This window comes from Candidatus Arsenophonus nilaparvatae (assembly GCF_045346035.1).
GTDB lineage: Bacteria > Pseudomonadota > Gammaproteobacteria > Enterobacterales > Enterobacteriaceae > Arsenophonus > Arsenophonus nilaparvatae.
The window spans coordinates 173,014-228,827 of the sequence record NZ_CP158507.1 but is presented as its reverse complement, the minus strand read 5'-3'; the positions used below and the strand labels follow the sequence as shown (position 1 = coordinate 228,827).

The window sequence follows — 55,814 nt, the reverse complement described above, 5'->3', positions numbered from 1 at the left end:
GTGGCTCTAATTTAACTAAGTCTAAATTGATTAAGGCTAATCTAATTCGCATTAAGCTAAATGGTGCCAATTTGACTGAAGCCAACCTGACAAATACTAACTTATATGCCGCGGATCTATCAGAAGCCAACCTGACAAATGCTAAGTTATTGGCAGCTGATCTGACCGAAGCTAACCTGACAAATGCTAAGTTGTGTGCCGCTGATCTGAGCGAAGCTAATCTAACAAAAGCTAAGTTATTAACAGCCAATCTGATAGATGCCGATTTAACAAAGGCTAATTTATTAGTCGCTAAGCTAAGTAAGAGCAAACTTACTAATGCTAACTTATCCGCAGCAAATTTTAGTAATAGCGAAATGATTGATGCTGACTTAAGTGGAGCTAAGCTTAATGATGCCAAAATCCTTCATGCTAACATGCACGGAGCTAATCTGGCAGGGGCTGACCTGACAAAAGCGAATTTAACCGGTACTAATATAATCAATGGCAATCTCAGTAATGCTAACTTATTAGCAGCTAATCTAACCGGGTCTGAACTACAAAATGCTAACTTGTTAGAAGCCAATTTAACACAAGTTAACCTGACAAATGCTAACTTATTTGTCGCAAATCTGGCAGGTGCCAAGCTGATAGAAGCTAACTGTTTAGACGCTAGTCTGATAAGTGCTGATTTAAGAGGCGCTAATCTAACCAATAGCGATCTCACTAATACAGACTTAGAAGGTGCTAATATAACCGATGCCAATCTGACCAAGGTTAACTTAAATGAAGCTAATCTGACAGAAGCTAACTTGACAAATGCTAACTTGCAATTAGCTAATTTAACCGATGCCAACTTGATAAATGTCAACCTGACAGGTACTAACTTAGCAGGAACTGATTTTAGTGGCGCTTTATTGCGTAGAATTAATTTTAGGGATGCTAATTTAGCTGATGCTAATTTGGCGGGAGTAGATATTATAGCTGTTGATTTTTCTGGTGCACTCTTAAACAGCACTCTTACAATTAATCCATTTATTGAATGGAATGACGCGACCTTGGATTTGATACTTAATCATTTTCATAATCTAGAAGGTAGTTTATTAACCAGTATCGATAGCATAGATGATAGATATCGTGTATTAAAAACTAAACTGGCTTTGCAACTTATTCATTCTCTTGACCGTCCTGGCATTAATCTTCTTCAGGTCAGGTTACCATTAATAGAGGTTTTGGGCATACCTCTTTTTATCAACAATCAAGAAATTAACCATTTTGTTAATAAACTGATAGAAAATTGTCTAACCGACTCTTCCTTGGGACTACTGAATAACTTTAAATCCCACCCTCAACTAATTAAGCCCTTTTTCAATTATTTCGCCCAACATCCGCATTTGCAGCCTCAGTCCACGTTAATAGTTCTTTTATTCAAACCATAATAGCGGCCAGAATGGCTGGAATAAATGTGGTAGAAAATTTGGCAATTAATGAACTATATGAAAAATATTTAAAACTACCTGAAATTCAGCAACAACTGCAACACCCAGAAACTAAATACACTTTTGGTGATTCTGAAGGCAATGCAAACTGGGCAGACAAACATGCAATGAATTATCTATTATTATCATCAAAAAAGCCAGGCAGAGTGATAGGACGTGAGATATTTAAACGGGAAACGTGCGATAAATGTGGATCTACCTGGGACAAACTGGATCTATCTGGGACAAGTCAGGGTGATTAAGTTACACATAGTGAAACAGAAATCATCACTCAAATTAATCGATTATTGAAATCATATTGCTGCTTGACGCCTAGGAATTTCAAAGTTTTTTTTGGTTAAAAAATAACCAAAATATATGATCTGGGTACCTATAACTGATAGGCCATGTCTGTAAGCTGCTTAAAGCGATTCTGAGAACAAAGCGGTACGGGTTTGGATGGTTTAGGGGGAGAAAACTCCGTAACGAGGCTCACAGTGGCCTTAAAATAAACATCTAGCTCAGATGTCTGGCGCTAGTTTCACAGAAGACGATTTGCAGCCGCTAGGCTGATTCGTTCAAGTCGTATCCAGTTCAGTCGGTAGAAGAGCATGATGGCTTTGCTTCTCTTCTCCTGATGCCTATTCTGGTAATTTGATCTGCAGGGATGTAAGTGGCAAGAGCGCCGTAGTCCTGATGAATAACATCGCCATACTCTACCCACTCATCGCTATTTGCCGGACTTCTATGCGTGACATAGAGAATGACATCGCCGTTATTACCCAGTGTAAAAGGCCCATTTGGAAGTTCCTCGAAGCGCCCCGGCAATCGTGATAGCAAGCCCGAGCCATCCTTCAGTACCACAAGTAATTCGGTCGCCCGATAATCCGTCAGACCAAACATTTGCTGCCAGGCAGAGTGGGTACTGTCAGACCATGAGATATTATGCTGCCGGAGAAACGCGCACAACCGTTTACGCCACAATGCACCCAGGGTAAATGCCAACAACACGGTTGGCAGCGCTGCTGCGTAAGCATTGACGCCACACCAAAGTGTCACGTGGTATATTACTGTCGGCAACAGGCTAAAAATCAGTGTAGAGAAGAGAATATCAATGGGTTTATGGTGTTCTTTCAGACCAACATTGGCAATAAAGTAGCTAATGTAGCCAGAGGCCAGCGTTACGAGTGTTGCCCAGGGTAAATCCAGCAGGGTTGAATCAAGCATATTTATCGCCTTTGCGTGGGTGCTATCGTAATGATAATAGTAATAAAAAAATGCTGAGGTACTTAAAGCGCGTTATAAATGATCAGCCTGCCTGCTTATCCTCATCTTCAAACAGATTGCCCTGGATGCGGGCCAGCTCTTCTTTTTTAACCCGTTTTATCACGGAATAAATCCACTGTAGCGAGACTTCGTACTTGCGTGCCAGGGCACGGTGGTTATGGCCGTTGAAATCGGCAAATATCTCCCGGTCGCGCTGGTTTATTTTCCACATCAGCCCCATCGGAAAGTAGACATTCTGCCCGCCCCAGACCCGCATCATTTGATTAGCGACGGCATCGCCTATCTGGCTAGCAACAGCGGGATCAACGTCGATAATCTGCCTAACAGTCTGTGCGGTGTGCTCGGCCAGCTCAACCAGTAACTCAGGCCCTTTACTGCGAAAGGTATGCTCTAGCATGAGGTTGCCCTCACCACGCGTTTTTGCCACTGCTTGAGTTTCTCGATAACCTGGCTGGCCTGCTGGCTATCCAGCCAGTAAGGCGAATCACAGCCGGTTTCCCGTTTAACAAAGTGGGCCAGGGCTGTTGCTGACGCATCCCGGACAATGCCCTCATCGGCCATTGCCTGCCACAGGGCCTGCATTTTCTGGATTTGCGGACGGTCGGTCTGCTTTTTCGTCGTGGGTTGAGTCGGTTGGATACGAAAGCCTTTGGCTTTCAGGGCGTTTAACACTTGCGCCAGTTGACCGATATTCAGGGCTTTTGCCGAGGTTTCTCCGGTTAGCCTGTGCAGCATCTGGCGGTAAGTCGTGTCGTCCAGTTTGAGATGATGGGCCGCGATATGGATTAACTGCAGGTATTTTTGTCGGGTCATCGGAGGCGTCCTTTATCGTTTTGGTCTGGGTCAGGATTCCTTATGCCATGAATAAAAAAATAATCCTTCGGGTTTTGAAGGATTATAAAATGAATATCGTTATTATACAATTGAATGAATTGTACGCCTATTTTCTGCTATGACTTCTTCACGCAAATCGCCCTGGCATCAATATCCTTGAAGGTTTCAAATTTTTCTGCGAACTGTTTGGCGGCCTGTTGACAGGCGGTTGCCGTGTCAAACTCCTGTGTATGCAGCGTGGAAAAAGCATGACCGGCATAGGGACTGGCGTATAGGGCTAAAATTAATATCCACATGATAATTTATCCTCTTTCACTGAATTAAGGTCGGATGTTCAATAAAACAAAGGCTGACCGCAATGAACACCAGGAAACCGGCAAACAGGCGGTTTTGTTGTTTGCGGGTTTCGGGCGATTGAAAATAAGGCCGCAAGCGAGTGGCAATGAATGCGTAGAGCGTCATCATCAGCGCATCGACCATTACCATCGTCAGAGTCATAAGGGTAATTTGTGGCCCTAACGATTGGGCCGGATTAAGAAAGACCGGTAGTGTGGCGAGTAGGAAGGCGAGCGCTTTGGCGTTGGTGATATCGGTCAGAAAACCCCAGCAGAACCGTTGCGAGCCGCGGATCAATGTCACGACATCGTAGGCATCCATGATGACCGGTGCGCGCCAGGTTCGGTAGGCGGCAAACAGTAGCCAGAGTACGCTGATGCCTTTCAGCAACAGCCAGGCGGCCGCTGAAGCGCGCAACGCTTCCGTGCTCAGTGCCACAATGGGCACCATCAAAGCTAATGCCGTGGCCTGACCGGCAATAAGCGGTAGCGTCTTGCGCCATCCCCGCTGGAAGGCATGGTTAAGCGTGAGGATAGCGCCCGCACCGGGTAATACGGCACTGAGCAAGGCACCCCCTAAAAAAACTAACCAAAGGTCAAGGTTCATGGTTTATTTACCTCGTGCGTTTGATGATGGGGTGGTATTGATGGCGACTTTGCCGTGATACCTTTTAGCGGCACGACATCCCAATTAAGTACCCAGGCGCTATACCGCTGTCCGCAGTGTGGACAGGTCAGTAACAGGTCAATCCCCCACTCACCGCTTTCAGGTTGCTGAATAACGTCTGCCTGGACGGGCTGCAGGTGGTGAGTCGCCCGATGGCAGCTGATGCAGGTAATGCTCATAATGTGTCTTCCTCATCTAATCGTGCTATCAGTTCGGCCAATATCTCGAAGGCATTTTGAAAGTCACGATACGCCGCCGCGGAATGGTCTGCCCGCAGGTGATGTATGCCGCGGTTTATGTACCTTTCAATCTGACGGCGTAGAGGTTTTATTTCCTGATAGCTCATGAGGCCACCTCCTGCTCGAAGGGGGTAATAATGAAATCCTCAAGCTGGTTGCGAAACGTAATGCCGGGAATATTCAGTCGCTGGATAGTGTCCTGATTTTTGAGCAGGGCATTTTTATCAAGCTGTGCTTTGCGAATAATGCAGTCGGTCTGTCCGTTTTCTTCCAGCGCCTGCAGGATATCGTCCATCCCTTTTAGCGAAACGGACGGTGGGCGGTTACGCCATGACACCTCGCCGGTTATCAGGTTGGCGGTTTTGGTTTTGCCGTTTTGGGTAAGCTCTTCACGGTTGGCCTCGCACCAGGTCTGGATACCTCTTTGCAACAGGGTGATGCGGGCTTTCATGGCTTCAATATCAGCCGCATGTTGATGGGTTAAGCGCGCAATTTCATCGTTAATCTGTGTCTCCAGCCGGGTCATTTCCCGCTGGATATCGCCCAGACTTTTAATATCGCTTATCACCTGCTCACGGGTTTGCGGGGTGCAGGAAGCCGCCACGGCTTTAAGCCGCGTTATTTTCTTTGCCATCTTTTTTACCTTTTCATTAACAACGTCGGGAATTAAACGCGCTCGAAAATAATGTCCTCAAGGGCGTCACTGTATTGAATATGCTCAAATACGTTAATTCTATATCGGGCCGCAATGTCACCGAGACAGCAATCCTGTTCATTAAAATCACGGCAGTTTTCGCAAATCGATAAATAGGTTTCATAGTCCTGTTCCGGCATATCGACGGTCTTTGCCAAATAAACCGATTGGCGAGCGGTAATACGGACAGGGCGTGTTTTCATGATTAACGTACCTCCCAGGTGATTCGGCAGTTATCTTGCAGAAACTGGTATTTTTCCCAGCGACCCTGATGGTCGGTACCCAGGGCATAGCGAACGGCATGCCCCTTTTTATGTAAGGCATCACACCGTCGGTCATGCAGCAGGGTAATGGTCGGACGGCTATAGCCATCAACGGTAAACTGACTGACGGTAAAACCTTCCTGGCTGAGGTTGTCCATCACCGACAGGCATTGCCTGAACTGCTGCTGGATGGCCTGGTAGGTCATCGCTGACGGGTTTTTAATGGTCACGGCGGGGTTCAGCATAAAGCCTCCTTTAATGCACACTGTGAATAATATTGGCGTCGATAACCGGAATGGCGTTTTGCGCGGCCAGATTCATGGCGGCGGTCACCAGATTGCCGATAGCCAGGGGATAAAGCAGGCTGACCGGCGTGTCTTTTTTCGGGCGCAGCCAGCTTAGGCGTTGACGTAGTGCCGGTATCGCATCCGGGCCGAGGACTTTGCTCGTGTCGCCACCGACGCGTTTAAACTTGAAATCAAGAAAGTCGGTCAGGTGTTCATCCAGCGGCGGCAGGTCAATCACTTCGCAGCGCTGTACCACTTCCCTGACCGCTAGCAGGCGCTCGGATAACTTGTCGCCCAGTTCGGGTTGTCCCAGCAGGACGATGGACAGCAGTTTTTTAAAGCTGTCTTCCAGCTCAAAGAAGCGTTTGAGGTGCTTTAAGGTCGGGATGGGCAGACAATGGGCTTCTTCAATCACCAGTACATGGCTGTACCCGGCGCGGCTGCTCTCTTTTAATAGTCGGTGTAACTGACGGAAGCGGGCTTCCGGCGAGCGTTTGAGTTTTTCCAGTGGGGCCAGGGTATGGACAATAGCCTCGGCAAGACTGGCCGCTTTCAGGGTCTTGCCCTGATGGTCGTTGTCTTCCATCGCCAGCACGTAGGGTTCAATCACCACCACCGGGGCGTTTTCCCGATAAATACGGTCAGTCAGGTCACGTCGCAGCGTGCTTTTACCCGAACCGGATTCGCCGATAACGGCGATAAAGCCGCCATAACGGGCGGTCTGGTACAATGCCTCACGCACATAACGGCTTTGAGGGGTTAAAAACACATCTTCATGACCCTGTATGGCCTGGTCATCAAACGGGGCGCGAAACAGCCCGAAATGCTTTTTGGTGGCAGGCAGCAATACCTGTTTTTTGAGTAACATGGTGTCTTCCTCATTGCTAAGTAGTGGGCGCTTTTCCTTTCCGCCGGGCGTTATCCCGTCAAAGCAGTCGTCCGCTGCGATGCCCTGGTTACATAGCCAGGCACGGATACGCTGTTTTAGCGCGTCGGTGTCCTGTTTCGGCCACTGATGGTGGTTGACTATCTGCGCCAGTGTCGCCTCGGAAAGGTCAAGCGCACGGGCCAGTGCCGCCTGGGTCAGATTGTGTTGTTGTAACAGGGTTTTCAGTTTCAGCATGATGGCCTCCCGTTAACCGTGACTGGCCAGACTGAGCACCACATCGGTGGACTGGGCCATCAGTTCATCACCCAGTGCATCGACCTGGTCAGCCGGAATACCGTCCGGGAAGCGTTGGGTCAGCGCGGTGTAAAATTCACTGCGCCAGGTCTTGCCCGCCGACTGGAAACGCGCGCGCAGGCGTTGCACCACCACGACCGGGTTTAAACGTTCTTCAAAACGCGGGGCGCAAACCGGGGAGACCTGACCCTGTTTGGGCAGGTAAATCGGTGGGGTATCGCGTTCATTGTCCAGATAAGGGTTAAAGCGCCCATCAAAGGGTAAGGCGTTGGCTTTTTGCGCGGCGGCGGTTTCCCCCGGCGTGGTGGTGCCATACAGGGTCTGCTCGACTTCCGCCAGATGATGTTGCGCCGTGGTGTGGGGTAATGCCTTGAACGATTCGCCTAATGTCGGTGCATTGAGGGCAAAGCCATAGTCGTCTTTCACCACTTCCGGCACCCGGCAGAAGGTTTCCAGCCCGTCCTCATTCATCATGACCACCTGCGCTTCACTGTCGCGCCAGGGGTTACGCACTATCTGTACGGTGTCGCCCACGCAAACGCCGGGGACTTGCCGCACATCATATTCACTCCCCCTGAACGACACGCGAAGGTGGGTGCTAACCTTACGGTTTTCCGGCAGACTCACCGCCAGTTCGCGGCATACGTCAACAGGTGGTGCCTTGATTAACTGTCCAGGGGTAATACGCAGCCAGCAGTCGGTGCGGGTCATGCCGGTACGTCGGTGGATGGCGGTACGGTTGTATTTTTTACGCCACAACCCGACCAGGCGGTTCAGTTCATCAATATTATCGACTTGCACAAACCGCAGGCCAGATTCAAAATGGCACTCGAGAATGTCGCGCGCCTTTTCCACTGAGCCGGTAGCGCGGGCGTTGCGGGCTTTATGGGCGATAAGTTGAATACCGAGGGTTTTGCACAAGTTACGCATCGTGGACGAGACCAGGGCACAACCGGGGTCGGTATAAAGGATACGCGGCACGCCATGCAGTACGTCGGCCCCACCGCGCTCCTGCATGGCATTAATCAGCACATCGGTAAAATTTTGTGTCGTTTCGCCACCGAAGCGGTACTCGGCGTAAATCCAGCCGCTGGTGTGGTCGGTCAGCTCAAATGACCAGACGCGGTCGTTAACAATGCGGTCGAGATTTTTGGGCTTGTTCTTGTTAAATTCCGCCTCTGTCATCATGCGCAGGCCGCTATCGCGTGTCGTGCGTTTTTTATCGGGATTTTTCAGGTAATAAAGCACACACAGCGACGCATCCAGCTGCCAGGCATGATTGGGATGGTCAGTTTTTAGTTGGACACACGGGGCCGGTGCCCGTAACTGATTAGGGTGTAGACGATAGTGGTACAATGCCCGGCTGATGGCATCGACCGACAGGGCGAACCACTCGCCGGTTTCATTATCAATATACCCGGCATCAATCAGGTTATTAGCCCGCAGGTCGTTAACCGTCTTTCGCAGACTGTAGAGGCGTTTGCCATTCTTACGTTCTGCTTCCATGATAACGCCCGATATCAACAGAGCTTCGTCACGCGTCAGGGCACTGGTACCATAATCTACCCGCTGCTTGCGCGGTGCCTTATAGCTCACCTGCTTGATTTTTCGCAGCAGCGTCGCCCTGGAAATGCCGAGTGCCTGGCAACCTGTCTGATAAACCGCGTCTTTACCGCCATGCCTTGCTTTTTCGGCAGCCTGAGCAATCGCCAGTACGCGTTCGGTCAGGATGGTGTTCATTGCACCACCTCCTCACCGTTATCTTCACCAGTACCGCGCAGGTGCTCCGGTAACTGAAAATCGGCGTCTTCGGCATCACTATCGTCTTTTATCCAGTCAGGTACTGCCTCTGACACCGCGTGGTGGGGCAAGGCAAAGTCGCTACGTAATACATTGATTTCAAACTCAATATCATTGAGTAGCCCCGCTAAATAGTCGGCATGGGACAGAATATCCCCACTGTGGCTATTCAGTTTTTCCAACCCTTCGCGGAAGCGTCCCATTAACATAGCTTTAACATCAAAGCCCACCAGACTAATTTCTTCGCGGAGATGCCGTAAGCCCTCTTCCCCTAACGGGCGATGTTGATCGATCAGGCGTTTTTCACTCAGTTCATTGATCTTTTGATCTTTCTCATTGGCCAGGCGGCGGCTGGCTTCAAGGGATTTTTCTGTCTCTCGTAATTTTGCGCGCAGTTCTCGTACCGACATCCTGTCAACCTCGGTCAGTGTCATACCAGCAATAGTGCCGCCTTCGGCTAAAACATCTAGATCCTCATCATTTTCAGTTAATAATTCATAAAGTTTAGCTTTTCCCAAAACGCCTAACGTTGCGCGTTTTGGGGCTTCAATTCCATTACCTAAAAACTTTAGGCTTGCCTGCATCATTCTGCGAGCTGTTTGCGGTATAAGCCCTAAATCCTTTTCAAGGATTTTTGTAAATTCCCCATGAGGTTCATTCTCTTTAAGAATAATGAGTCGCTTCCCCGCCTCAAGCATGGCTTCGGCGCTCTGTGCCATATAGAAGCGCGCCTCATGCACAATGCGCTCGCGCTGATAGGGCAAGCCCTCGCCGTACTTATCCATAATGGCTTGCTGATGTTCAGCCAGGGCATTAAGGTTGTTCATTAAATCCGGTGCCAACGGTTGTTCGGGGGCAATTTCAGCCGTCATCGGTAATGCTTTTCTACCCATTATTTTGTCCTCTTACAGTTTTGACGATGAGGCTACGCAGCGGCCATGCCTTTCTGCCATCTTGATTTGTGCCCGTTCGGTTTCATCAAAAAAGGCAAGGGCAATCTGTATCAATTCTTCACTCAAGGCGTAATTCCCATTGAAGCGCCGCTCAATCATCCCTTCTTCCACTAAAAATGGCAGGGTGCGACTGATATTGGCCGCAGAGTCATTGATTAGCGCCGCCAGGGCTTTATTGGACAGGCCGTCGCGGTAATGCCCTTTCATGGCTTTCAAAATACGCAGCGCCCGCCGTGTGCGTGAAGAGGGGTGCAGTAATAAGGTGTTTTTCATCGAATGCCTCTTTTTCATTAATGGAAATTGTGTTACCGTCAGTGAAACAGGCGAATGTTATTTTTTATGGCGTTTTTTACTGTATGGCATGGGTGAACCAACTATCTGTTCAATAGCGCATTTTACTTTACGGGCTTTTCCGCGTGAGCCTTGGCAAGCACCATTCAGTAACACATAGATGTCATGAGGCTTAAAACCATATTCCTGTGCCCACTTAGCGACCGAAGGATATTGCTGATAGATATGCTCGTAAAAATTGCGCTTAAAGTCGGCTGGGTGTTGCAGTGACATGGTGTTATCTCCGTTATAAAAAGTTAAAAATAAATATACAATAGCATTCAAAATAATGTAAAGTCTTTTTTATATGTTTTTGTATGTTTTCTATCACCGTTAAAGACCACGGGCTGTTATCGGCCTAAAGGAGACCTGTATGGCAAAGAAAAAAGCGACAACCAGCCTGTCTGTCAGTACGGCGGACAATATCACGATTGCGGGGGGGGGGGCAATTGCATACCCTGAAAAAAGGCAGAAAACAGCGCTCAACAGGAGGTGATGGCGCGTTTTGGGGATGGGCTACCCTATGAGAGGGAACGCATTGTGCATGAAGCGCGCTTCTATATGGCGCAAAGTGCCGAGGCGATGCTGGAGGCCGGGAAGCGGCTGATTATTCTTAAAGAGAATGAACCTCATGGGGAATTTACAAAAATCCTTGAAAAGGATTTAGGGCTTATACCGCAAACAGCTCGCAGAATGATGCAGGCAAGCCTAAAGTTTTTAGGTAATGGAATTGAAGCCCCAAAACGCGCAACGTTAGGCGTTTTAGGAAAAGCTAAACTTTATGAATTATTAACTGAAAATGATGAGGATCTAGATGTTTTAGCCGAAGGCGGCACCATCGCCGGATTGACGCTAGATGACGTTGACCGGATGTCGGTACGGGAATTACGGGCGGCATTACGTAAAGATGAGTCGGCGCTTAAACGCAGTCAGCAACTGGTGGCAGAAAAAGAGAAGCAGTTGCAACAACTAAGCCAGCAACTGGCTGGCAAAACGTCTACGGCTGCTACGAGCGATGAACAGGCACCACTCGATACCCAGCAGTGGGTGACACTGACACTCGAAGGGGTGGGAGATCGTCTTAAATCAGAGCGCCTGCGATTGGGGCTTAGCCAGGAGATCTTCGCCGAACGGTGCGGAGTCAAAAAACTCACTCAATACAACTATGAAAAAAGTGAGCGGCATCCTGATGCGGCTTATCTGGTATCGGCTAAAGCATTAGGGGTTGATGTTAATTACTTGATCACTGGTGAGCGCAGTGATGAAGCCAGTGCACTCGACGTGGTAAGAGATGAGGAGGAGGCAACTTTATTGACGACGTTCCGCCATATCCCCGGTGAAACACGCGAGGTGGCACAACGTACCCTGGCTGCAATGGCAGAGAAAAAAGCCGCCCGCAGCCGCGCATGACCCATCCCTCTCCGTTGCAGCGGAGAGGGTTATTTAACGGTAATAATCAGCTCACGCCGTTGGGTGGGCTGATTGCTGTTGAGACTATAACGAATTGGTACACTCTCCATCACAAAGCCTCGAAACACTGCCCGCATCTCGGGAATATCATTGACTGAAATAATCATCATGCCCGCTAAATCCCGTCCCATACCCGCTAATTTTTCATATTGCTCCAGGCCAAAATCCACGCCATAGCCTTCTGTCCCCCAGTACGGTGGGTCGCAGTAAAACAGCGTGTGCGGACGGTCATAACGGGCAATGCAGCTGGCCCAGTCCAGCTGTTCTATGGTGGTGCGTGATAATCGCAGATGCGCGAGCGACAGCTCTTCTTCCATGCGTAGCAGATTCAGGCGTGGCCCCGTGGTGGTGGTCACGCCAAAGGTGTGCTCCGCCACCTTGCCGCCAAATGCCTGTTTTTGCAGGTAATAGAAACGGGCGGCCCGCTGGATATCAGTTAAGGTTTCGGTTGGGGTGATGGTTAACCAGTGATACATCGCCCGGCTGACCAGCGCCCATTTAAACTGGCGCATAAACTCTTCCAGATGGTGTTTTAGTACCCGATAGAGATTGACCAGCTCGCCGTTGATATCGTTAATCACTTCCGCTTTGCTGGGTGACTTCATAAAGTAGAGCGCGGCTGCGCCACAAAACGGCTCCACGTAGCAGGTATGCGCAGGAAAGCGCGGTAAAATCTGTTTTGCCAGCCGCCGTTTACCGCCTATCCAGGGCAGTATCGGTAAAAAATTTTGCTGCATTGTCTGTAAGCCTTTTTCACTAATGGAAATTAAGGTAGACTCTTTCCTGTTCTCGAGAACGGAAAGCGCCACGGTTGACTCACAGGTCGTGTCTGTGTGTTGACGGCCTGTCCGGTGTTCCTGCACCGGGTGGGTCGCGCTTTTTCCCTTGCCCCATTCGGGGCTAATCACTGCGCCTAACCTAACCGTTCACCAATCCTCCCACTAGTAAACCGCTTTAAAAGCGATTGGCGCACTGTCCTGCGACACTGTCGGCCTGATTCTCAGGGAGATGGTGATGAAAATCCGAAAAAAATTGACTTTGACACCCTTTAAAACCCCGCGTCTCGGCGGTTGGTTGCTCACTGCGGCCGGTTTGTTGCTGGTGATTGGCCTGGTGTCGCCGCAGCAATTGCCGGTGGTCGTCTATAAGCTGGCTTTGATTACCCTGGCAGCGGTGGTCGGTTACTGGCTTGACCGTTCGCTGTTCCCCAAAGCGCGACCCGGTCAATACCTGCACCATGACCACCCGGAGGTAGCACAAGGTCGACATCCGGTGCGCGGCGGCTGCCATCAGGTCTTTGCCGCCGCTCAACTGCGTCGAGCGGTGATTGTGGCGGCGGTGTGTCTGAGTGTGGCGATGGGGTTGTGAGTATGCATTATCACCAACACCCCAATAAACCACCCGGCATGATGCTGTTCTTTTTGCTGATGCTACTGCTGGGTGGTGCCTTTGATGCGAATGCCGCCCATCCCCCGCCCGCAGCACTGCCATACCGGGCTGACCTGATACGCAACGCCCGTCTGGTATGGGGCCTTAATGCGCCAGTGGCGGATTTTGCCGCCCAGATTGACCACGAAAGTGGCTGGCAGCCGGGTATCACCAATACCATTGGGGCGCAGGGGCTGGGGCAGTTTATGCCCACGACCACCGCCTGGATTGGGGCGTTAATGCCAGGGCTGGCGGCCAAAGCACCCCTCAATCCCGGCTGGAGTTTACGTGCGGTGGTGAGTTTCGATCACTGGCTATGGCAACGCGTGTCGGCGGTAAATGCGTGTGAGCGCATGGCGATGACGCTCTCGGCCTACAACGGCGGCCTGGGCTGGGTACAGCGTGACCGCCGTCTTGCGAAACAGCAGGGGTTCGATGGCAGGCGCTGGTTTGACAGCATTGAGCGGGTGAATGCCGGACGCGGCGCAAGTGCCTGGCGCGAGAATCGCCATTATCCCCGCCGTATTTTAAAAGCCCTGGCACCGCGTTATCTGACCTGGGGAGGGGCAAGCTGTGTTTAGTGCAGTCAGCCTGAAAAGCCTCAGCAGGGTGCTGGTGATGGCGCTGCTGTCGGGCATCTGGTGGCACGGCTACACACAAGGCGCAGCTCGCTCAACCGAACGGTGCGCGGCAACCCTCAGTCAGCTGCGCGAGACGTTTGCCATGCAGGAAAAACAGCGCGCCGAGCAGGCCGCACAAGCCCTAAATGCTTTGCAACAGCGTTTTACCCATCAGGTGAAGGTGGCGCATCAGGCTGAACAGGACTATCTGAATCGTATTGCGCAGCTTCGTGACAAAACCCGACACTTAACCAGGCGGATAGATGACGTTACCCAACACTGGCAGGATGAAAAAGGCCAGGCACATACTGTGGCCTGCGTATTTACTCGTGGCTTCGTGCAGCACTACAACGCCGCCCTCGGGCTGTCAGACGTTGACGGTTCAGTCCCTGCCGCCGCTGCCGGCGGCACTGGCAACACGACCCGGTCAGCTGAGACCCCTGGCGAGCGACACACCCCGAGTCCAGTTACCCAGCGCGATATCCTCGCCAATATCACCGACAACGGGCAACAGTGCCAGGTCTGGCGGGCACAGGTAAATGGATTACTGGATTATATAGAAGGATCACAACCATGACATTACAGGTCGATTTCTGGGTACTGGTGAGCTATCTGTTTGGGCTGGCGGGCTTTCTCGCGGGGCTGGCACGGTGGTTTATCCGGGAGACCGAAAAGCGTCAGACCGAACGGTTTGCGTCACTGGAGCGTCTGATGCGCGAGGCGTCCGATAAAGGGGTACGCCTTGAGCGCGAGGTGCTGGAGTTCAAAGTAGAGGTGCCGGAGCGTTACGTCCGGCGCGACGAATTTATTCATTATCAGCAGGTGGTGGAGTCACGGCTTGACGCGATTTACCAGAAGCTGGAAACGATACAACTGCGTCAGGTGGCAGGAGGATAACGATGATAGAGACCGAACAGGCGCGCCGTGAAGGGTTGCGCTGGGTGTTACTGCAGGTGGTCAACAAGGCGCGGCCCTATCCGGCCAATGACCGGCTGCTGTGGGATGTGGGCCATTCGCTCTACCCGGATATGACCATGCTGGAGCTGCAAAAAGAGTTGCTGTTCCTTGAGGGCTTAAGCCTGGTTCGCCTGACCCGACCGCCCGCACGCTCATGGACCGCCACACTGATGCCGGAAGGGGTGAATCTGGTGGAATACGTCACCGACGATATCCCCGGCATTGCCCGCCCGGCCAAATACTGGAGAGAGTGACGATGGCACCGCGCAGTCATATCGAAGTCTTGCCCGTCTCGGTGCGTGAATGGCTCGACCGGGCGCTGACCGAGCGCAATTTCAGTGGCTACCGCGAGCTGGAGACGTTGCTGCGGGATAAAGGGTACAGCATCGGTCGGGCGCAGATTTCCCGCTATGGCCAGAAGGTGCAACGCCGCTTTGCCGCTATTCGTGACGCGACTGAAGCGGCGCGGCAACTGACCAAGGGTGCGCCGGATGACCAGGATACCCGTTCAGAGTCCATTATGGCGTTGGTGCAGACTGAATTACTCAATAGCCTGCTGGAGGCACAAACCATCAAGGAAGAAGCGGGCTCGCCGGTTGAACGGGCTGAACGTTTTGCCCGCATGGCGAAAAATTTGGCCCCGATTATTCATGCCAGCGTCAGTCTGAAAAAACTGTAAGGCCAGCTTAAAAAAATCAGCGCGGAAATGGCTACGCTGGAGCTGGAAGCAGCGCAGCAAGGCAAAGGACATGTCAGTCTGGAGACCCTGAAGCGGGTGCGTGAAGAAATTTATGGGATTATCACATGAGCAAAAACGTGACACTCTACCCGTATCAGCAACACTGGATGCTGGATCCGGCGCGTTTCAAGATTGGCTGTTTTGCCCGCCAGACCGGTAAGACCTTTACCACCACGCTGGAAATTGTCGATGACTGTCTCAGGGTGGAAGCCCTCGGTGGGTCGGCGCGTTGGGTGATTTTATCGCGCGGCGAGCGCCAGGCCAAAGAGGCGATGGAAGAAGGGGTCAAAAAGCATTGTCAGGCGTACGGTCTGGCCATCCGTGAAATCGAAGGCAGCGTGAAAGGCTCGGGCAGCGAACGTTATACCATGCTAGAGGCGGAGCTACCCGGCGGCTCACGTATTACCGCACTCCCGGCGAACCCCGATACGGCGCGCGGCTTTGCCGCCAATGTGTTTCTCGATGAATTTGCCTTTCATGCTGACAGTCGCAAAATCTGGGCCGCGCTGTTTCCGGTAATATCAAACGGCTACAAGTTGCGTGTCACTTCCACCCCGAATGGCAAGGGCAACAAGTTTTATGAACTGATGACCGACCCGTCGCTGGACAGCGTCTGGTCGCGCCATCGGGTCGACATTTACCAAGCGGTCAAATACGGCCTGCCACGGGATGTGGCCGCCCTCAAACAGGCGCTCAATGATGAAGACGCCTGGGCGCAGGAATTTGAACTGCACTGGCTGGATGAAGCATCAAGCTGGCTTTCCTATGATCTGATTGATGGCGTAGAGCACCCGCAGGCCGGCAAGCCTGAGCACTATCAGGGTGGCCCCTGTTTTGTCGGGGTCGATATCGGTCTGCGCCACGACCTGTTTGTGATTTGGGTGATTGAGCAGGTGGGCGATGTGGTTTGGACGCGCGACATCATTACCCGCAAGCGTGCCCCGTTTGCCGAGCAGGATGCACTGCTCGATGGGGTCTTTGCCCACTACCGGGTGCTGCGCTGCTGCATCGACCAGACTGGTCTCGGCGAAAAGCCGGTGGAAGATGCCAAACGCCGTCATGGCAGCACGCGGGTCGAAGGGGTGTTATTCACGCCCAGAAACAAGCTGACGCTGGCGACACGCGGTAAAGAGGTCTTTGAAGACCGGCGCTTGCGACTGCCACAGGGCGATGGCGCGTTACGCGCCGATTTGCATAAACTGAAAAAAGTGATGAGTCCGACTGGCGCGCCGCGTTTTGTGGCCGAGAGCGATGCCGCCGGGCACGCTGACCGTGCCTGGGCGCTGTTTTTAGCGCTTAACGCCGCCGACCAGCCGCACGGCCCGGTGCGCGCTTATTCCTGTTGCCCACGGCAGGCCTCATCCTTGCTGGAGGGATATTGATGATTATCGATAAAAAAGCGTTGTTCAGTGACATTGCTACCCGTGCCCGCAGTCCGGCGGGCCTGGGGCAACTGTTTGGCCATTTACCCAATCCCGACCCGATATTACGCGCCAGAGGCCAGGCGATTAGCGTCTACCGCCAGTTACGCGCTGAGCCGTTGGTGGGTAGCAGTATCCGGCGGCGCAAATCGGCGGTCAAATGCCTGGAGCGCGGACTGGATGCAGGGCAAGCGCCCGCCCATGTGCTGCGCTTTATTGAACAGACCCTGGCGCAGTGGGACATGAACCGCATCATCGGTGAACTGCTGGAGGCGGCCTTTTTTGGCTATCAACCCGCCGAACTGAGCTGGGCAAAAGACGGTCGCCATCTGGTGGTCACCGATGTGGTGGGCAAGCCACCGGAGTGGTTTACCTTTGATACCGAGAATCGCCTGCGCTTTCAGGCACCGCAGTCCGGCCTGGCGGGCGAGTTATTACCGCCGCGCAAATTTGTGGTGGCGACACAAGACGCCACCTTTGATAACCCCTACGGGTTTGCGGATTTGTCGCTGTGCTTCTGGCCGGTGACGTTCAAGAAAGCCGGCTGGTCGTTCTGGATGCGCTTTAGTGAGAAGTACGGCACCCCCTGGGTAGTGGGGTATCATCCGCGTAGCCAGGACCAGGCGCATATCAGCCCGCTGCTGCACTCCCTCGAGCAGATGGTGCAGGATGCGGTGGCGGTTATCCCGGATGACAGCAGCATTGAATTCAAGGAGCCCGCCACCAAAGGCGCGTCGAGCCGTCTGTATAAAGACCTGATTGAGATGGCTCGCAGCGAAATCACCATTGCGCTGCTGGGCCAGAACCAGACTACCGAAGCCGAAACCAATCACGCTTCCGCCCAGGCCGGGCTGGAAGTGGCCGCCGATATCCGCGATGGCGATGCGGTGATGGTAATGAGTGCGGTAAACCAGATACTCCGCTGGCTGGTTGAGCTGAACTTTGGTGATGTGCCCGCGCCCGTGTGGCGACTGTGGGAGCAGGAGACCATCGATGAGGTGCAGGCCAAGCGTGACCTGAGTCTGGCGCAAACCGCCGGCTTTTTCAGCGCGCAATACTATCAGCGTGAATATGGCTTGCAACCGGGGGATTTGCTGATGGAAAGCGAGCCAAAAGCCACTGCTCCCTCCGCACCCGCGCTGACCTTTGCTGAGGAACAAACCAAGACCGCGTCTGATGCCCAGGCACAGCTTGACCGGGCACTGGACAGCCTGATGAAAAACGGCACGCTGGACAACACCCTGCAACCGCTGCTCATCCCGTTATTTGACGCGGTAAAATCGGGTATTTCCCCCGGCGAACTGAGGGGAAAACTGGCCGCACTTTACCCCGAGATGCAGGCGGACGCCCTCCAGGAAACCCTGGCCCGGGTGATGTTTGTTGCCAACGTCTGGGGGAGGTTACATGCCAACACTCAATGATAACGAACTGACGGCACTGTTTAGCCTGCCGCCCAAACGGGCGATAGCCTACTTAAAAGCGAAAGGCTTTACCTTTTCCTGGGATTGGCAGGACGTCTGGCAAGCCGCCCATGCGCAGAGCGCGACGGTGGCCAAGGTGACACAACTGGATATTCTGCAGGACATTTATCAGGCGCTGGAAACCACTCTGGCGGAAGGCAAAACCGGCCAGTGGTTTGCCCGTGAATTGACCCCAACACTGCAGGCCAAGGGATGGTGGGGGGAACAGGCAAACACCGACCCGGTGAGCGGGGAGCCGGTGACGGTGCAATTAGGCAGTCCGCAGCGACTGGAGACCATTTACCGCACCAATCTGACTACCCTGTACAACGCCGGGCGCTGGGCAGAAATGCGGGAGAATGTTGCGGCGCGTCCCTACTGGATGTATGTGGCAATACGCGATAACCGCACCCGCAAAAGCCACCTGGCACTGCATGGCCGGGTGTTTTCTGCCGATGACCCGGTATGGCGTGCACTCTACCCGCCCAATGGCTGGCGCTGTCGCTGCAGCGTGATTGCACTGTCTGAACGGGACATCAAAGCGCGAGGACTCACGGTGGAAACGTCCGGCGACCGCCTGCGCTGGTCGTTGCAGGTGGTCTCGCGCAAAACCGGCGAAATGCAGCCGGTGGCCCAGCTGACACTCGACAATCATACGGTGTTTTCCCCGGATATCGGCTGGTCGTATAACCCCGGTGAAGGGTATCGACCGGACTTAACCCGCTATCAGGGGCCGTTACACGCCGTCGCTAGCAAAGCACTCGGAGGCACTCAATGAAACCCACCCTCCTGTCGGTTGAGATAACCGATAACGACCTGAAACAGGCGCTGAAGCAACTGGAGAACGCCGCTTATGACCTGACGCCACTGATGCGCCGCTGGTCTGAAACGCTGAAAACGGCTACCGACCTTAATTTTGAAGAACAGGGGCGGCCACGCTGGCAACCGTCGGTCGCAGCACTCGCCCGCCAGGGCATGACGCTCTCACGTGACGGGTATTTGCGCCGCAGCGTAACGCCGGAATATGATGCGCATCAGGCCAGGGTCGGCACCCATCGCGTTTATGCCCGACTTCATCAATTGGGTGGGAAAGCGGGGCGCGGTGGGTCAGTGACGCTGCCGCCGCGCCCTTACCTGCCGGTATCCGAGGCGGGACAGCTACAGGCTGAAGTCAAACGCCAGCTGCTCGATGAAGTGATTGATTATTTGCAACAGGCTAGCCTCCGCTAAGCGCTGCTTGACGCGTTCGGGTGCTTAAAGGATACAACGCGATACCCGAGCGCGTTTCCGCCCTTTATAAAGCTTTATAAACCCCTTCCTGACGCGGTTATTTCTGATAGCCGCCTCGTCATTCATTTGTCTTCAAAAAAGACGCAAATGAAAATCTTTAAAGCCCTTTAAAAGGGAAATCAGACAACCCGACATAGACTGTTGGCATGATAGTCAATGGAGGTGCCATGAAACCCCTGCATATTCTCAAGCCAGGCCACTATATTACCGGAGCCGGTGACCGCGTGACATTTAGTGAAAACGATTTGCATGTCTGTGCGAATGCCTATGATCCGGCTTTGCATGAAGCGCCAATAGTGATCGGTCATCCGACGACCAATGCACCCGCTTATGGCTGGATCAAACGGCTGTCGGCGCAAGGACGCTCACTGATAGCCGAACCCCAGCAACTGGAGCCGACATTTAGCGAATCCGTGGTCAGTGGGCGTTACAAAAAAATCTCAGCCGCCTTTTATGCGCCGGATTCCCCCCATAATCCGGTGCCCGGTATTTACTATTTGCAACACGTCGGTTTCCTGGGTGCCCAGCCGCCGGCGGTCAAGGGCCTTAAGCCGGTGACCTTTAGTGAAGGCGAAGAAGGGGTCGTCGTGTTGAGTGAAGACATGCAGTGCGATCACGATCCGCTGTTTACCCGCTTACGGGCGTTCCTTAGTCACTATTTGCGCACCCAGCCTGACACGCCCCGCTTAACCACCGCGACCAGCACCTTTTCTGAGCCGAGGCTCATCACGCCACCCCTGACAACGGAGAACCTTACCGTGGAAAAAAATGGAGCCGAAAATCAACGGCTGCAAGCCGAGAACGCCGCCTTAAAGCAACAGATTAGCGCCCATCAGGCTGAAAAGGCCGCGCAGGCCGCCAACGTCGCCCACGAGGTCAATGTGGCATTTGCCGAAAGTCTGATTAATGAAGCACGCCTGGCCCCTGCCGGACAAGCGGTGATGGTGGCGTTACTGGATGCGCTGTCTGGCAAAGAGCAGGCGTTGACCTTCAGTGAGGGCAGCAAAACGCAACCACTGGTTGATGCCGTCAAGTCTCTGTTTACCAGCGCTACCCCGCTGGTTGATTTTAGTCAGCGGGCGGTGCCGGGAAGAGGCAACACGCCGCAAAACAGTCTGACCTTTAGTGAGCGGGCATCCGATCCGGATACGCTGCATCAACAGGCCATGGCGCTTAAGGCGCGTGAGTCCATCCCTTACGAAGCGGCGGTGAAGCGCTGCCTGTCAGGAGAGTCCTATGTCTGATTATTTAAAAAGCAAACGGGCCAACGACCCGGTGCTGACCCACATTGCCGCTGAATACCGCAATGCCAGCCTGATTGGGGAAAAGCTGTTTCCTCTCGTCAGGGTAGAAAAGGAAGGGTTAAGGTGCCGACCTTTGGTAAAGGACGGCTGGCGCTGTATGAAACCAAACGCGCGGTCGGGGCCAACAGCAATATTCTGTTAAGAGAGAAACAGGCGTTCACCGATATCGTGCTCGATGAGCATGATTTGGCGGTGCCGGTCGATTACCGCGAACAGGCGGAATCGATGTTCAATGAAGAAATCAAGGCGATTAAACGCGCCACCGACGGTATTTTGCTGCGCCGTGAGCAGTATGTCGCCGAGCTGGCCCAATCGGCGTCGGTCTATGCCAGCAACGCCACCAAAGCCTTGACGGGCGAGGCCGCCTGGAACAAGAAAAATGGCGATCCACTGAAAGAGATTGAAGCCGGGATGGAAGTGGTCCGGGCCAATATCGGCCTGCGCCCCAACGTCATTACCATGGGGGCGAGCGTGATGGCACTGTTGCGCTTCCATAAGGTGCTGCAAGACGCGCTGGGCGGCAATGAACGCAAGCGTATTACCACCGAGATTTTAAAAGATTTATTCCAGGTGGATGAGGTGCTGATTGGCGCACCCGTTCAGCTGGCGAAAGACGGTAAAAGCACCACCGACCTGTGGAAAGACAACCTGATGCTGCATGTCGTCAATTTTCCGTCAGTAGGCAGTGATAGCGCCGATGAGCATATGCCTTCCTTTGGCTATACCTTCCGCCGGCAGGGGATGCCGCTGGCCGACCGCTTTGACAGTGTTGGCGGCAAGGTGGTCAATATCCGCTATACCGATATTTACAAGGTAGCGGTGGTGGGCAGTGAAGCCGGTTATCTGATTAGCGGCATTAAAGGAGCGTAAAAGATGGTGACACAACAGGTGGTACTCACCACCACCGTCGTGGCGGTGGAAGATTTAACCGCCCATCGTCTGGTGGGCATAACGGCAAAACCCTTTAAGGGCACCGGGACGGAACTCGGTGTCGCCGAGGTCTCCGGTAAAAAAGGCGACAGCGTACCGATTAATGTGCTGGGCATCATGGCGGTAGAGGCCGGCGCCGCGATTAGCGCGGGCGAGCTGCTCAAGGCCGACAGTGAAGGCCGGGTGGTATCGGAAAGTGCATTAACCGGTGGCGGGCTGCCCGCTTCAACGGTGGGGGTGGCTCTGGATGCGGCCACTGCCGCGGGTGAAATTATCCGCATGGTCAGAGGTATCTGATGGCCTACTGCACGTTGGAGGATATCGGGCAATTGCTCTCCCGTCATACGCTGGTTCAGCTGACGCAGGATGTCTCAGGCGAAGCGCTGATGGGTGGCCTGCCCAATGTGATTAACGACAAGGTGCTGAACGATGCCATTCGCTATGCCGATGAGCTGATTGATGCCCATCTGCGCGGTCGTTATGTATTGCCACTGGAAACCGTTCCCACGGTACTGCGCGATATGGCGGTCAATCTGGTCAGCCATCGATTGTACCTGCGTCGTCCCGAAGGCCAATTGCCGGAAGCCATAAAAGAGGTTTATCGAGGCAGCTTAAAAATGCTGGAAGCCTTGCGCGACGGAAAATTGACGTTAGGTATCGCCGCCAGTGGTCAGGTGCTCCCCGAGCCGGGGGCTTTTCATGTTTATGCCCGTCCGGCGCGCTTTAGCGGCCCCGGCGGCTTACTGGAGGACTTTGAATGACGCTCGATATCATGCGCGCCCTCCTGGGCCTGCTGACAAAACGCTTACCGCAGCTGGAGGTCACCTTCTTCCCTGAGCAGCCGGAACGCTTTCATCTTAACCATCCACTCGGTGCGGTGCTGCTCAGTTTTGCCCGCTCACGTTTTGGCGACATTGAGGATGTGGGCATGGTATTCCAGCCGCGGGTGCTGCATTTCACGCTGACCCTGGTGATGCGCCAGCTTAACGGTAACGACGGGGCGATTGCCACCCTCGATACCCTGCGTCAGGCCGTGGGGGGCTTTATGCCGCCGGACTGTCGCCGCCCGCTGTGGTTGATTGATGAGGTCTTTTTGGGGCAATCCGAGGGTTTATGGCAATACGCGCTGACGGTGGCGACCGAAACCTGGTTTGTGCAGGACGCCCCGCAGGAGGCCTTACCGCGTACCCGGGAAGATATCATGAAGACAGAGAATAACGAGGTGGCTTATGGCGAAGTTTCGCTACAACGGTGAGTCCCCGAATGGGGCGGCCCTGCGTTTGGCTGATGGCCGTACCCAGGATGTGATGTTTTATCCCGGTCAGGTGGTCGATGTGCCGGTCGATCATCCGTTTATTGTCTCGCTGGAAGCGCAGGGCTATCTGACCTTCCTGGGCTTTGATTATCCCGATACGCCCGTTGAACCGCCAAAACCGTTGACTGATTTTGAACAACGATCACAACAGGCCCAGCAGCCGACTGGCAAACCGGCCCGTTATCGTTATGACGGCGAACAGATGGGCGGTGCTTCGTTACGTTTACCGGATGGCCGCATCCTGGATGTGATGTTCTGGCCGGGTCAGGAAGTGACCCTGCCGATGGATAACGATTATGTGCTGGGGCTGGAAGCCCAGGGCTATTTAACCTTTCTGGGTCAGGAAGCAGCAACCCCCGTCGACCCCATCATGACGGCACCGTTGGCACAGGCAATCACCTCATCGGGCGACACCGTGGCGCTTCCCGCTGATGAGGCCCGGCCCGTCGAAGCGCCGGTCAGCACAGCGTTAGTGATGCCCGCCAGAAAACGCGGCAAAGGGCCATTAGACACAAAAAGTAACGAGGTCACCCCATGAGTAGAGAACACCATCACGGCGTTGATACGCTGGAAATTGAACGCGGGACTCGTCCGGTCAAAACGGGAGAATCGTCCGTGATTGGCCTGGTCGGTACCGCGCCCACAGGCCCGGTCAATACCCTGACCCTGTGTACATCGGAAAAGGATGCCGCGCAGTTTGGCGATGAGCGAAGTGGATTTACCCTGCCGCAAGCCTTGCGCGCTATCTATGACCACGGTGTCGGGACGGTTCTGGTGGTCAATGTGTTTGATCCCAAAAGCCATCAGAAAACGATAACCGCAGAAAGTGTCACCTTCGATAGCACGCACCACAGTGCCACACTGAGCCAGTTACCCGTGGGTGATATGGTGGTGAAAAGCGCCGATGGGCAGACCCTCTATCAGGTAGCGACCGACTATACCGTGGCCGCCGCAACCGGCAAAGTCATCCGTGTCACCACCGGCGGTATTGCCCAGGGGGCCACCGTCAGTGTCACCTATAATACGCCGGATGTCTCAAAAATCACCGCTGCTGACATTCTGGGCACCACCAATGCCGCCGACCAGCGTACCGGTATGAAAGCGTTGGAAAATGCCGACAGCCTGTTTGGTTTTCGCCCGAAGCTGCTGATTGCGTCCGGCTTCTCGCACCAAAATGCGGTGGCCACCGCTATGATAGCCCTGGCACACCAATGTGAAGCCATCGCCTATATTGATGCTCCGGCGGGGACGACGTTTGCCCAGGCCATCGCTGGACGGGGGCCACAAGGCACGATTAATTTTAATACCGCCTCTGATCGGGTGCGCCTGTGTTATCCGCAGGTCAAGGTCTATGACAAGGCAACAAACCAGACTCGCCTGGAGCCGCTGTCGGCACGCGCGGCGGGTCTGCGGGCCAAAGTTGACCGTGAAAAAGGGTTCTGGTGGTCGTCTTCCAATCAGGCGCTGATGGGCATTGTGGGGATTGAGCGCCCGTTAAGTGCGCGTATTGACGATGCCAATAGCGAGGTCAATCTGCTTAACCAGAACGGCATTACCACGGTATTTAACAGTTTTGGTAGCGGATTACGCCTGTGGGGCAACCGCACGGCGGCCTGGCCGACCGTGACGCATCTGAAGAATTTTGAAAATGTGCGGCGCACCGGGGACATGATTAATGAGTCTATCCGCCATTTCAGTCTGCAATATATTGATCGCCCCATTAATCAGGGGCTGATTGATGCGCTGACCGAATCGGTCAATGGCTATGGCAGGAGGTTGATTGCCGATGGGGCGCTGCTGGGCTTTCACTGCTGGTATGACCCGGCGAACAACACCAAGGATGCGCTCAGTCTGGGGCAGTTGAAACTGAATTACAAATACACCCCGCCGCCACCCATGGAGCATCTGACCTTTGAAACAGAAATCACCGATGACTATCTGACGATACTGAAAAGCAAGGTCTCATCATGATAACCAGACAGCAAAAAACAGAAGAAGGAGCGCGTCATGGCGGGTAATGCACTGCATTTTATGACCAATGCCAATGTCTATCTGGACGGCAATAGTCTGATAGGTCGGGCAAAAGAAATCAAACTACCGGAAATCAACGTGGTGCAGCAGGAGCATCAGGCGCTGGGGATGATAGGCAAAATTCAGTTACCGGCGGGGTTTGACAAGCTGGAAGGGGAAATTCACTGGACCAGTCTGTATGAAGAGGTGGCCCTGCGTACCGCCAATCCCTTCAAGGCGTATCCACTGCAATGTCGCGGCAGCCTGCAGCGCTATAACCCGGCACAGGGTCGCCAGGATGAACTGCCGGTGGCGGTGTTTATGACGGTGATGTTCAGCAAAAATAGTCTGGGCAGCTTCAAGCAGCACGAGGTGCCGGAGATGAGCAGTAGTTTTACCTGCAGCTATATCAAGCAGGTGATGGATGGCCAGGTGCTGCTGGAGCTGGATGTGATCGCCAATATTTTTAAAATCAACGGTGAAGATATGCTCACCGATTATCGCGCCAATCTGGGTGCTTAACCTGACAATCCGAGGAGTGATGATGACAGATTGTATTCATTATCGTTTGCAATACCCTTATACCCTGGGCAGTGGTGAAAGGCTAACCCAGGTCAGCTTAAACCGGCTCAAGGTCAGTGACATCAAGGCGGTACGTCGCTTAAGTGAAAACGTCAATGACTGGGACAGCCTGTTGATTGCCCGCATGACCGGCCTGATACCGGAAGATATCGACAATATGGATTTGGTAGATTATCAACAGTTGCAAGGCCACTTTCGTCAGTTTGCGGGGCTGGATGCACTCGCCGAAGGCACTGCGTCAGGCACAGGCGCTGTTGGCGAGATGGTTCCGCTGGCAGCCGAGTGAGCTGGATGCGCTGACGGTGATGGAGTTTGAGGACTATTTACAGGAAGCGGCTGCCCAAATCCGGCAGGAGCACGGGCAACGCGGGGCAAACCGATAAAGAGTGATCGGGTGTAACAGAGGCAGGTGACGCAGTGTCGAGCACATTTTCGATTGGGGTGGTGATCAAAGGAGCGGTGGCCGGTGCCTTTCGCTCAGCGATGGGCGATTCACGGCGTAGCCTCAATAGCCTGAGTGAAACCACCCATCGCCTGCAATCCCGTCAGCAACAACTGACCCAGGCGGTCACTCGTTACGGTCAGTTGGGTGTGCAGGCAGCACGTAGCCTCAATAGTGAGCTGGGTCGGGTGGGTCAGACGCTTTCCCGTCTCGGACAACAGCATCACGCCTTAATGGGGCGAGGTCTGGCGTTAGGTGCCACCACGGCGGCAGCGGTGGGTGCGGTCGCGCCGTCGGTTAAACAATCGATGACCTTTCAGGACAACCTGGTCGATATGGGGATCACCGCCGGTTACGACGGTGCCACCCAGGCGGCAATGGGTAACGATATCCGCGCCTGGAGCCAGCAATACAACCAGACCCAGTCCGATTTACAGGCCGCCACCAGTGCGCTTATTGGCAATAACATTGACAGCCTGGACGATATTCGCGCCTACCTGCCACACATCGCCCGAGGCGCAACCGCCACCCGCACCTCCGCTGAACTGTGGGCGCAGGCGGCGGTGACCACCCAGCAGTCGCTGGGCATTGCCGCGAAAGATTTTGCCGCGGTACAGAACATCATGGCGCAAGGGGGTAAGGCCGGGTCATTTGAAATCGCTGACCAGGTGAAGTGGTTGCCCGAGCTGGCCCCAAAGATGAAAGGCATTGCTGAGGGTAAAGAGGCGGTGGCGGAGCTGGTCTCTGCCTTGCAGATAGCCAGGATGGGGGCAGGCACCTCCGATGAAGCAGCCAATAATCTCAAAACTTTCTCGAAAAGGTGTTTGCCCCGGAAACCCAAAAACGCTTTGCGGATGTCGGTATCGATATTGAAAAGTCCTTAATGCAACAAAAAGTGCACGGGATTTCGCCGATTGAAGGGATGATGAATACCCTGCAAAGCTATCTGGCACAAAAGAGTCCCGAGGCGCTGGCACAATTTAAATCAGCGATGGCGCTGCAGGACGATACCGCGCGCGATAAGGCGTTACTGGCCCTGCAGCAGAACTTTGGCTTAGGTGAACTGTTTGCCGATATGCAGGTAATGGCCTTTGTGCGTCCGATGCTCGCGAATATGGACAAGTACCGGCAAATGCGCGCAGACGATTTACAGGCAGCCGATAAAAATGTGCTGCTGGGCGACTATAAAAAACGGCTGGCCTCACCGATTGAGCAGATGAAAAAGTTAGGCATTGCCAGTCAAGAGCTGTCACTGAGTATCGGTGAATCACTCTCCCCGCCGTACTGTCGTTAACGCAAACGGTTCTGCCTTATCTGAATGCCGCCAGTGGTTGGGTCAAAACCCACCCTCAACTGGTCAGCGGTATCGCCAAAACCGTGGGGGCGCTCCTGTTGTTTAAGGGGGGATTGTTGGCCACAAGGTTGGCGTTCAATCTGCTGGGTTCGCCGATACGCCTGCTGTGGGGTGGGTTTACCCGGCTGCGTACCGGCTGGCTGTTACTCCAGAGTGCTTTCGGCATGGGTGGGCGCTTAAGCCGACTCGCAGGCAGCGTAGGACGATTAGGTAAGGTGTTGGCCGGTGGGCTGGTGACGGGCCTGCGCCTGGCTGGTCATGCCCTGCTGTGGTTGGGGCGAGCACTGATGTTTAACCCTATCGGCCTGACTATCACCGCGATTGCCGCCGGCGCTTACCTGATTTACCACTACTGGACGCCGATAAGCGCTTTCTTTCAGGCCCGCTGGGCCGAGGTGAAACAGGCGTTTTCCGGCGGTATTGCTGATGTGGGTGCACTTATCCTTAACGGGTCGCCGCTGGGGCTGCTCTATAAAGCCTTCGCCGGGGTGATGGGCTATTTCAACATTGAACTGCCTGCCCATTTTACCGATGCGGGTCGCCAGCTGATTGAGGGTTTGGTCAATGGCATCAAAAGTCGGTTAACCGCCGCCAAAGAGACGATTGTCAATTTTGGGGACAGTGTTTCAGGCTGGTTTAAGGAGACATTGGGCATACACAGTCCCTCACGGGTCTTTGCCGGATTGGGGGACAATATTGTGCAGGGGGCGGTGGTGGGCATTACCCGTACCACGCCCGCGTTAGAACGCGCCGTTGGCGGCCTGATGCCGCTGATGCAACCGCCCTCCCCGCGTGTGCCCCACTGGCCTGATACCCCAATCCCCCCTGCCGGTCAGGGGAAGGCATTTTCAGGCATACAGATCACCTTTGCCCCACAGATTGTGATAAACGGTCAGTCCCAGGCGGCCCCAGCGGCGTTACGCGAAGCCCTGGCTATCAGTGTGCGTGAGCTAGAAAAACGCCTGGCGCAGCTGATGCACCAACAACAACGGAGGGACTTTTACTGATGCTGGCGATCCTGGGTGAGATTGAAGTGCAGCTACAGACCGGCTTTACCGCACTGGAAGCGACCCTCGGCGGTGAGTTTGCCGAACAGGCGCGCATTGGCCGTAAGCCCGGCCTGCAGTGGGTCGGCGATAAAGGGGATGAATATCGCCTCAGCGTGCGATTTCATCAGCAGTACTGTCAACCGACCGCGCAATGGCAACGGCTACAGGCCGCCTGTCGTGCCCATCAGGCACTGGCATTTGTGCTCGGCAATGGCGAGTACCTGGGGCATTTTGTGATCAGCACGCTTACCGGTCGCACGCTGTTAGCCCATGCCGACGGTATCGCCCAATGCCTGGAGGTCGATATCAGTCTGCGTGAATTTACCGGCGATCTGCGCCAGCCGCTTAAGCCGCCGGCGATGGCCACCACACTGAACAGAAAAGCCGCCGGGCTAACACCGGCGATCGGCAGCGGTACACCGCTATCGCGGGCGATGGGTCTGGCCCGTCAGGCGCAGTCGGCACTGGCTACGGCCTCACAGGCGATCCGGGTGGCGCGCCAGATGAAAACGGATCCGGTCGCGGCGTTAACGCGCGTCCCTGGGGTCATTACTAGCTTAGGTGAGGTGGCCACCCCGTTGATACAGGCGCAGCCGTTGTTGGCCGGCCTGGAAGCCCATTTTCCTGCGGCCAGTCACCTGACCCGTGCGGCGGGCAAGGTGGCGACCACGGCCAGCCAGGCGAAAAACACGCTCAGTACTCTGACCCCCGGTACCGGCCAGGCACTGCCCGGTGCACTGGATACGGTGGCCGGTCAGGTGGGCGGTGCCCTCAGTACCTGGAACGACGTCGCCCCGGTGCTGAGCCGTCTGACGAGCCATCTGGTGACGCGTCACTAAAAAGGAGAACAGGCCGATGTTTGCAAGTCAACATGAAGAAGAACATAAGCCAGGTGTCTGGCAACATATTACCCGTGAGGGCGAGCGCTGGGATACGCTGGCCGCCCACTATTACGGTGACGCATTGGGCTATGTGCGGATCATTGCCGCCAATCCTGATATCCCCATTACACCGGTGTTGCCTGCCGGCATCACCTTGGCTATACCGCTGATTAACGCGCAGGACACCGTGGAGGAGACGCCGCCATGGTTACGTTAACGACACAAAGACAGCAGGCGGTACCGGCCCCGACCTGGACCCTGCATTATGGCCAAAAGGACATCACGCACGATATCACCCCGGACGTGCTCGGGATCCGCTTTACCGATCAGCTCAGTGGCCAGTCTGATGAGCTGACGGTCGAACTGGAAGACAGCGCCGGGCGATGGCGTGGGGCCTGGTATCCGGGTAAAGGCGACACGCTCTCATTGGCGCTCGGCAGGGTCGGCACGCCATTACGTCCCTGTGGCACCTTTTCGATTGATGAAATAGAACTCAGTGGCCCGCCGGATACGGTGTCGCTGCGTGGGTTATCCGCTTCAGTGACCACCGCGCTGCGAACCCGGAGCTACCGGGCGTTTGAGCAGACCAGCCTGGCGGCCATCGCCCGCCGGATTGCCCAAAAACACCACCTGACACTGGAAGGGCAGATTGCGCCGCTGCCCTTGACCGGGTCACGCAGCAACATGAAACCGACCTGGCTTTTTTGCGCCGACTGGCCGAGGAATACGGCTATATCGTTAAAGTCACGCCGAGCAGGCTGATTTTTCTGAGCGCGTCAGATTGCGGGAAGCCTTGCCAGTTAACGTCATTACCCCGCAAGCCGTCAGCCATTACAGCCTGCGCGATACGCTTAACCGTATCTACCAGCAGGGCAAGGTGAAATACCAGGACAGCCAGCGCAAACAACTGGTCACGGTCGGTATCAAGGCCGATGGCACGATAGGCGACGTGGCGCGAGAAACGGCTCCTCAAAAACAGGGACGTTCAACCAGCGCCGATACCTTAAGACTGCACAGCCGGGCACGGAGCCGGGAAGAAGCGACTGCCAAGGTGTGTGCGGGGCTGAACCGGCATAATGAATATCAACGGGTGGCGACGGTAGCGCTGGCCGGCAATACGGCGTATCAAGCCGGGTTAACCGTGCGCCTGGCCGATTTTGGTCGCCTGTCCGGGGTGTGGCTGATTACTGAAGTTCGCCATGCCCTATCGCGCCAAAGCGGGTACACCTGTGAACTCACCCTGGGCCAGGGGCCGATGGCGCACACCAACAGGAAAACGACTCGCGCGGATAAGCCTGCGCCCCGACAGGTGATTGGGGTGAAAGCCGATGGCAGCGTGGGGCCGCTGAGTGAAAAAGAGATGACAATCGGAGAAAAGCCACCATGAAAGGACTGCAATTGATGTTCGGTACCATCAGCCAGATTGATGAGCAAAACGTCCGGGTACGGGTACGGCTGCCGACCTGTGATAACCTGCGCACCGCCTGGCTGCCGGTATTGCAACGCAACACCCAGGATAACAAGGATTACGGGCTACCCGATGTGGGTGAACAGGTGAGCCTGCTGCTGGATGCTGACGGCGATGACGGCGTGGTGTTAGGGGCGGTGTATTCCGAGATAGACCGCCCGACAGTGGCGAGCCGCGATAAGCGGCGGGTAGATTTTGCCGATGGGACTTTTGTCGAGTATGACCGCAAAAACCACGCGATGACTATCGGCGGCAATATACAGACCCTGACGCTGACCACCCAGGCCACTGTGCTCATTCAAACGCAAAATGCGACGGTGAAGGCAAGTCACACCCTGTTACTGGATGCACCCGATACGGTCGCGACGGGCAACCTGACGGTACAAAAGCAACTGACTTACCAGGGCGGCATGAGCGGTTCGGGCGGCAGTGGCGCGACAGCCATCATTGACGGCACGCTCCAGGCCAGCGGCGATATCCAGGCAGGTCGGGTGTCGCTGCAACAGCATCAACACAGCAACGGGCATGACGGTAAACCCACCGGCAAGCCGTTATAAGCGAGGGAGGAACGCGTTTGATGAACACAATGACCGTCCTCAGCGCCGTAGATTGGCAACCCGCGCTGCACGTATCGGGTGAACGGGTCAGTGGCGTCGAGGATATTCAGCAGTGCCTGCGACTGATTTTAGGCACCCCAAAAGGCAGCGACCCGCATCGACCGGATTTTGGCAGTGATCTGCATCGTTATCTGGATATGCCCACTGAGCGCGCCTTGCCGCATGTGGTACGGGAAACGGTGGAGGCCATCAAACGCTGGGAGCCCCGATGCGAATTACATCAGGTGCGGCTTAATGCGCAGGGTGAGCGGGTGAATCTCCTGCTGCGCTGGCGACTGCCGGGCAGTCAGGTCAACGCACAAACGGAGGTGGCATGGCGTTAACCCTTGAGAAACCGCAGTTTGTGAACGCAGACGCCCAAGCCATTACCCGCGAGATGATTGCGGCCTATGAAGCGGCCAGCGGTAAAACCCTGTGGCCGGCGCAGGCGGAGCGGCTATTGATTGACCTGTTCGCCTACCGGGAAACCCTGGTGCGCAGTGCCATTCAATCCGCCGCCGAACAAAACCTGGTGGCCTTTGCCCGTGCGCCAATGCTGGACTATCTGGCCGAGCTGGTCGGCGTTTACCGTTTACCGGCTCAACCGGCACGCACCACGGTGCAATTTTCACTGGCGGTCGCACCCTCGCTGACGATACCGATACCGGCCGGTACACGGCTCAGCGCCACGGACAGCCTGCTATTTACCACCGACAGCGAAGTCAGGCTGACGCCAACGGCATCCCGGGTGACGGTGAGTGCGACCTGCAGCGAGGCAGGGATACAGGGTAACGGCTGGCAACCGGCGCAAATCAGCACCCTGATGGAGGCCATCGATGACGGGGATATTCAGGTCACTAATACCACGCCAAGCGAAGGCGGCTCAGACGTTGAAGACGATGAGCATCTACGCAACCGTATCCGTCTGGCTCCGGCGTCCTTCAGCACCGCTGGTTCACGTGAAGCCTACCGCTTTCATGCCATGAGTGCCCATCCGGGGATTTGTGATGTGGCAGTGACCCGCCCGAAACCCGGCACGGTCAACCTGTATCCGCTGCTGACCAGCGGGCTGCCGGACAAGACGGTGCTCAGCCTGGTGACGGCCCTGTGCTCGGAAGAGCGGGTGCGCCCGCTGAATGATACAGTGCAGGTGCTGGCCCCTGAAAAGGTTGACTATACCATTACCGCACAGCTGACCTGTTATGCCAGCCAGCCAGGCGAGCCGGTACTGAAACAGGCGTGGCAGGCCGCTGAGCAGTATGTGGCCCGCCAGGCTAAACAGCTGGGGCGGGATATTGTGCCCAGCCAGATTATCGCTGCCTTGTCAGTGCCGGGCGTTTACCGGGTGCAGCTCACGAGTTTCACTACCCTTGAGTCGACGGTACTGTCGGCACAGCAATGGGCGCATTGTAGCGACATTCAGTTGACCCTGGGCACGGAGAGCGGCGATGACCGATAACAGCCTGTTACCGCCGCTGCTGGCGGCAGAGAAACATTTTCAGGGGCTGGCGGCACAGGCGGCGCGGTTGCAGCAGATTGACCTGACGCCGCTGCTGGTTTATCTGCTGGACATGACCGAGGCGTCGGCCTTGCCCTGGCTGGCAGAGCAGCTGGCGTTAACCGGGGTTAATGGCTGGCATTTAGCCGAATCGGATGATGCCCGCCGTGCGATGCTGAAATCGGCCATCACGCTGCATCGCTATAAGGGCACCCCCTGGTCGATTCGCGCCATGATACGGGCGCTGGGATTTGGGGAGGTGACGATAACCGAAGGGGGAGCGGCCCTTAAACCGGAACAGGCCACCGCGTATCCCGATGGCGAGACGCACTGGGCGCTATATCGGGTGGTACTCAATACGTTGATCACCAATGACCAGGCGGCCAGATTACGCGAGACGCTCGCGGCCTTTGCGCCGGCGCGGAGCGAACTGGTGGCGCTGGATTATACGGCGGTTCCGTTGCGCTATAACAATCAAACGACCTACCACGGGCGCTATAATCATGGCAGCAGTTAAGGGTATGCAAAAATACTTAATGAATAGACAAAAACAGACTACACTATGACTAACAATCCGCCCACGAGGGGATCCAGCCCGATGGAGAACGATGACATGAGTTATTTAAAAGAAACGGCTGCCTGGGAGGACGGTATCTACCAGATAGAGACCTCCGACCCGGTATTGGGTGGGCCAGACGGTATCACCAACCGACCTACGCGTGAACTGGCGAATCGTACCGCCTGGTTAAAGCAGCAATTAAAAGCGGCCGAAGCGGCGTTAACGGCGCATACGCGCTCCCGAAATCACCCGGATGCCAGCGTAAGTGAAAAAGGTTTTGTCAAGCTCAGCAATGCCAATCAGAGCAGCAGTGAAACGGAAGCCGCAACCCCTAAAGCGGTGAAAATTGTCAATGATAGACTTAATGCGGTGGTCGACCATGCGCCTTCCGATTTAGATACGCTGAACAAGCTGGCGCAAGCGATTAGCAATAACCCCAAATTTGCTGAAAACGTCATGCAACTGTTGAGTCAGAAACTGGCAAAAAATGACAACGGCGCTGACATCCCAGACAAAAATAAATTTTTAGAAAACCTTGGTTTGTTAGAAACAGTAAATCTGGCTAAAAATGCAACACCTAGTCAGCGTAAAATTAACGGCAAAACCCTGATTCAGGATGTAAAATTAACCGCCACCGATGTTCATGCTGTTACGCCAGAAGTATTGCGTGTCGAAATCCCTGTCGGCGTTCCTCTGCCTTGGCCTACTGAAACGCCTCCGTCAGGTTGGCGTATATGCAATGGTGAGAGCTTTAATAAGAAAGAATACCCACTGTTGGCACTCGCTTATCCATCAGGGAAACTCCCTGATTTACGTGGCGAATTTATTCGGGGCTGGGATGCAGGACGAAAAGTGGATAACGGACGCAAAATATTAAGCGTACAAGGTGATACCCTTCAAAATTTCACTGGAAACATAACCGGCATTCAGTTTGTCGGTCAATCATCAGCCAGTGGGATTTTCAAAATGGGAAGAAGAATGGCCAGTAGTAGCATTACTGGAGGAACCAGCGGCGTATTCGCTGTTGATTGCTCAGCCAGTTTTCAGTCTGGTTTGAGAACCGCTTCAGAAACAAGGCCGCGAAATGTCGCGTTTAACTACATTGTCAGGGCAGCATAAAGTTTTTATCTTTTCGGAGCTTCCGGCCGCACAATATCTGGCGTGGTGCCGATATCGACACGGTTTAGCAGTGTGCCGGATATTCACTCGCCAAATCCTCTTTCAGAAACCAATCGCTAGAACGACGCTTTCAAGACCGTTATCTATCGTCACCCTGACGGTCGCGTTATCGACCAGATGGGCTGACTGGGACTGATTATCGCCCCAAGCGTTAATCGCAGTATCAACATAGCCGATACAGAGCAATCCTGCTTTGAGAAACTTCATGGGCAGCGGGAAATCATAGGTCCCTGCCCCTCTGTCTTTTCCATATCTCGCCCACTGGATAATCACCCCCGTGTCCCCGCATTTCCACCATCCGTTGACCTCGCGCTTTGCCGTATTCGATTGACCGTAGGTCCCTTTGGGCTGGAAGGTATTTTTCAGGTAAACATCCAGCCACTGATTTCCCCATTTGCTGCCGACAACATTGCCGTCAGCGGCCATTCTTCCCGCTCCTGCATACACGGAAGAAGGTGCACAAAAACCGCCATCTTTATGGAAAACGTACTCACCACCACCGTCAATACCGTTATTGATGTGTATTCCATCACCGCCCTTATCTTTCCAGATATAGGCGCGCACTTTGCCATCAGCATTCGCGAGAATAAAATGCTTGCGGTTATCCCCCTTCAGTCCGATTTGGGTACCCTGTGACATAATGTCGCCCTTGACGGTGCCGCCAGTACGTTTGTCCAGCGTATTTTTTGCACAATCTACCGTTTCCAACAAACCAAGGTTTTATTGAATCTGGAATTTAGCTAATATTTTGCCCAAAACCAGCGATGACAAGGCTTTCAGAGGGAGGATAAGGTCCTAAAATGGCAAAAATAGGCTATATGAGGGTGTCAAAAAATGACCAAAACACCGATTTACAGCGAAAATCGCTCATTTGTACAAATTGTGAGCAGATTTTTGAGGATAAAATCAGCGGAAAAACAGACCAGAGACCCGGATTAAAACGCGCGCTAAATGCACTGAAATCGGGTGACACCTTAGTCGTCTGGAAGCTGGATAGACTGGGTCGCAGCATTAAACATTTGATTACTTTAATATCCAAACTGGAAGATGAAGGTATTCATTTTCATAGTTTGACGGATTCTATCGACACTGCTTCGTCAGCAGGTCGTTTTTTCTTTCATGTGATGAGTGCGTTGGCGCAAATGGAGCCGAGAGCTGATTGTTAAACGTACTCAGGCAGGTTTGGCCGCAGCGAGAAGCAGAGGACGTATCGGCGGTAGACCTTGCTCATTATCTTCTGCACAGCAAGAGCAGGCTAAAAAATTACTTGAGTTCGGTCAGAGTAGAAAACAGCTGGCATTACTGTACGGAGTTTCATTAGCGAGCATTTACAAATATTGTCCAGCGAATCAAAACGTTTGAACAGGCCAAGACGGCTCTGATGAAACATAACAATTTAGTTACGTTACACTCAACGGAAACAGATATAGCCGGCGATTTACGATTTATCACAGATTTCAGTTTCAAATATAGCATTCGGTATCACCATAGTCTATTTTTAAAAATGATAGAATATATTGAATCAATAAATCTGAGTCACGACCACAAATGGGATGGATAATGAACCAAACATGCAATAAACTGAAATTCGCTTACTGGGTTCCTAATGTGTCAGGGGACTTGTTATCAGTAATATCGAACAGCGAACTAGCTGGGATATCAATTACAATCTCAAGTTAGCACAGATCGCAGAAGCCAACGGCTTTGATTATGCGCTGAGCCAGATCCGCTTCACCTCTAGTTACGGTGCAGACAACCAGCATGAATCGGTATCATTCAGTCATGCACTGCTGGCGGGAACAACCAAACTGAAGGTTATCGCCGCACTCTTGCCCGGGCCATGGAATCCAGCCATAGCCGCTAAGCAGATCGCCACGATCAGTCACCTGACTAATGGTCGTGTTGCAGTGAATATTGTCAGTGGTTGGTTCCGTGATGAGTTTGCCGCTATCGGTGAACTTTGGCTCGATCATGACGAGCGTTATCGTCGTTCGGAGGAGTTTATACTAGCCATACGTGGTATCTGGACAGAAGATAGCTTTACGTTCAAAGGTAACTTTTATCGTTTCAACGAATATTCGATGAAACCAAAGCCGGTGGATCCGCAACCAGAAATCTTTCAGGGCGGTTCATCGCGTGCGGCGCGTGACATGGCTGCCCGTGTCTCTGATTGGTACTTTACCAATGGTAACACTCCGGCGGAGATCAGAAAGCAGGTCAATGATATCCGCGCCAAGGCCGTGACCAACGGACATTCCGTCAAGATTGGGGTGAATGCTTTTGCCATTGCCCGCCAGACTGAAGAAGAGGCGAAAGCGGTTCTTGACGAAATTGTCGCTAAGGCTAATCCCGAAGCTGTGCAGGGCTTTGCCGATCAGGTGAAAAATGCAGGGAAGGCTTCACCCGAAGGAAAGGGAAACTGGGCAAAATCATCCTTTGAAGACCTCGTTCAATACAATGATGGATTTCGTAGTAATCTGATCGGAACGCCGGTGCAGATCGCCGAACGAATTATTGCGTTAAAAGATGCCGGTGCAGATCTCATCCTACTCGGCTTTCTGCATTTTCAGGAAGAGGTAGAATTCTTTGGTAAACACATCATTCCTCTAGTACGTGAACTGGAAGCCAAGCGTGACGTAGAACGTAGTCCTTAATAGGCCTTATCCAAGTAGGTCAAAGTAGCTCTGATGAAAAATAAAAGTGTAATTCCGTTGCACTGACGGAAACAAAAGTAGCTCACCATTTATCGCACATTTTGGCTTCAAATATCGCACGCGGCATCAGCAACCCGCCAAGTATTAATTCATATTCTGCCAGGTGATCCTGGATATTATTCCACAGTCTTCGGTTTGCATCTTTATACTTGGTCGCTACTTTTCTCCTTAGCCATCATTCTGTTCGTTTGTGTATTAATGTTATTCAATAGCGCTGAAATACAAGTAGCAAAATCCCCTGTCAGAGAAATAGCGATTTATCTATTTGTATTTTTAATACTCGCTAACCTTATATCCACAATATTGGAGTGTGGACTGACACAATGTGTTGATAACCCAACATTTTATAAATTATTAAATTAAAAATCTAATTTATTATCAATTGAAAATTCGCAGTTATAGTATAAATTTCAGGCAATTGAAAATGTCTGCCCTAAAATGTCTATTAAATCGTTTTAAAAAATATTCGTTGTGTTTAAATCGATTAAACAGATATTTAATGCGGTTTGCTATTGCCTATGCTCACGCTAACAAAGCCCTATCTGCGTCATGTCCAGCGCGTCAAGGATGTATTATTCATCATAAGTATCACACCCTGCCTGACGTTGTCTGGTGACACTACCGTCACGATTACGTCGTGCAAGTTTGCCGGCGCGTCAGAAATAAATGCAGTCACCGGGTACATCACATCCACCAGCACAACAGCTTTCTCACCCTTTACCGTCAAGTTGAGCAAATAGGAGATTTCCTCATTAGTATCGCTACCATGGGTTATTCTAAATTAAAAGTCTTGTTTTGTTAGCAACGGCAAATTAGGCAAAAAACATATTGGCTAAACATACCGCAGGCAGCATCTATAAAATTTACCTATCGTCACTCCATTAATCTGGATGATACCCACTTAAGTCTTGTTGATAATAACAACGGCAATATAGGATCCTGCATCAATAAAGTGGCTGACTATCCGATCAAATTTGGATTACTACAATAATTATTTTCTTCTATGCTTGATTCTTTATTTATATTCTATTTTTTATGGAGTTCGTGACGTGTTTCCAATAAGTAATTTATCAACGGTTGCTCATGTTGCTTTGCCCAATAAAAATGATCCACCCAACATGCTGTTGCAGCAATTAATATCATCTTCTACTCATATTCAAGGGGAAACTCGCTTGCTTCCTAACGGACTAACTGCTCGCGATAATTTTCCGTTACTATTTCAGGTTGTCCTCGATCCGGTAAATGAACAGCCTGAAATAAATGGATTTCAACCTTCACATGACTTTAATTCCTTATACCCAATGATTGGAAAACAAGGAGAAACAACCATTGTTGCTGGAAATTATGATGAAATTGTACAATATGTATCCCGCAATCAAGCCTATGCGGTTTTTGCTATTGCCGCGCTTGGATTACCAGCGGTTTCATTGAAACAGAATTTTGATGATCCTGACACTAGTGCTATAGCGTTGCTATTTTCTGTAACAGGGAGTTTAGAAAGAGCAATAAGTTTTGATGAAACACATATCTTAGGCCCGGTAGATCCAGAGCGGGTGGTTTTATTGCATGCACCCTATAGTAATCTTAATACTTTACAACCAGAAGTGGCTGAAAATCTTTCACGAACTTATCAACAAGTAGTAAATAAATATATGAATTCCTCTAACCACAGTACTTTTGATATCTGGTTCAGTCTCTATCCCCAATATGAGGCTTTATCTTCATATTTTATAGGCAATGAACTTACACAACAGCAGATAACTAATGGTAACTTAGAAAGAAAAGTCGAGTCCAATAACATTCCTCATAATTCACTCACTGAAAATACTCCTCTAGCTCACACGATGGTAAATGGAGAAAAAATAAAATTAATAACTCCTGAGATATTAAAAGAGATAGTGTTATTAGGTGCAAAAGGGATCGCAAAAACTGGTGGACTAAAAGGGCTCAGTGAAAAATATAATGTGAATTTAGCTTCGTTAAAAAGTTATCTTTATAAAAATGGCATTCTCACGGCTCGAGGAAAATATTTTTTATATGGCATATCCAATCGCATAACCCATGAGATGTTAACAAAAATAGTGTCATTAGGTACCGAAGGGTTTGCAAAGGCTGGTGGGTTAAGAGGGATCAGTGAACAATATAACATCAATTCGACTGCATTAAATAATTACCTTGATAGAAATGGCACGCTTAAGGTTAGAGGGAGAATTTTCTTAGGGGGTAAAGCCAATAAAATAACCTCTGATATATTAACAAAGATAATGTCATTAGGTGCCGAAGGGTTTGCAAAGGCCGGTGGACTAGCAAGGATCAGTGAACAATATAACGTGAATTTAACTACATTAAATAATTACCTTGACAAAAATGGCACTCTCACGGCTCAAGGAAAGCATTTTTTATATGGCATATCCAATCACATAACCCATGAGATGTTAACAGAAATAGTGTCATTAGGTACCAAAGGGTTTGCAAAGGCTGGTGGGTTAATAGGGATCAGTGAACAATATAACATCAATTTGACCGCATTAAATAATTACCTTGATAAAAATGGCACTCTCACGGTTAAGGGAAAACATTTCTTAGGTGTTGAATTCAATAAAATAACTCCTATCATATTAAGAGAGATAGTCTATTTAGGTGGCAAAGGGATCGCAAAAGCCGGTGGACTAATAGGGATCAGTAAACAATATAAGGTAAATTTAAGTACCTTAAAAAGTTACCTTGATAAAAATGGCATGCTCACAATGAGGGGGATGCGTTTTTTGGAAACCCGCTAGCATTTCAGTAAAAGTTGCTCTGTTATTTTTAGCTGGCTAACAGATAAAATTGGTTGGCCAGCAACAAGTCATCCCTTTTCGGATGTTGAAGCTGCTGCTTGTTTAACATATATATCAATTCGATATTTGTAAACAAAGTTTGGTACACTGCAATGATTTGAATACCAGTATAGCTGGTATTAGTCGCTTAATATGTCGATGTTCCGTTTTTACCCGAATGGTTAATTATTTATTCTATCCAACAGTAATATCTTTAACCGTATAATATTCTATTAGTTTTGTTAAAATTGATATCTCACTTATACCTAAAACATCTTTTTTGTCAAAACTTACGTCGGATAATAAAAAACCCTATGGTGAACCATAGGGTTGAGAACTAGGAAAATAAAATAGCGTTTAATTACAGCACATTGATACAGTTTAACTCTTTATATGCAAGTTCTAAACGCTCAATCATGGAAGTCTGACCCGCACGCAGCCAAACACGAGGGTCATAATATTTTTTATTAGGTTTATCTTCACCTTCTGGATTACCCAGTTGGCTTTGTAGATAACCTTCATTTTTCTTATAATAATTCAAAATGCCTTCCCAGGTCGCCCACTGGGTGTCAGTATCAATATTCATTTTTACCACACCATAACTGACCGCTTCTTTAATTTCTTCAGCAGTAGAGCCTGAACCTCCATGGAAAACAAAATTAAGATTATTTTCCGCTGGCAAATTAAATTTCTGCGCAACGTACTGTTGTGAATTGTGTAGAATTTTTGGTGTTAATTGAACGTTGCCTGGCTTATAAACACCATGCACATTACCGAAAGATGCCGCAATAGTAAATCGATGACTAATTTTACTCAATTGCTCATAAGCATAAGCGACATCTTCAGGCTGTGTATAAAGCGATGAGCTATCTAAGCCAGTGTTATCGACACCATCTTCCTCACCACCAGTGCAACCTAACTCAATTTCTAATGTCATGCCCATTTTGCTCATCCGTTGCAAATATTGAGAGCAAATTTCAATATTTTCCGCCAATGATTCTTCAGACAAATCGATCATATGCGACGAAAACAGTGGCTTACCGGTGGTTTTATAATATTCCTCGCCAGCATCTAGCAAGCCATCAATCCATGGCAGTAGTTTACGTGCACAATGATCAGTGTGTAAGATAACAGCGACACCATAATGTTTTGCCATTTGATGCACATGATGAGCACCTGATATTGCGCCTAAAATCGCAGCTTGCTGACCTTCTGCTTTTAGACCTTTACCGGCGATAAACGCAGCACCACCGTTAGAAAATTGGACAATTACCGGAGAACGAACTTTAGCAGCGGTTTCCAAAACAGCATTAATCGAATCTGTACCGACACAATTGACTGCCGGCAACGCAAATTTATGTTCTTTTGCAACGGCAAAAACTTTTTGCACATCATCGCCGGTAATAACACCTGGTTTTACAAAATCAAAAATCTTAGACATGAGATAAAATCCTATTATTGGACAGGTGAACAGTGCTACCTGTCATTTTCTTCAGATATAATTACTGTTTTGCTCGTTCTTCTAACACAACAACTGCAGGTAATTTTTTACCTTCCACAAATTCAAGAAAAGCACCACCGCCAGTAGAAATATAAGAAATTTTATCCGCAATACCAAACAGATCAATCGCCGCTAATGTATCACCACCACCTGCTATAGAAAAAGCTTCACTTTCTGCAATTGCTTGGGCAATCACTGCGGTGCCGTGGCGAAAATTAGGGAACTCGAAAACCCCAACCGGACCATTCCATAAAATCGTTTTTGCTTTTTTAAGAATACCCGCCAAACGTTCAGCCGTTTCATCGCCTAAGTCCAAAATCTGCTCATCATCTTTAACATCATTGACAGATTTCATTACCGCCTCGGCTGTTTCAGAAAATTCAGTCGCTACCCGAACATCAGTAGGTACAGGAATATCGCAAGTAGATAATAATTTTTCTGCTTCGGGGATCAAGTCATCTTCATATAAAGAACGGCCGACTTTATGACCTTCAGCTGCGATAAAGGTATTGGCAATACCGCCTCCCACAATAATTTGGTCGGCAATTTTTGCTAAAGAATCCAAGACAGTTAATTTAGTCGAAACTTTTGAACCACCAACGATTGCAACCATTGGCCGAGCAGGCTCTTTCAATGCTTTACCTAATGCATCCAACTCAGCAAATAACAGCGGCCCTGCGCATGCTATAGGAGCAAATTTTGCCACACCATGGGTTGATGCCTGAGCACGGTGCGCCGTACCAAATGCATCCATTACATAGATGTCACAAAGTGCAGCATATTGCTTAGATAAATTTTCATCATCCTTTTTTTCACCCCGGTTGAAGCGTACATTCTCAAGAACCACCAGCTCGCCATTAGCAACTTCAACTCCATTTAAATAATCTTTTACTAAACGAACAGGATAGTCGAGCTTATCTGCTAAATAGTCTACAACGGGTTTCAATGAAAATTCCTCATTATACTCACCTTCAATCGGGCGACCTAAATGAGACGTTACCATTACCTTTGCGCCTTGCTTTAAAGCGGTTTCAATCGTCGGTAAAGAAGCACGGATCCGTGCATCAGAGGTAACTTTGCCATCTTTGACAGGAACGTTTAGGTCAGCCCGGATGAATACTTTTTTACCCGCCAGATCTAAATCGGTCATCTTAATTACAGACATGGTGAATCCTCTCGTTGATTCTCTAAATTATTAATCTTCTGCTGTGTAGGGAGAGCAATATTCCCCATACTGTCTGTCAACAGATAGATTTGTTGAAACCAGTAGCAGCCATTGCTAATGTCGTATCAAGCATACGATTGGCAAAACCCCACTCATTATCGCACCAAACTAAAATCTTAATTAGGTGTTGCCCACTAACTCGTGTTTGCGTACCATCTACAATAGCACTATGTGGGTCATGATTAAAATCTGTTGATACTAACGGCAATTCAGTATAATCAACTATACCACGAAATGAACCTTCTGCTGCTTGTTGCAACAGCTGATTGACTTTAGCTACCGTTACTTTAGATCTTACCGTCACACTGAGGTCGATCGCCGTTACATTGATAGTTGGTACGCGAACCGATATCGCTTCAAAATGATCTTTGAATTTTGGAAATATTCGTGTGATCCCAGCAGCCAATTTGGTATCAACAGGAATAATAGATTGGCTAGCGGCCCGTGTACGACGTAGATCCTGATGATAAGCATCAATAACCGGCTGATCATTCATTGCAGCGTGAATCGTTGTCACTGTACCAGATTCAATATCCAAAGCATCATCTAATATTTTAATCACAGGAATAATACAATTTGTGGTACAAGATGCGTTTGATACCAGTTGATCGCTATTTTTCAAACTGGTTTCATTAACCCCATAAACAATAGTTGCATCAAGATCAGTACTTCCCGGATGAGAAAATAGCACCTTTTTTGCGCCACTTGATAAATGCGCAGAGCCATCGACCTTTGAACCATAAACACCGGTACAATCGAGTACTACATCAATATCCAATGCTCGCCATGGTAGTTTTTCAATCTCAGATTGATGAAAAAGATGAATACTGTCATTACCTACAACTAACAAATCGTTATTCAGGCGCACATCATAAGCAAATCGGCCATGACTAGAATCATACTTTAATAAATGTGCTATTCCTTCCGAAGTAGCAATTTCATTAATTGCAACAACAGCAATTTGAGCTCGGTGATCTGATTCATAAAGCGCTCTTAATATGCTACGCCCTATTCGCCCAAAACCATTAATTGCCACTCTAACTACCATACTCTTCCTTCAATATAACAACTGATTTGTTAATGGCTAAGAATACCGATAATTACAGCTTTTGTACTGAGGATTTTTGTCGTCAATCATAAAAAGTGTGCTTTTGATCAATAAATCTAGCAATTTTGCCAAAATGAAACGTTTCAGCTTAATTTAAATGCACTACAACATAAAAAAAAAATCGCAATAGCGCATGATTATCTGCTGAAATAAAAAGAGCGTATCTAATCATATAAAGCTGATCAATACGCTCATATCATTTTCATCAATTACGGCAATAAAGCTTTAGCCTTCTCTATCACATTTTCCACACTAAAACCAAACTCTTTAAATAAAATCTCTGCCGATGCTGACTCACCAAAAGTATGCATACCAACAACCCCACCGGTTGTGCCAACATATTTGTACCAATAATCAGCAATACCCGCCTCAACAGCTAATCGTGCAGTAACTGAAGAGGGTAATACAGACTCACGATAAGCGGCGTCCTGTTTATCAAAAGTATCCGTTGATGGCATAGAAACCACTCGTACTTGATAACCTTCGGCAGTCAATTTTTCATAAGCGTTAACCGCTAATCCAACCTCAGAGCCAGTTGCAATCAAAATAAGCGCGGGTGTTTTTTCGCTATCTTTGAGCACATAAGCCCCTTTAATAATATTGGCTAACTGTTTAGTATCACGTGGTTGCTGTTCAAGATTTTGACGGGAAAAAATCAATGCACTTGGCCCCTCATTACGCTCAATCGCATACTGCCAGGCAATGGCCGATTCAACCTGATCACAAGGACGCCAAGTACTTATATTAGGCGTCAGGCGCAAACTGGCTAATTGCTCAACAGGTTGATGGGTTGGACCATCCTCACCCAAACCAATAGAATCATGAGTATAGACAAAAATACTGCGAATTTTCATTAACGCAGCCATGCGTACTGCATTACGCGCATACTCAACAAACATTAAAAAGGTTGCACCATAGGGTATAAAACCACCATGCAAGGCAATACCATTCATAATAGCCGACATACCAAATTCACGTACACCATAGTGAATATAATTACCTGCTGGAGAATCTTTTATTGACTTAGACGCTGACCACATAGTTAAATTACTGGGAGCTAAATCAGCGGAGCCGCCTAAAAGTTCAGGCAATATCTTACCGAAAACCTCCAACGTATTTTGTGAGGCTTTACGGCTGGCAATATTAGCAGGATTGCGTTGTAATTCCGTCACCAAATTATTTGCAACAGCTTGCCAATTAGTCGGTAATTCACCTTTGGTCCGACGGATAAACTCTTCGGCAAGTTGCGGGAAAGCCCGTTGATACTCAGCAAATTTTTCACGCCAGGTAGCTTCTTTTTGCTGACCGATTTCGCGGGCATCCCAGGCTTGATAAATATCTGCTGGTATTTCAAAAGGTGGATATGACCAATCTAGTGCTGCCCGGGTTTCAGCGATCTCAGTTTCACCTAATGGTGAACCATGCGCTTCTTCGGAACCAGCCTTATGTGGCGAGCCATAACCAATCATCGTTTTGCAGATTAGTAAAGAGGGCTTATCGGTAACCTTACGGGCTTGTTCTATTGCTGACTTGATTTGTTCAGGATCATGTCCATCAATACCTTTGATAACATGCCAATGATAAGCGGCAAAACGTTCAGCAGTATTATCTGTAAACCAACCTTCTACCTCACCATCGATTGAAATGCCATTATCATCATAAAAAGCAATCAATTTACCTAATTTCAATGTTCCAGCCAACGAACAAGCTTCATGTGAAATGCCTTCCATCATGCAACCATCACCCATAAATACATAGGTATAATGATCAACAATAGTATGGTCTGGACGATTAAATTGAGCAGCTAACGTTCGTTCGGCAATAGCAAAACCTACAGCATTTGCAATTCCTTGTCCCAGCGGGCCAGTCGTGGTTTCAACACCTGGCGTATAACCATATTCGGGATGTCCTGGTGTTTTGGAATGAAGTTGGCGAAAATTTTTTAATTCTTTGATCGGTAAATCATAACCGGTAAGATGCAACAAGCTATAAAGTAGCATAGAACCATGGCCATTAGATAATACAAAACGGTCACGATCTACCCAGTCAGGATCAGCAGGATTATGATCCAGATAGTCACGCCAGAGTACTTCAGCAATATCCGCCATTCCCATTGGCGCACCTGGATGCCCTGATTTTGCTTTCTGTACCGCATCTATACTGAGGAAACGGATAGCATTAGCAAGGATTTTACGAGTGATCATTGTTTACTCCAAATCGAATAAATAGCAAATTTGATACTGATTTTCTCAAGGTCGTTTTGCCATCTTAACAGTTAAAATCTAATCTAGGTATCTGCCCTAAATAATCAGCGGTAACAAAATTTTAATCAATAGCAAAAGAATTAAAAATAAGTGAATGATACAATAATAACAATCACTGTTTGTGCTATAGCGAAAATCAAAACACGAATATCATAATTTTTTCTAAGCAAAAAGGCTGTGAGATTGGATATGATTTTCTGGCAAAAAGAATGATTATTATCTTAAAATACAGAAAACCCCGAGGCTTATACTCAGGGTTTTATAATATTGGCGGTGCGGACGGGACTTGAACCCGCGACCCCCGGCGTGACAGGCCGGTATTCTAACCAACTGAACTACCGCACCACGGTATAATCGATTTAAGAACGGCCATGATATTACGAATCAGCAATCTATACGTCAATATTTTTTAGAAAAAAAATCACTATTTGCGCATTTTTTCAGCTAAAAGTGTAACAATGATTAATGTTTAACCTGATCCTTTTCGCAATCATCGGAACGCCAAAGTGAAATCTTTCCACTTTTCTTTTCAATCAGATCCAGTTTTGCTTCATGGCCAGTAATTTCTTCTTGATTAGCATAAATCACGGTTAATCCCATTGCTGAGCGTTCTATTCGTTTAATATCATCGGTATAGGTTTCACTACCTGGCTCTGAATCAACTGAAAAAGCTAACGAGGTTTGTCCTCCGGTCATTGCCATATAGACTTCGGCCAAGATCTCTGCATCGAGCAAGGCGCCATGGAGTGTACGCTTTGAATTATCGATATGATAGCGATCACATAAAGCATCAAGATTATTCCGTTTTCCCGGAAACAGCTTTCTGGCCAATACCAAGCTATCAGTGATCTGACAAAAGTTTGCTGTCGGTGGAATATCTCTATTTAACTTGGAAAACTCATAATCCATAAACCCAATATCAAAAGGGGCATTGTGGATGATTAACTCAGCGCCGCGAATAAAATCTAAAAATTCATCAGCTATTTCAGCAAAAGTTGGTTTATCTTGTAAAAACTCATCACTAATTCCATGAACTTCGAAAGCTTCAGGATCAACTAATCGTGCTGGTTTTATATAAACATGGAAATGACGACCAGTTAAGCGGCGATTGATCACTTCTACCGCGCCAATTTCAATAATATTATGTCCTTCATAATGGATCCCTAGCTTATTCATACCAGTAGTTTCCGTATCAAGAACAATTTGTCGTGTAATCACAGTGCTCATAGTGCCTTTTTATGTCAGACTTAGGGTTATAAATCACGAATAAAATGAGTTTATCAGAAATGACGAAACAGGTAGAAATTTTCACCGATGGTTCTTGTTTAGGCAATCCAGGCCCAGGCGGTTATGGTATTTTACTGCGTTATAATAAACATGAAAAAACATTAAGCAAAGGGTATTTTCTTACCACCAATAATCGTATGGAATTAATGGCGGCCATTATTGGTTTGGAAACGCTTAAACAACCCTGCCAGGTTATTCTAACGACTGATAGTCAATATGTCCGTCAGGGTATCACCCAATGGATCCACAACTGGAAAAATCGCCAATGGCGACGCGCAGATAAATCACCTGTTTTGAATGTTGATTTATGGCAACGATTAGACGCAGCAATTTCTCGACACCAAATAGAATGGCACTGGGTCAAAGGCCATGCTGGACATGCAGAAAATGAGCGATGCGATGAATTAGCAAGAAATGCGGCAAATTCACCAACAGAAGAGGATAGCGGCTACCAAACGGAACAAAATTAATGACGTTTGCGCCAACATTTAACAACCCCCATTGTATTACCTATTTTCATGCGGGTTCGCATAAATTTTATGGGTGTTGGCGTCAACCGGTAATGTTCTTTTACGGGCAATGATAAGATTGATACAACCGGCAAATTGCAAATTTCTATTGATAAAATGATCAGGGTTTATCCAGGGTATAATTTGAAAACTTTGTCGCTGCAGTACTTCGTAATTCAATAAGCTCAACCAATCAAGTTGACGCCAGGTCGAAAACATATGACTACGATAGGGTTGCCGCTTACGCAAAAGAGGAATACATTTCCCTAACCCTAGCAAACTAAAAGGATTAAAATTAGATAAAATTAGCCAACCATCATCAACCAAAACCCTATCAGCTTCACGCAATAACCAATGTGGGTTAGTACTGTAAGATAATTGTTGTATTAAAAGACAGGCATCGATCGATTTGTCCTCGAAAGGCATTTCATTAGGATCACCTAATAATTGACAGTTACTTCCAGCTATATTCATGCTAAATTGATGGGTAATCAGCGATGCTTGGGTATCAATCTGTAAACTCAATTGGCCAATTTTTAATAAATGGAAACCAAATATTTTTGGCCACCATGGTTGTAGCTGCTGGTTCAATGCAATACGATAATACTCTCCCCATGGAATGTCTTCCCAGGAGTCAGGCATTTTAGATCGTTGAGCAATACGAGCTGACTTCATTGTAATATCCTTCTAACCCTTTAGCTATGAGGCATTATTATATTATGGAGCTTATCAGAATTCCTTCCTTAGTTGATAATTATATATGGCTATTAATCTATCAAGGTAACTGTATTATTGTCGATCCTGGTACTGCTAAGCCAGTGCAGCAATTTTTGCAACAAAATGCTATAAAACCGGTCGCTATTTTACTTACTCACCATCATCATGATCACGTCGATGGCGTCAAAGAATTACAAAAATATTATCCCAAATTAGTCGTCTATGGTCCAATGGAAACCAGTAGCAAAGGAGCAACATGTATCATAAAAGGTGGAGAGCAGCTAAATTTTGCCGGCTTTTCATGGCAAATTTTTGCCGTACCTGGACATACTTTAGGACATGTTGCTTACTATCAAAAACCATATCTATTTTGCGGTGATACCCTATTTTCTGGTGGTTGTGGCCGTATTTTTGAAGGAACAGCTGAACAAATGTATCATTCGCTTGAAACGCTTAAAGCTTTACCTGATGAGACGTTAGTCTGTTGCGCACATGAATATACCGCTGCGAATATGGTATTTGCCAGTTATTTGCTACCCCACGATGAAGCAATAAAAGCTTATACTTTAGCCGTGAATCAAAAACGAGCCCAAAAACAATCCACACTGCCATCACAACTTAAAGTAGAAAAAAAGATCAATATCTTCTTAAGATATGACGATCCTTACTTACAAAAAGTATTGGGGTTTTCTCCTGCTACTTGTTCAAATTGTGATGTATTTGCCAAAATTCGCAAACTAAAAGATCGCTTTTAAATTGATGGTTGTCATTAGCTAACGAGATCAGTATCATTCCCCCTTTGTTAAACAATTGAATAAATAACAACCTAGGATAGGTTACATTAATGAAGACAAAAGCGATACTATTCGCCTCTGTTCTGCTTGTTGGTTGTCAAATGACACCCAATGAGCAAACACCAGATCCGTCTTCAGCCAATCAAGATATTGAAACTACCACTTGGGAATCAACCTATTTAATAGAAAATGATTTGTGGGGTTATATTAGTAATGAGCTGAAAATGGATATTCCTGATAATGCCAGGATCAGAAATCAAATCAAATCTTATTTGGCCAAAGAAAGCTATTTGCGGAATGTGACATTACGCGCAGAGCCTTACATGTACTGGATTGTTGAAAAAATTGATCAACGCCACCTGCCAATGGAGCTTGCCCTGGTTCCTATCGTTGAAAGTGCTTTTAATCCCCATGCGACCTCACAGGCTCAGGCTACAGGTTTATGGCAGATTATTCCATTGACCGGTCAGTCATATGGATTAAAACAAAATAAATGGGTTGATGAACGCAGAGATGTCGCTGCCTCGACTAGTGCAGCACTAAATTTACTTGAACGATTAAATAACCTATTCGACGGTGATTGGCCTCTAACACTTGCTGCTTATAATTGTGGCGAAGGTTGTGTGCTTAATGCCATCAAGAAAAATGAAGAGCTGGGATTACCTACTAATTATTGGTCGTTATCACTCCCCAAAGAAACAATGAATTATGTACCAAAAATTTTGGCTCTCAGTAATATATTACGCAATAGCGAACAATATGCATTGCAATTACCAACAACCAATAAAAATAATGCACTCACCCAGGTTAATATAGGCGAACAAATTACCTTACCTCAAGCAGCTAGACTTTCTGGACTGCCATTAACCGCTCTTAAAGCCTATAATCCGAACAAATTACCTTACCTCAAGCAGCTAGACTTTCTGGACTGCCATTAACCGCTCTTAAAGCCTATAATCCAAATTTAAAACATAATATAACACCTCCAGCCGGTCCCTATACTATTATGCTACCAACAGATAAAGCTGATCTGCTTAAGGATGCGCTTTCTGATCAAGACGTATTAAATAGTATTCGCCTTGCTGTTGCCAACAATAATAAACAGATATTAGCTAGACAGCGTGCTATCACTAATTACAAAGTTAAACGCGGTGACTCCTTATCGATTATTGCCAAACGTTTTAATACCACAACCGATAAGCTTAAGTTACTCAATGGCATGAAAACAGCCAACTTGCGGATCGGGCAAACATTAAAAATTAGCGGTAAAAATAGTTATCGTGCACCAACTATGATTGCTAAAAATAGCACTTCATCAGGCAAGAAAGGTAAAGTAAATATCAAGACCTATAAAGTCCGTCAAGGTGATTCCTATTACAGTATTGCTAAACGCCACGGCATCGATCTTAAAGATCTGATGAATTGGAACTCTAGCGTTAGAATAGCAGATTTAAAACCGGGCATAACGCTGACTATTCACCTCTAATAATATTATGACAAAATAGCCCTTCGCGCGAAGGGTTATTTTTGCGCATTAATAAAAATTGACGATTATTTCTTTTTATCATTAGATATTGAGATAATAATTTATCCCACTTGAACTTGTCCGTAGTCTGGACTGGTAAAGTAAAAAATAGCAAATACTGAAAAAAATAAAAAATAGAGAATAATAAAAATCAAACTAATAATAAATGCAGCCAATCCAGCTCTATTCCAGGTATCTTGTATAAGTTTAAAGGTTTTTACATCACTATAATTACCATTACGCCATGCCCACTCATTCCCTTTAATACCACATACAAACATCCAAATAAAATTAAATAATGGAATAATACACAGCAACGGCCAGTAAGTTCGATTGCCAAATCCCCAAAAAATACTAAACATAAAAGCGCCCCAATTCCACTGCTTAACACCTTCCGGTATTGTTTTTGTTTGGACCTGATTTTCCATAATTTTCTCCTAAAAATAACAAGTAAAAAGCAACTGAAATATAGTCTATTTTATTATCAAATCAAATTTTCTTTTTATTGTATTTAATATTTTATTATAAATAAAAAAATAAATAATTATTTAATCAACTTAAAAAGAATAAAAATACCAATTTATAAAACAATATTTATAATTAAAAATAATTTAACATTCATTATCTAAAGCAACTTTAAATAAGATTATTGGTGAAATAAAAATCTACTATTTAATATATAATAAATCCGACATAAATTTTTCATCATAAATTATATTAATACTAAAAGGAACAATAATGGACTATTGCTCAATTTTATTCAAATTAGGTTTAAAAATTTTATTGTTTACTTTAATTACTGCTAATAAATTTATTTATGCCAATACTTCTACTGTTGATATTGCAAAACCACTAGAAAATGGCATTTCATACAATACATTTTCTGAACTTCCTTTCACTCAAAGTGGCATTAGCTTTAATAATGATATCCAATCAAATCCAATACTAGAGAATACAGCGGCTAAGATTATTATCGCAGAAATTACTAGCGATAAGCACTCTAATCTACAAGGCACCATCGGCATTAAAGGAACTATTGCAGATTTGATTATTGCCAATCCTAATGGGATCAGTTGGAAAAATGGTAAAACAGATAATGTCAAAAGTCTGTCGCTTATCGCAGGTAAACTGGAAATCCCAGCAAAAAAAACGTTACAACAGCTGAAAAGTCTAAAATTCATTACCACAATAGGTAGCAGCATTAATTTAACTGATGATAGAGAAAATTCCTTGTCCATCAACAATCTGGCGAATATTGAGGCTAAAATTAATATTGCTAAAGTTAATCTTTTTGCCGATAAAATTATCATCAACAATAATATAACCCTGGAGGCTGCACAACAACACTACCTTGCCGCAACTGGCGCAATATCTTATAGCCTACGCCAAGCTAACATTAAACTTAAGCACCTAATCAAACCGGATACTAATCTAACTTATTTACACCATAGTCAGCTTAAACTTAGCCAGCAGACTACTGTCAAAGGGCAAAATATTATTCTGGAAAGCCATTCTTATCAATGTAGTAATAGTTATTCATGCAAAAATAATAATATCCAATTAAACGGCTCGCTGATCGCACAAAATTTTTCCCTACGCGGTGATAGTCTATTTGAAAATTCAGGATCGCTAATTCTTGGCCGGCAACCATGATCGATAAATTGATAATATTAATAAACAGTTGCCTTATTAAGCAACAATAAAAGCATAAAAGAAATCCAAGGACTATTAATAAAAAAGGCGAGATAACAATAAGTCTCTCGCCTTTAATATATGATTAATCAATAACAGTAAATTTAAGCCTGGCCTTTAACTTCTTTTAGACCATTAAAAGGCGCTTTTTCACCTAACACTTCTTCAATACGGATTAATTGATTATATTTAGCAACTCGATCAGAACGGCTCATTGAACCTGTTTTGATCTGGCCCGCTGCTGTTCCTACTGCCAAATCTGCAATTGTAGCGTCTTCAGTTTCACCTGAACGATGTGAGATAACCGCAGTGTAGCCGGCATCTTTTGCCATCTTAATTGCTGCTAAAGTTTCGGTTAAGCTACCAATCTGATTGAATTTAATTAAAATAGAATTAGCAATTCCTTTTTCAATGCCTTCTTGCAAGATCTTGGTATTAGTAACGAATAAATCATCACCAACTAACTGAATTTTGTCTCCTAACACTTTAGTCTGATAGGCGAAACCATCCCAATCTGACTCATTAAGACCATCTTCAATAGAAACGATAGGATATTGTTTGGTTAATTCTTCGAGATAGTGGGTAAATTCTTGTGAAGTAAAAGTTTTACCTTCACCTTTCAGCTCATAATTACCCGTTTCCTGGTTGTAAAATTCTGAGGCGGCACAATCCATTGCTAAAGTAATATCTTTACCTAACTCATAGCCTGCTGCTTCAACGGCGTCTTTAATTGCGGCTAAAGCTGCGGCATTAGATTCTAAATTTGGTGCATAGCCACCTTCATCGCCGACCGCTGTATTCATCCCTTTGGCTTTTAACACTTTTGCCAAGTGGTGAAAAACCTCTGATCCCATCCGAACTGCTTCTTTCAAGCTTTTTGCGCCCACTGGCTGGATCATAAATTCTTGAATATCAACATTGTTATCTGCATGTTCGCCACCATTGATAATATTCATCATTGGTAAAGGCATAGAAAATTTACCCGGCGTGCCATTCAATTCAGCAATATGCTCATACAAAGGCATACCTTTCGCTGCCGCAGCCGCTTTTGCATTAGCCAGTGAAACAGCCAAAATCGCATTAGCACCGAATTTAGATTTATTTTCTGTACCGTCTAATTCGATCATGATTTTATCGATATTAGCCTGATTTTTGGCATCCTGGTCGATCAATGCATCAGCAATTGGGCCATTTACTGCTGCAACAGCCTTCAAAACACCTTTACCTAAAAAGCGATCTTTATCACCATCACGTAGCTCTAATGCTTCTCGTGAACCGGTCGATGCACCAGATGGTGCCGCCGCTAAACCAACAAATCCGCCTTCTAAATGAACCTCTGCTTCAACAGTCGGATTACCACGGGAGTCGATGATTTCACGCCCGATGACTTTAACGATTTTGGACATTAAATTTTCCTCAGTACAAGTTAAATTTCAGCCAATAGTAACAAATTAATACCATTAGCCCATATCTCTTTTCAGCTGGTCTTGCTGATATTCCTTTGCGGCTTTAATAAAACCAGCAAATAACGGATGGCCATCCCTTGGTGTCGAAGTAAATTCAGGATGAAACTGACAAGCGACAAACCAAGGATGGTTAGGATCCTCGATAATTTCCACCAGCTTATTGTCCGCTGAGCGTCCTGCAATACGTAAACCCGCTTCTTCAATACGCGCCAAAAGCTTACCATTGACTTCATAACGGTGGCGATGCCGCTCCATAATTGTGTCGCTATTGTACAACTCACGGACTTTACTACCTTTCTCTAAACGGCATAATTGGCTACCTACTCGCATCGTACCGCCAAGATCGCTCTTCTCATTACGAACTTTAATACTACCACTGTCATCAAACCATTCCGTAATTAAGGCAACAACCGGATATGGACAATCTGGCGCAAATTCTGTTGAGTTTGCCCCTTCCATACCAGCAACATGACGGGCATATTCAATCAAAGCAACTTGCATTCCCAGGCAAATACCCAAATAAGGAATATTATTTTCACGTGCATAACGAGCTGCCATAATTTTCCCTTCGACACCCCGTTCACCAAAACCACCTGGAACCAAGATAGCATCAAGTTCTTTTAATAGTTCGGTACCACGCGCTTCAATATCTTCAGAATCAATCAGCTTGATGTTCACTGTTAAACGATTTTTTAAACCGCCATGTTTTAACGCTTCAATAACCGATTTATAAGCATCAGGTAACTCTATATATTTACCTACCATGCCAATAGTTACCTTACCTACCGGATTGGCTTGCGCATCAATAACCTGTTCCCATTCAGACAAATCAGCTGCTGGGCAGGCAAGTTCAAATTTCTTACAAATATAATCATCTAGCTGCTGGGATTTCAATAACGCAGGAATTTTATAAATTGAATCAACATCTTCTAATGAAATAACTGCTTCTTTCGGTACATTGCAGAAAAGCGCAATTTTTGCCCGTTCATTAACTGGAATAACCCGATCTGAACGGCAAATTAGCACGTCTGGCTGAATACCAATAGAAAGAAGTTCTTTTACTGAATGTTGAGTTGGTTTAGTTTTAACTTCACCTGCAGCAGGTAAATAAGGCACTAAAGTAAGATGCAGGAAAAGAGTGTGTTTACGACCAACATCAACTGCTAATTGACGAATTGCTTCCAAAAAAGGTAAAGATTCAATATCGCCCACTGTGCCACCAACTTCAACCAAAACGATATCGTGGCCTTCTCCACCACGAATAATCCGGTTTTTGATCTCATCAGTAATATGAGGAATAACTTGAATAGTT

Annotated in this window: 62 protein-coding genes, 1 tRNA gene and 7 pseudogenes (2 of these 70 only partly in view); 42 read left to right on the top strand and 28 right to left on the bottom strand. The window is 48.7% G+C overall.

Annotation, left to right across the window (positions count from 1 at the left end; translation table 11 throughout):
* Together WH390_RS01120 and WH390_RS01115 are read left to right on the top strand one after the other, a co-directional pair.
* Window positions 1-1,418 carry the end of a pentapeptide repeat-containing protein gene (locus WH390_RS01120; protein ID WP_052044876.1) on the top strand. The gene continues 1,537 nt to the left of window position 1, outside the view, so only the last 1,418 of its 2,955 coding nucleotides appear in the window; the start codon falls outside the window, past its left edge; its stop codon occupies window positions 1,416-1,418.
* Window positions 1,419-1,429: 11 nt separating this feature from the next.
* Window positions 1,430-1,720 carry a hypothetical protein gene (locus WH390_RS01115; protein ID WP_406850623.1) on the top strand — a complete coding sequence of 97 codons (291 nt, stop codon included), beginning with the start codon at window positions 1,430-1,432 and terminating at the stop codon, window positions 1,718-1,720.
* Window positions 1,721-2,051: 331 nt separating this feature from the next.
* On the opposite strand, the gene WH390_RS01110 is transcribed toward WH390_RS01115, so the two are convergent.
* From WH390_RS01110 to WH390_RS01040, 15 genes are all read right to left on the bottom strand, one after another.
* Window positions 2,052-2,537 carry a hypothetical protein gene (locus tag WH390_RS01110; protein WP_406850622.1) on the bottom strand — a complete coding sequence of 162 codons (486 nt, stop codon included), beginning with the start codon at window positions 2,535-2,537 and terminating at the stop codon, window positions 2,052-2,054.
* A gap of 229 nt (window positions 2,538-2,766) precedes the next feature.
* Window positions 2,767-3,141, bottom strand: coding sequence for a Mor transcription activator family protein (locus WH390_RS01105; RefSeq protein ID WP_032116685.1), 375 nt, complete (start codon window positions 3,139-3,141; stop codon window positions 2,767-2,769).
* Entirely contained in the window at window positions 3,135-3,557 is a 423-nt protein-coding gene (locus WH390_RS01100) for a gp16 family protein (protein WP_032116684.1), read from the bottom strand. The genes WH390_RS01105 and WH390_RS01100 overlap by 7 nt, the downstream gene beginning before the upstream one ends.
* A gap of 137 nt (window positions 3,558-3,694) precedes the next feature.
* Complete coding sequence (locus WH390_RS01095; protein ID WP_032116683.1) at window positions 3,695-3,874, bottom strand: hypothetical protein; 180 nt, start codon at window positions 3,872-3,874, stop codon at window positions 3,695-3,697.
* Between the two features lie 16 nt (window positions 3,875-3,890).
* Window positions 3,891-4,520, bottom strand: a complete 630-nt coding sequence (locus tag WH390_RS01090; RefSeq protein WP_032116682.1) for a LysE family translocator — start codon at window positions 4,518-4,520, stop codon at window positions 3,891-3,893.
* Window positions 4,517-4,759 (bottom strand): hypothetical protein, encoded by a 243-nt coding sequence (locus WH390_RS01085; RefSeq protein WP_032116681.1) that lies wholly within the window; start codon window positions 4,757-4,759, stop codon window positions 4,517-4,519. Before WH390_RS01085 ends, WH390_RS01090 begins: the two co-directional genes overlap by 4 nt.
* Entirely contained in the window at window positions 4,756-4,926 is a 171-nt protein-coding gene (locus WH390_RS01080) for a hypothetical protein (protein WP_187290976.1), read from the bottom strand. Before WH390_RS01080 ends, WH390_RS01085 begins: the two co-directional genes overlap by 4 nt.
* The gene (locus tag WH390_RS01075) at window positions 4,923-5,453 is read right to left on the bottom strand and encodes a host-nuclease inhibitor Gam family protein (RefSeq protein ID WP_032116680.1); all 531 of its coding nucleotides are present in this window, start codon (window positions 5,451-5,453) and stop codon (window positions 4,923-4,925) included. The genes WH390_RS01080 and WH390_RS01075 overlap by 4 nt, the downstream gene beginning before the upstream one ends.
* A gap of 32 nt (window positions 5,454-5,485) precedes the next feature.
* Complete coding sequence (locus WH390_RS01070) at window positions 5,486-5,716, bottom strand: hypothetical protein (RefSeq protein ID WP_032116679.1); 231 nt, start codon at window positions 5,714-5,716, stop codon at window positions 5,486-5,488.
* 2 nt (window positions 5,717-5,718) lie between these two features.
* Entirely contained in the window at window positions 5,719-5,934 is a 216-nt protein-coding gene (locus WH390_RS01065; RefSeq protein ID WP_290605697.1) for a hypothetical protein, read from the bottom strand.
* A 97-nt stretch (window positions 5,935-6,031) separates the two neighbouring features.
* Window positions 6,032-7,186 (bottom strand): AAA family ATPase, encoded by a 1,155-nt coding sequence (locus tag WH390_RS01060; protein ID WP_032116677.1) that lies wholly within the window; start codon window positions 7,184-7,186, stop codon window positions 6,032-6,034.
* 12 nt (window positions 7,187-7,198) lie between these two features.
* Window positions 7,199-8,986: a DDE-type integrase/transposase/recombinase gene (locus tag WH390_RS01055; RefSeq protein WP_032116676.1), complete on the bottom strand. Its 1,788-nt coding sequence runs from the start codon at window positions 8,984-8,986 to the stop codon at window positions 7,199-7,201.
* Window positions 8,983-9,939: a hypothetical protein gene (locus WH390_RS01050; RefSeq protein ID WP_069187520.1), complete on the bottom strand. Its 957-nt coding sequence runs from the start codon at window positions 9,937-9,939 to the stop codon at window positions 8,983-8,985. The genes WH390_RS01055 and WH390_RS01050 overlap by 4 nt, the downstream gene beginning before the upstream one ends.
* Window positions 9,940-9,951: 12 nt before the next feature.
* Window positions 9,952-10,272 (bottom strand): Rrf2 family transcriptional regulator, encoded by a 321-nt coding sequence (locus WH390_RS01045; RefSeq protein WP_032116675.1) that lies wholly within the window; start codon window positions 10,270-10,272, stop codon window positions 9,952-9,954.
* Between the two features lie 57 nt (window positions 10,273-10,329).
* Entirely contained in the window at window positions 10,330-10,563 is a 234-nt protein-coding gene (locus tag WH390_RS01040) for a hypothetical protein (RefSeq protein WP_032116674.1), read from the bottom strand.
* Window positions 10,564-10,702: 139 nt separating this feature from the next.
* On the opposite strand from WH390_RS01040, the gene WH390_RS01035 reads away from it, so the two are divergent.
* Together WH390_RS01035 and WH390_RS01030 are read left to right on the top strand one after the other, a co-directional pair.
* Window positions 10,703-10,825, top strand: a complete 123-nt coding sequence (locus tag WH390_RS01035) for a hypothetical protein (RefSeq protein ID WP_406850621.1) — start codon at window positions 10,703-10,705, stop codon at window positions 10,823-10,825.
* A pseudogene (locus WH390_RS01030) lies at window positions 10,819-11,236 on the top strand (DUF3102 domain-containing protein); the annotation flags it as partial. The gene WH390_RS01035 and the pseudogene WH390_RS01030, both read left to right, overlap by 7 nt.
* A 532-nt stretch (window positions 11,237-11,768) precedes the next feature.
* Here the strand turns inward: WH390_RS01030 and WH390_RS01025 are convergent.
* Window positions 11,769-12,536 (bottom strand): DNA adenine methylase, encoded by a 768-nt coding sequence (locus tag WH390_RS01025; RefSeq protein ID WP_032116673.1) that lies wholly within the window; start codon window positions 12,534-12,536, stop codon window positions 11,769-11,771.
* Window positions 12,537-12,813: 277 nt separating this feature from the next.
* On the opposite strand from WH390_RS01025, the gene WH390_RS01020 reads away from it, so the two are divergent.
* The 29 genes and pseudogenes from WH390_RS01020 (at window position 12,814) to WH390_RS00880 (ending at window position 34,821) form a co-directional block, all read left to right on the top strand.
* A complete protein-coding gene (locus tag WH390_RS01020) occupies window positions 12,814-13,167 on the top strand; it encodes a putative holin (protein WP_032116672.1) in 354 nt (117 codons plus the stop codon).
* Window positions 13,168-13,169: 2 nt separating this feature from the next.
* The gene (locus WH390_RS01015; protein ID WP_081932935.1) at window positions 13,170-13,808 is read left to right on the top strand and encodes a transglycosylase SLT domain-containing protein; all 639 of its coding nucleotides are present in this window, start codon (window positions 13,170-13,172) and stop codon (window positions 13,806-13,808) included.
* Window positions 13,801-14,424, top strand: a complete 624-nt coding sequence (locus WH390_RS01010) for a hypothetical protein (protein ID WP_032116671.1) — start codon at window positions 13,801-13,803, stop codon at window positions 14,422-14,424. The genes WH390_RS01015 and WH390_RS01010 overlap by 8 nt, the downstream gene beginning before the upstream one ends.
* Window positions 14,421-14,744 (top strand): hypothetical protein, encoded by a 324-nt coding sequence (locus WH390_RS01005; RefSeq protein WP_032116670.1) that lies wholly within the window; start codon window positions 14,421-14,423, stop codon window positions 14,742-14,744. The genes WH390_RS01010 and WH390_RS01005 overlap by 4 nt, the downstream gene beginning before the upstream one ends.
* 2 nt (window positions 14,745-14,746) lie before the next feature.
* Complete coding sequence (locus WH390_RS01000; protein ID WP_032116669.1) at window positions 14,747-15,058, top strand: hypothetical protein; 312 nt, start codon at window positions 14,747-14,749, stop codon at window positions 15,056-15,058.
* A gap of 2 nt (window positions 15,059-15,060) precedes the next feature.
* Entirely contained in the window at window positions 15,061-15,483 is a 423-nt protein-coding gene (locus WH390_RS00995; RefSeq protein WP_032116668.1) for a phage protein Gp27 family protein, read from the top strand.
* Window positions 15,484-15,608: 125 nt separating this feature from the next.
* Entirely contained in the window at window positions 15,609-16,925 is a 1,317-nt protein-coding gene (locus WH390_RS00990; RefSeq protein WP_032116667.1) for a terminase large subunit domain-containing protein, read from the top strand.
* Window positions 16,925-18,385: a DUF935 domain-containing protein gene (locus tag WH390_RS00985; protein ID WP_406850620.1), complete on the top strand. Its 1,461-nt coding sequence runs from the start codon at window positions 16,925-16,927 to the stop codon at window positions 18,383-18,385. Before WH390_RS00990 ends, WH390_RS00985 begins: the two co-directional genes overlap by 1 nt.
* Complete coding sequence (locus tag WH390_RS00980) at window positions 18,369-19,202, top strand: phage minor head protein (protein ID WP_052044999.1); 834 nt, start codon at window positions 18,369-18,371, stop codon at window positions 19,200-19,202. Before WH390_RS00985 ends, WH390_RS00980 begins: the two co-directional genes overlap by 17 nt.
* Window positions 19,199-19,654, top strand: coding sequence for a phage virion morphogenesis protein (locus WH390_RS00975; protein WP_406850619.1), 456 nt, complete (start codon window positions 19,199-19,201; stop codon window positions 19,652-19,654). Before WH390_RS00980 ends, WH390_RS00975 begins: the two co-directional genes overlap by 4 nt.
* A 227-nt stretch (window positions 19,655-19,881) precedes the next feature.
* The gene (locus WH390_RS00970) at window positions 19,882-20,958 is read left to right on the top strand and encodes a hypothetical protein (protein WP_032116665.1); all 1,077 of its coding nucleotides are present in this window, start codon (window positions 19,882-19,884) and stop codon (window positions 20,956-20,958) included.
* A pseudogene (locus WH390_RS00965) lies at window positions 20,951-21,888 on the top strand (hypothetical protein). The gene WH390_RS00970 and the pseudogene WH390_RS00965 overlap by 8 nt, the downstream one beginning before the upstream one ends.
* Window positions 21,889-21,891: 3 nt before the next feature.
* The gene (locus WH390_RS00960; RefSeq protein ID WP_032116663.1) at window positions 21,892-22,245 is read left to right on the top strand and encodes a capsid cement protein; all 354 of its coding nucleotides are present in this window, start codon (window positions 21,892-21,894) and stop codon (window positions 22,243-22,245) included.
* Entirely contained in the window at window positions 22,245-22,709 is a 465-nt protein-coding gene (locus WH390_RS00955) for a gp436 family protein (protein WP_032116662.1), read from the top strand. Before WH390_RS00960 ends, WH390_RS00955 begins: the two co-directional genes overlap by 1 nt.
* A complete protein-coding gene (locus tag WH390_RS00950) occupies window positions 22,706-23,203 on the top strand; it encodes a Gp37 family protein (protein WP_032116661.1) in 498 nt (165 codons plus the stop codon). Before WH390_RS00955 ends, WH390_RS00950 begins: the two co-directional genes overlap by 4 nt.
* Window positions 23,178-23,801, top strand: a complete 624-nt coding sequence (locus tag WH390_RS00945) for a hypothetical protein (protein WP_032116660.1) — start codon at window positions 23,178-23,180, stop codon at window positions 23,799-23,801. The genes WH390_RS00950 and WH390_RS00945 overlap by 26 nt, the downstream gene beginning before the upstream one ends.
* Complete coding sequence (locus WH390_RS00940; RefSeq protein WP_032116659.1) at window positions 23,798-25,234, top strand: phage tail sheath subtilisin-like domain-containing protein; 1,437 nt, start codon at window positions 23,798-23,800, stop codon at window positions 25,232-25,234. The genes WH390_RS00945 and WH390_RS00940 overlap by 4 nt, the downstream gene beginning before the upstream one ends.
* 36 nt (window positions 25,235-25,270) lie before the next feature.
* Window positions 25,271-25,795: a phage major tail tube protein gene (locus WH390_RS00935; RefSeq protein WP_032116658.1), complete on the top strand. Its 525-nt coding sequence runs from the start codon at window positions 25,271-25,273 to the stop codon at window positions 25,793-25,795.
* A 22-nt stretch (window positions 25,796-25,817) separates the two neighbouring features.
* Window positions 25,818-26,141, top strand: coding sequence for a phage tail assembly protein (locus tag WH390_RS00930; protein ID WP_406850618.1), 324 nt, complete (start codon window positions 25,818-25,820; stop codon window positions 26,139-26,141).
* A gap of 131 nt (window positions 26,142-26,272) precedes the next feature.
* Window positions 26,273-28,658, top strand: a pseudogene (locus WH390_RS00925) (phage tail tape measure protein).
* Complete coding sequence (locus WH390_RS00920) at window positions 28,658-29,539, top strand: phage tail protein (RefSeq protein ID WP_032116655.1); 882 nt, start codon at window positions 28,658-28,660, stop codon at window positions 29,537-29,539. Before WH390_RS00925 ends, WH390_RS00920 begins: the two are co-directional and overlap by 1 nt.
* Window positions 29,540-29,555: 16 nt before the next feature.
* Complete coding sequence (locus WH390_RS00915; RefSeq protein WP_032116654.1) at window positions 29,556-29,798, top strand: tail protein X; 243 nt, start codon at window positions 29,556-29,558, stop codon at window positions 29,796-29,798.
* Window positions 29,786-30,343: a phage late control D family protein gene (locus tag WH390_RS00910; RefSeq protein ID WP_406850617.1), complete on the top strand. Its 558-nt coding sequence runs from the start codon at window positions 29,786-29,788 to the stop codon at window positions 30,341-30,343. The genes WH390_RS00915 and WH390_RS00910 overlap by 13 nt, the downstream gene beginning before the upstream one ends.
* A 31-nt stretch (window positions 30,344-30,374) precedes the next feature.
* Entirely contained in the window at window positions 30,375-30,968 is a 594-nt protein-coding gene (locus WH390_RS00905) for a hypothetical protein (RefSeq protein WP_406850616.1), read from the top strand.
* The gene (locus WH390_RS00900) at window positions 30,965-31,606 is read left to right on the top strand and encodes a phage baseplate assembly protein V (protein ID WP_406850615.1); all 642 of its coding nucleotides are present in this window, start codon (window positions 30,965-30,967) and stop codon (window positions 31,604-31,606) included. The genes WH390_RS00905 and WH390_RS00900 overlap by 4 nt, the downstream gene beginning before the upstream one ends.
* Before the next feature lie 20 nt (window positions 31,607-31,626).
* Window positions 31,627-31,989: a GPW/gp25 family protein gene (locus WH390_RS00895; RefSeq protein WP_032116651.1), complete on the top strand. Its 363-nt coding sequence runs from the start codon at window positions 31,627-31,629 to the stop codon at window positions 31,987-31,989.
* Entirely contained in the window at window positions 31,980-33,104 is a 1,125-nt protein-coding gene (locus WH390_RS00890) for a baseplate J/gp47 family protein (protein ID WP_032116650.1), read from the top strand. The genes WH390_RS00895 and WH390_RS00890 overlap by 10 nt, the downstream gene beginning before the upstream one ends.
* Complete coding sequence (locus WH390_RS00885; protein ID WP_032116649.1) at window positions 33,094-33,660, top strand: phage tail protein I; 567 nt, start codon at window positions 33,094-33,096, stop codon at window positions 33,658-33,660. Before WH390_RS00890 ends, WH390_RS00885 begins: the two co-directional genes overlap by 11 nt.
* 81 nt (window positions 33,661-33,741) lie before the next feature.
* Window positions 33,742-34,821 carry a phage tail protein gene (locus WH390_RS00880; protein WP_148305615.1) on the top strand — a complete coding sequence of 360 codons (1,080 nt, stop codon included), beginning with the start codon at window positions 33,742-33,744 and terminating at the stop codon, window positions 34,819-34,821.
* Window positions 34,822-34,923: 102 nt separating this feature from the next.
* On the opposite strand, the gene WH390_RS00875 is transcribed toward WH390_RS00880, so the two are convergent.
* Window positions 34,924-35,520 carry a hypothetical protein gene (locus WH390_RS00875; RefSeq protein WP_052044997.1) on the bottom strand — a complete coding sequence of 199 codons (597 nt, stop codon included), beginning with the start codon at window positions 35,518-35,520 and terminating at the stop codon, window positions 34,924-34,926.
* Window positions 35,521-35,681: 161 nt separating this feature from the next.
* On the opposite strand from WH390_RS00875, the pseudogene WH390_RS00870 reads away from it, so the two are divergent.
* The 3 pseudogenes from WH390_RS00870 to WH390_RS00860 all read left to right on the top strand — a co-directional run.
* Window positions 35,682-36,243: pseudogene (locus WH390_RS00870) on the top strand (recombinase family protein).
* Between the two features lie 198 nt (window positions 36,244-36,441).
* A pseudogene (gene sfnG / locus WH390_RS00865) lies at window positions 36,442-37,535 on the top strand (dimethylsulfone monooxygenase SfnG).
* A 324-nt stretch (window positions 37,536-37,859) separates the two neighbouring features.
* Window positions 37,860-37,958: pseudogene (locus WH390_RS00860) on the top strand (disulfide bond formation protein B); the annotation flags it as partial.
* Between the two features lie 184 nt (window positions 37,959-38,142).
* Here WH390_RS00860 and WH390_RS00855 read toward each other — a convergent pair.
* Complete coding sequence (locus tag WH390_RS00855; RefSeq protein ID WP_081932934.1) at window positions 38,143-38,370, bottom strand: asparaginase domain-containing protein; 228 nt, start codon at window positions 38,368-38,370, stop codon at window positions 38,143-38,145.
* Between the two features lie 274 nt (window positions 38,371-38,644).
* Between WH390_RS00855 and WH390_RS00850 the strand changes: the two genes are divergently transcribed.
* Window positions 38,645-40,375 (top strand): hypothetical protein, encoded by a 1,731-nt coding sequence (locus WH390_RS00850; RefSeq protein ID WP_032116646.1) that lies wholly within the window; start codon window positions 38,645-38,647, stop codon window positions 40,373-40,375.
* Window positions 40,376-40,775: 400 nt separating this feature from the next.
* On the opposite strand, the gene fbaA is transcribed toward WH390_RS00850, so the two are convergent.
* The 6 genes from fbaA to dnaQ all read right to left on the bottom strand — a co-directional run bounded on the left by fbaA (window position 40,776) and on the right by dnaQ (window position 47,739).
* On the bottom strand, window positions 40,776-41,855 hold the full coding sequence (gene fbaA / locus WH390_RS00845) for a class II fructose-bisphosphate aldolase (protein ID WP_032116645.1): 1,080 nt from the start codon (window positions 41,853-41,855) through the stop codon (window positions 40,776-40,778).
* A gap of 61 nt (window positions 41,856-41,916) precedes the next feature.
* Window positions 41,917-43,080: a phosphoglycerate kinase gene (pgk, locus tag WH390_RS00840; RefSeq protein ID WP_032116644.1), complete on the bottom strand. Its 1,164-nt coding sequence runs from the start codon at window positions 43,078-43,080 to the stop codon at window positions 41,917-41,919.
* A gap of 76 nt (window positions 43,081-43,156) precedes the next feature.
* The gene (gene epd, locus WH390_RS00835) at window positions 43,157-44,188 is read right to left on the bottom strand and encodes an erythrose-4-phosphate dehydrogenase (protein WP_032116643.1); all 1,032 of its coding nucleotides are present in this window, start codon (window positions 44,186-44,188) and stop codon (window positions 43,157-43,159) included.
* Between the two features lie 269 nt (window positions 44,189-44,457).
* Window positions 44,458-46,452: a transketolase gene (gene tkt / locus WH390_RS00830; RefSeq protein ID WP_032116642.1), complete on the bottom strand. Its 1,995-nt coding sequence runs from the start codon at window positions 46,450-46,452 to the stop codon at window positions 44,458-44,460.
* Window positions 46,453-46,780: 328 nt separating this feature from the next.
* Window positions 46,781-46,857, bottom strand: a tRNA-Asp gene (locus WH390_RS00825).
* Window positions 46,858-46,974: 117 nt separating this feature from the next.
* On the bottom strand, window positions 46,975-47,739 hold the full coding sequence (dnaQ, locus tag WH390_RS00820) for a DNA polymerase III subunit epsilon (RefSeq protein WP_032116641.1): 765 nt from the start codon (window positions 47,737-47,739) through the stop codon (window positions 46,975-46,977).
* 59 nt (window positions 47,740-47,798) lie between these two features.
* Between dnaQ and rnhA the strand changes: the two genes are divergently transcribed.
* On the top strand, window positions 47,799-48,269 hold the full coding sequence (rnhA, locus tag WH390_RS00815) for a ribonuclease HI (protein ID WP_032116701.1): 471 nt from the start codon (window positions 47,799-47,801) through the stop codon (window positions 48,267-48,269).
* On the opposite strand, the pseudogene WH390_RS00810 reads toward rnhA, so the two are convergent.
* Window positions 48,266-48,983 (bottom strand): annotated as a pseudogene (locus WH390_RS00810) (class I SAM-dependent methyltransferase). The gene rnhA and the pseudogene WH390_RS00810 sit on opposite strands and share 4 nt — an antisense overlap.
* A gap of 44 nt (window positions 48,984-49,027) precedes the next feature.
* On the opposite strand from WH390_RS00810, the gene gloB reads away from it, so the two are divergent.
* The 3 genes from gloB to WH390_RS00795 all read left to right on the top strand — a co-directional run bounded on the left by gloB (window position 49,028) and on the right by WH390_RS00795 (window position 51,305).
* On the top strand, window positions 49,028-49,780 hold the full coding sequence (gene gloB / locus WH390_RS00805; RefSeq protein WP_032116640.1) for a hydroxyacylglutathione hydrolase: 753 nt from the start codon (window positions 49,028-49,030) through the stop codon (window positions 49,778-49,780).
* Window positions 49,781-49,869: 89 nt separating this feature from the next.
* Complete coding sequence (locus WH390_RS00800) at window positions 49,870-50,757, top strand: transglycosylase SLT domain-containing protein (protein WP_406850614.1); 888 nt, start codon at window positions 49,870-49,872, stop codon at window positions 50,755-50,757.
* Between the two features lie 68 nt (window positions 50,758-50,825).
* A complete protein-coding gene (locus WH390_RS00795) occupies window positions 50,826-51,305 on the top strand; it encodes a LysM peptidoglycan-binding domain-containing protein (RefSeq protein ID WP_406850613.1) in 480 nt (159 codons plus the stop codon).
* Between the two features lie 101 nt (window positions 51,306-51,406).
* Here WH390_RS00795 and WH390_RS00790 read toward each other — a convergent pair whose 3' ends face one another.
* A complete protein-coding gene (locus WH390_RS00790) occupies window positions 51,407-51,772 on the bottom strand; it encodes a hypothetical protein (protein ID WP_032116638.1) in 366 nt (121 codons plus the stop codon).
* Window positions 51,773-52,082: 310 nt separating this feature from the next.
* On the opposite strand from WH390_RS00790, the gene WH390_RS00785 reads away from it, so the two are divergent.
* Window positions 52,083-52,997 carry a filamentous hemagglutinin N-terminal domain-containing protein gene (locus WH390_RS00785; protein WP_032116637.1) on the top strand — a complete coding sequence of 305 codons (915 nt, stop codon included), beginning with the start codon at window positions 52,083-52,085 and terminating at the stop codon, window positions 52,995-52,997.
* Window positions 52,998-53,140: 143 nt separating this feature from the next.
* On the opposite strand, the gene eno is transcribed toward WH390_RS00785, so the two are convergent.
* Window positions 53,141-54,442: a phosphopyruvate hydratase gene (gene eno, locus WH390_RS00780; protein ID WP_032116636.1), complete on the bottom strand. Its 1,302-nt coding sequence runs from the start codon at window positions 54,440-54,442 to the stop codon at window positions 53,141-53,143.
* Window positions 54,443-54,496: 54 nt separating this feature from the next.
* A protein-coding gene (gene pyrG / locus WH390_RS00775) for a glutamine hydrolyzing CTP synthase (RefSeq protein ID WP_032116635.1) crosses the window boundary here: on the bottom strand, window positions 54,497-55,814 show its 3' portion. 332 nt of this gene lie beyond the right edge of the window; only the last 1,318 of its 1,650 coding nucleotides appear in the window; its start codon lies off the right edge, out of view; the stop codon is at window positions 54,497-54,499.

What these genes read in the sequence shown, in the direction of transcription:
- WH390_RS01115 (WP_406850623.1), top strand. Translation starts at nt 1,430, where the DNA reads ATGGCTGGAATAAATGTGGTAGAAAATTTGGCAATTAATGAACTATAT.
- WH390_RS01105 (WP_032116685.1), bottom strand. Translation starts at nt 3,141, where the DNA reads ATGCTAGAGCATACCTTTCGCAGTAAAGGGCCTGAGTTACTGGTTGAG.
- WH390_RS01100 (WP_032116684.1), bottom strand. Translation starts at nt 3,557, where the DNA reads ATGACCCGACAAAAATACCTGCAGTTAATCCATATCGCGGCCCATCAT.
- WH390_RS01095 (WP_032116683.1), bottom strand. Translation starts at nt 3,874, where the DNA reads ATGTGGATATTAATTTTAGCCCTATACGCCAGTCCCTATGCCGGTCAT.
- WH390_RS01090 (WP_032116682.1), bottom strand. Translation starts at nt 4,520, where the DNA reads ATGAACCTTGACCTTTGGTTAGTTTTTTTAGGGGGTGCCTTGCTCAGT.
- WH390_RS01085 (WP_032116681.1), bottom strand. Translation starts at nt 4,759, where the DNA reads ATGAGCATTACCTGCATCAGCTGCCATCGGGCGACTCACCACCTGCAG.
- WH390_RS01080 (WP_187290976.1), bottom strand. Translation starts at nt 4,926, where the DNA reads ATGAGCTATCAGGAAATAAAACCTCTACGCCGTCAGATTGAAAGGTAC.
- WH390_RS01075 (WP_032116680.1), bottom strand. Translation starts at nt 5,453, where the DNA reads ATGGCAAAGAAAATAACGCGGCTTAAAGCCGTGGCGGCTTCCTGCACC.
- WH390_RS01070 (WP_032116679.1), bottom strand. Translation starts at nt 5,716, where the DNA reads ATGAAAACACGCCCTGTCCGTATTACCGCTCGCCAATCGGTTTATTTG.
- WH390_RS01065 (WP_290605697.1), bottom strand. Translation starts at nt 5,934, where the DNA reads ATGGACAACCTCAGCCAGGAAGGTTTTACCGTCAGTCAGTTTACCGTT.
- WH390_RS01060 (WP_032116677.1), bottom strand. Translation starts at nt 7,186, where the DNA reads ATGCTGAAACTGAAAACCCTGTTACAACAACACAATCTGACCCAGGCG.
- WH390_RS01055 (WP_032116676.1), bottom strand. Translation starts at nt 8,986, where the DNA reads ATGAACACCATCCTGACCGAACGCGTACTGGCGATTGCTCAGGCTGCC.
- WH390_RS01050 (WP_069187520.1), bottom strand. Translation starts at nt 9,939, where the DNA reads ATGGGTAGAAAAGCATTACCGATGACGGCTGAAATTGCCCCCGAACAA.
- WH390_RS01045 (WP_032116675.1), bottom strand. Translation starts at nt 10,272, where the DNA reads ATGAAAAACACCTTATTACTGCACCCCTCTTCACGCACACGGCGGGCG.
- WH390_RS01040 (WP_032116674.1), bottom strand. Translation starts at nt 10,563, where the DNA reads ATGTCACTGCAACACCCAGCCGACTTTAAGCGCAATTTTTACGAGCAT.
- WH390_RS01035 (WP_406850621.1), top strand. Translation starts at nt 10,703, where the DNA reads ATGGCAAAGAAAAAAGCGACAACCAGCCTGTCTGTCAGTACGGCGGAC.
- WH390_RS01025 (WP_032116673.1), bottom strand. Translation starts at nt 12,536, where the DNA reads ATGCAGCAAAATTTTTTACCGATACTGCCCTGGATAGGCGGTAAACGG.
- WH390_RS01020 (WP_032116672.1), top strand. Translation starts at nt 12,814, where the DNA reads ATGAAAATCCGAAAAAAATTGACTTTGACACCCTTTAAAACCCCGCGT.
- WH390_RS01015 (WP_081932935.1), top strand. Translation starts at nt 13,170, where the DNA reads ATGCATTATCACCAACACCCCAATAAACCACCCGGCATGATGCTGTTC.
- WH390_RS01005 (WP_032116670.1), top strand. Translation starts at nt 14,421, where the DNA reads ATGACATTACAGGTCGATTTCTGGGTACTGGTGAGCTATCTGTTTGGG.
- WH390_RS01000 (WP_032116669.1), top strand. Translation starts at nt 14,747, where the DNA reads ATGATAGAGACCGAACAGGCGCGCCGTGAAGGGTTGCGCTGGGTGTTA.
- WH390_RS00995 (WP_032116668.1), top strand. Translation starts at nt 15,061, where the DNA reads ATGGCACCGCGCAGTCATATCGAAGTCTTGCCCGTCTCGGTGCGTGAA.
- WH390_RS00990 (WP_032116667.1), top strand. Translation starts at nt 15,609, where the DNA reads ATGAGCAAAAACGTGACACTCTACCCGTATCAGCAACACTGGATGCTG.
- WH390_RS00985 (WP_406850620.1), top strand. Translation starts at nt 16,925, where the DNA reads ATGATTATCGATAAAAAAGCGTTGTTCAGTGACATTGCTACCCGTGCC.
- WH390_RS00980 (WP_052044999.1), top strand. Translation starts at nt 18,369, where the DNA reads ATGCCAACACTCAATGATAACGAACTGACGGCACTGTTTAGCCTGCCG.
- WH390_RS00975 (WP_406850619.1), top strand. Translation starts at nt 19,199, where the DNA reads ATGAAACCCACCCTCCTGTCGGTTGAGATAACCGATAACGACCTGAAA.
- WH390_RS00970 (WP_032116665.1), top strand. Translation starts at nt 19,882, where the DNA reads ATGAAACCCCTGCATATTCTCAAGCCAGGCCACTATATTACCGGAGCC.
- WH390_RS00960 (WP_032116663.1), top strand. Translation starts at nt 21,892, where the DNA reads ATGGTGACACAACAGGTGGTACTCACCACCACCGTCGTGGCGGTGGAA.
- WH390_RS00955 (WP_032116662.1), top strand. Translation starts at nt 22,245, where the DNA reads ATGGCCTACTGCACGTTGGAGGATATCGGGCAATTGCTCTCCCGTCAT.
- WH390_RS00950 (WP_032116661.1), top strand. Translation starts at nt 22,706, where the DNA reads ATGACGCTCGATATCATGCGCGCCCTCCTGGGCCTGCTGACAAAACGC.
- WH390_RS00945 (WP_032116660.1), top strand. Translation starts at nt 23,178, where the DNA reads ATGGCGAAGTTTCGCTACAACGGTGAGTCCCCGAATGGGGCGGCCCTG.
- WH390_RS00940 (WP_032116659.1), top strand. Translation starts at nt 23,798, where the DNA reads ATGAGTAGAGAACACCATCACGGCGTTGATACGCTGGAAATTGAACGC.
- WH390_RS00935 (WP_032116658.1), top strand. Translation starts at nt 25,271, where the DNA reads ATGGCGGGTAATGCACTGCATTTTATGACCAATGCCAATGTCTATCTG.
- WH390_RS00930 (WP_406850618.1), top strand. Translation starts at nt 25,818, where the DNA reads ATGACAGATTGTATTCATTATCGTTTGCAATACCCTTATACCCTGGGC.
- WH390_RS00920 (WP_032116655.1), top strand. Translation starts at nt 28,658, where the DNA reads ATGCTGGCGATCCTGGGTGAGATTGAAGTGCAGCTACAGACCGGCTTT.
- WH390_RS00915 (WP_032116654.1), top strand. Translation starts at nt 29,556, where the DNA reads ATGTTTGCAAGTCAACATGAAGAAGAACATAAGCCAGGTGTCTGGCAA.
- WH390_RS00910 (WP_406850617.1), top strand. Translation starts at nt 29,786, where the DNA reads ATGGTTACGTTAACGACACAAAGACAGCAGGCGGTACCGGCCCCGACC.
- WH390_RS00900 (WP_406850615.1), top strand. Translation starts at nt 30,965, where the DNA reads ATGAAAGGACTGCAATTGATGTTCGGTACCATCAGCCAGATTGATGAG.
- WH390_RS00895 (WP_032116651.1), top strand. Translation starts at nt 31,627, where the DNA reads ATGAACACAATGACCGTCCTCAGCGCCGTAGATTGGCAACCCGCGCTG.
- WH390_RS00890 (WP_032116650.1), top strand. Translation starts at nt 31,980, where the DNA reads ATGGCGTTAACCCTTGAGAAACCGCAGTTTGTGAACGCAGACGCCCAA.
- WH390_RS00885 (WP_032116649.1), top strand. Translation starts at nt 33,094, where the DNA reads ATGACCGATAACAGCCTGTTACCGCCGCTGCTGGCGGCAGAGAAACAT.
- WH390_RS00880 (WP_148305615.1), top strand. Translation starts at nt 33,742, where the DNA reads ATGGAGAACGATGACATGAGTTATTTAAAAGAAACGGCTGCCTGGGAG.
- WH390_RS00875 (WP_052044997.1), bottom strand. Translation starts at nt 35,520, where the DNA reads ATGTCACAGGGTACCCAAATCGGACTGAAGGGGGATAACCGCAAGCAT.
- fbaA (WP_032116645.1), bottom strand. Translation starts at nt 41,855, where the DNA reads ATGTCTAAGATTTTTGATTTTGTAAAACCAGGTGTTATTACCGGCGAT.
- pgk (WP_032116644.1), bottom strand. Translation starts at nt 43,080, where the DNA reads ATGTCTGTAATTAAGATGACCGATTTAGATCTGGCGGGTAAAAAAGTA.
- epd (WP_032116643.1), bottom strand. Translation starts at nt 44,188, where the DNA reads ATGGTAGTTAGAGTGGCAATTAATGGTTTTGGGCGAATAGGGCGTAGC.
- tkt (WP_032116642.1), bottom strand. Translation starts at nt 46,452, where the DNA reads ATGATCACTCGTAAAATCCTTGCTAATGCTATCCGTTTCCTCAGTATA.
- dnaQ (WP_032116641.1), bottom strand. Translation starts at nt 47,739, where the DNA reads ATGAGCACTGTGATTACACGACAAATTGTTCTTGATACGGAAACTACT.
- rnhA (WP_032116701.1), top strand. Translation starts at nt 47,799, where the DNA reads ATGACGAAACAGGTAGAAATTTTCACCGATGGTTCTTGTTTAGGCAAT.
- gloB (WP_032116640.1), top strand. Translation starts at nt 49,028, where the DNA reads ATGGAGCTTATCAGAATTCCTTCCTTAGTTGATAATTATATATGGCTA.
- WH390_RS00800 (WP_406850614.1), top strand. Translation starts at nt 49,870, where the DNA reads ATGAAGACAAAAGCGATACTATTCGCCTCTGTTCTGCTTGTTGGTTGT.
- WH390_RS00795 (WP_406850613.1), top strand. Translation starts at nt 50,826, where the DNA reads ATGCTACCAACAGATAAAGCTGATCTGCTTAAGGATGCGCTTTCTGAT.
- WH390_RS00790 (WP_032116638.1), bottom strand. Translation starts at nt 51,772, where the DNA reads ATGGAAAATCAGGTCCAAACAAAAACAATACCGGAAGGTGTTAAGCAG.
- WH390_RS00785 (WP_032116637.1), top strand. Translation starts at nt 52,083, where the DNA reads ATGGACTATTGCTCAATTTTATTCAAATTAGGTTTAAAAATTTTATTG.
- eno (WP_032116636.1), bottom strand. Translation starts at nt 54,442, where the DNA reads ATGTCCAAAATCGTTAAAGTCATCGGGCGTGAAATCATCGACTCCCGT.